Source organism: Marisediminitalea alba (genome assembly GCF_002993365.1).
Lineage (GTDB): Bacteria > Pseudomonadota > Gammaproteobacteria > Enterobacterales > Alteromonadaceae > Alteromonas > Alteromonas alba.
In genome coordinates this window covers 1-57,671 of sequence record NZ_PVNP01000152.1, presented here as the reverse complement: position 1 = coordinate 57,671, position 57,671 = coordinate 1, and the positions used below count along the sequence as shown (strand labels likewise).

The 57,671-nt window shown below is 49.8% G+C and carries 59 protein-coding genes and 1 pseudogene (1 of these 60 running past the window's edge); 23 read left to right on the top strand and 37 right to left on the bottom strand.

All coding sequences use genetic code 11. The features are described 5' to 3' along the window. The 4 genes from C6Y40_RS14230 to C6Y40_RS25005 form a co-directional block, all read right to left on the bottom strand. On the bottom strand, positions 1 to 178 hold the 5' end (the start) of the coding sequence (locus tag C6Y40_RS14230) for a mercuric transporter MerT family protein (protein ID WP_015485718.1). 182 nt of this gene lie to the left of the window's left edge; only the first 178 of its 360 coding nucleotides appear in the window; the start codon lies at positions 176 to 178; the stop codon falls past the left edge of the window. 76 nt (positions 179 to 254) lie between these two features. Next, on the bottom strand, positions 255 to 659 hold the full coding sequence (merR, locus tag C6Y40_RS14225) for an Hg(II)-responsive transcriptional regulator (RefSeq protein ID WP_015485717.1): 405 nt from the start codon (positions 657 to 659) through the stop codon (positions 255 to 257). Then, entirely contained in the window at positions 656 to 1,408 is a 753-nt protein-coding gene (locus C6Y40_RS25010; RefSeq protein WP_205664777.1) for an ATP-binding protein, read from the bottom strand. The genes merR and C6Y40_RS25010 overlap by 4 nt, the downstream gene beginning before the upstream one ends. A gap of 44 nt (positions 1,409 to 1,452) precedes the next feature. Then, complete coding sequence (locus C6Y40_RS25005; RefSeq protein WP_205664776.1) at positions 1,453 to 1,893, bottom strand: ATP-binding protein; 441 nt, start codon at positions 1,891 to 1,893, stop codon at positions 1,453 to 1,455. Between the two features lie 180 nt (positions 1,894 to 2,073). Between C6Y40_RS25005 and C6Y40_RS25000 the strand changes: the two genes are divergently transcribed. Beyond that, the gene (locus C6Y40_RS25000; RefSeq protein WP_205664775.1) at positions 2,074 to 3,324 is read left to right on the top strand and encodes a DUF4158 domain-containing protein; all 1,251 of its coding nucleotides are present in this window, start codon (positions 2,074 to 2,076) and stop codon (positions 3,322 to 3,324) included. Between the two features lie 12 nt (positions 3,325 to 3,336). Beyond that, entirely contained in the window at positions 3,337 to 5,007 is a 1,671-nt protein-coding gene (locus C6Y40_RS24995; RefSeq protein WP_205664774.1) for a Tn3 family transposase, read from the top strand. 18 nt (positions 5,008 to 5,025) lie between these two features. On the opposite strand, the gene C6Y40_RS14210 is transcribed toward C6Y40_RS24995, so the two are convergent. Further along, positions 5,026 to 7,524, bottom strand: a complete 2,499-nt coding sequence (locus C6Y40_RS14210; RefSeq protein ID WP_240621964.1) for a ligase-associated DNA damage response DEXH box helicase — start codon at positions 7,522 to 7,524, stop codon at positions 5,026 to 5,028. A gap of 121 nt (positions 7,525 to 7,645) precedes the next feature. On the opposite strand from C6Y40_RS14210, the gene C6Y40_RS14205 reads away from it, so the two are divergent. Genes C6Y40_RS14205 through C6Y40_RS14195 form a run of 3 tightly spaced genes read left to right on the top strand, consistent with a single transcriptional unit; the run spans position 7,646 to position 10,626 of the window. Next, positions 7,646 to 7,975 carry a hypothetical protein gene (locus C6Y40_RS14205; RefSeq protein WP_105935171.1) on the top strand — a complete coding sequence of 110 codons (330 nt, stop codon included), beginning with the start codon at positions 7,646 to 7,648 and terminating at the stop codon, positions 7,973 to 7,975. 57 nt (positions 7,976 to 8,032) lie between these two features. After that, complete coding sequence (locus C6Y40_RS14200) at positions 8,033 to 9,055, top strand: ligase-associated DNA damage response exonuclease (protein ID WP_105935170.1); 1,023 nt, start codon at positions 8,033 to 8,035, stop codon at positions 9,053 to 9,055. Further along, positions 9,055 to 10,626: a cisplatin damage response ATP-dependent DNA ligase gene (locus C6Y40_RS14195; protein WP_105935169.1), complete on the top strand. Its 1,572-nt coding sequence runs from the start codon at positions 9,055 to 9,057 to the stop codon at positions 10,624 to 10,626. The genes C6Y40_RS14200 and C6Y40_RS14195 overlap by 1 nt, the downstream gene beginning before the upstream one ends. Positions 10,627 to 10,669: 43 nt before the next feature. Here the strand turns inward: C6Y40_RS14195 and C6Y40_RS14190 are convergent, their stop codons facing one another. The 18 genes from C6Y40_RS14190 to C6Y40_RS14105 form a co-directional block, all read right to left on the bottom strand. Next, on the bottom strand, positions 10,670 to 11,278 hold the full coding sequence (locus C6Y40_RS14190) for a glutathione S-transferase family protein (RefSeq protein WP_105935168.1): 609 nt from the start codon (positions 11,276 to 11,278) through the stop codon (positions 10,670 to 10,672). A 145-nt stretch (positions 11,279 to 11,423) separates the two neighbouring features. Continuing rightward, positions 11,424 to 11,876, bottom strand: a complete 453-nt coding sequence (locus C6Y40_RS14185) for a response regulator (protein WP_105935167.1) — start codon at positions 11,874 to 11,876, stop codon at positions 11,424 to 11,426. A 45-nt stretch (positions 11,877 to 11,921) separates the two neighbouring features. Next, positions 11,922 to 14,246 (bottom strand): ATP-binding protein, encoded by a 2,325-nt coding sequence (locus tag C6Y40_RS14180; protein ID WP_105935166.1) that lies wholly within the window; start codon positions 14,244 to 14,246, stop codon positions 11,922 to 11,924. After that, positions 14,239 to 14,868: a biliverdin-producing heme oxygenase gene (locus C6Y40_RS14175; RefSeq protein WP_105935165.1), complete on the bottom strand. Its 630-nt coding sequence runs from the start codon at positions 14,866 to 14,868 to the stop codon at positions 14,239 to 14,241. Before C6Y40_RS14175 ends, C6Y40_RS14180 begins: the two co-directional genes overlap by 8 nt. Before the next feature lie 178 nt (positions 14,869 to 15,046). Beyond that, the gene (gene ubiG / locus C6Y40_RS14170; protein WP_105935164.1) at positions 15,047 to 15,808 is read right to left on the bottom strand and encodes a bifunctional 2-polyprenyl-6-hydroxyphenol methylase/3-demethylubiquinol 3-O-methyltransferase UbiG; all 762 of its coding nucleotides are present in this window, start codon (positions 15,806 to 15,808) and stop codon (positions 15,047 to 15,049) included. A 13-nt stretch (positions 15,809 to 15,821) separates the two neighbouring features. Continuing rightward, a complete protein-coding gene (locus tag C6Y40_RS14165) occupies positions 15,822 to 17,462 on the bottom strand; it encodes an acetolactate synthase large subunit (protein ID WP_105935163.1) in 1,641 nt (546 codons plus the stop codon). 83 nt (positions 17,463 to 17,545) lie between these two features. Further along, positions 17,546 to 17,959: a DUF4112 domain-containing protein gene (locus C6Y40_RS14160; protein WP_105935162.1), complete on the bottom strand. Its 414-nt coding sequence runs from the start codon at positions 17,957 to 17,959 to the stop codon at positions 17,546 to 17,548. Continuing rightward, positions 17,956 to 19,035 (bottom strand): ferrochelatase, encoded by a 1,080-nt coding sequence (gene hemH, locus C6Y40_RS14155; protein ID WP_105935161.1) that lies wholly within the window; start codon positions 19,033 to 19,035, stop codon positions 17,956 to 17,958. Before hemH ends, C6Y40_RS14160 begins: the two co-directional genes overlap by 4 nt. Before the next feature lie 67 nt (positions 19,036 to 19,102). Further along, positions 19,103 to 20,683, bottom strand: coding sequence for an AbgT family transporter (locus tag C6Y40_RS14150; protein WP_105935160.1), 1,581 nt, complete (start codon positions 20,681 to 20,683; stop codon positions 19,103 to 19,105). A 234-nt stretch (positions 20,684 to 20,917) separates the two neighbouring features. Next, a complete protein-coding gene (hflC, locus tag C6Y40_RS14145) occupies positions 20,918 to 21,802 on the bottom strand; it encodes a protease modulator HflC (RefSeq protein ID WP_105935159.1) in 885 nt (294 codons plus the stop codon). 6 nt (positions 21,803 to 21,808) lie between these two features. Further along, entirely contained in the window at positions 21,809 to 22,978 is a 1,170-nt protein-coding gene (hflK, locus tag C6Y40_RS14140) for an FtsH protease activity modulator HflK (protein WP_105935158.1), read from the bottom strand. 77 nt (positions 22,979 to 23,055) lie between these two features. Then, positions 23,056 to 24,345 carry a ribosome rescue GTPase HflX gene (gene hflX / locus C6Y40_RS14135; RefSeq protein ID WP_105935157.1) on the bottom strand — a complete coding sequence of 430 codons (1,290 nt, stop codon included), beginning with the start codon at positions 24,343 to 24,345 and terminating at the stop codon, positions 23,056 to 23,058. A gap of 17 nt (positions 24,346 to 24,362) precedes the next feature. Then, positions 24,363 to 24,611, bottom strand: coding sequence for an RNA chaperone Hfq (hfq, locus tag C6Y40_RS14130; RefSeq protein ID WP_105935156.1), 249 nt, complete (start codon positions 24,609 to 24,611; stop codon positions 24,363 to 24,365). An 84-nt stretch (positions 24,612 to 24,695) separates the two neighbouring features. After that, positions 24,696 to 25,622: a tRNA (adenosine(37)-N6)-dimethylallyltransferase MiaA gene (gene miaA, locus C6Y40_RS14125; RefSeq protein WP_105935155.1), complete on the bottom strand. Its 927-nt coding sequence runs from the start codon at positions 25,620 to 25,622 to the stop codon at positions 24,696 to 24,698. Then, complete coding sequence (gene mutL, locus C6Y40_RS14120; RefSeq protein ID WP_105935154.1) at positions 25,615 to 27,363, bottom strand: DNA mismatch repair endonuclease MutL; 1,749 nt, start codon at positions 27,361 to 27,363, stop codon at positions 25,615 to 25,617. The genes miaA and mutL overlap by 8 nt, the downstream gene beginning before the upstream one ends. A gap of 23 nt (positions 27,364 to 27,386) precedes the next feature. Then, the gene (locus tag C6Y40_RS14115) at positions 27,387 to 28,706 is read right to left on the bottom strand and encodes an N-acetylmuramoyl-L-alanine amidase (protein WP_105935153.1); all 1,320 of its coding nucleotides are present in this window, start codon (positions 28,704 to 28,706) and stop codon (positions 27,387 to 27,389) included. 73 nt (positions 28,707 to 28,779) lie between these two features. Then, entirely contained in the window at positions 28,780 to 29,262 is a 483-nt protein-coding gene (gene tsaE, locus C6Y40_RS14110) for a tRNA (adenosine(37)-N6)-threonylcarbamoyltransferase complex ATPase subunit type 1 TsaE (protein ID WP_105935152.1), read from the bottom strand. Between the two features lie 22 nt (positions 29,263 to 29,284). After that, the gene (locus C6Y40_RS14105) at positions 29,285 to 30,784 is read right to left on the bottom strand and encodes an NAD(P)H-hydrate dehydratase (RefSeq protein WP_105935151.1); all 1,500 of its coding nucleotides are present in this window, start codon (positions 30,782 to 30,784) and stop codon (positions 29,285 to 29,287) included. A 6-nt stretch (positions 30,785 to 30,790) separates the two neighbouring features. Here C6Y40_RS14105 and queG point away from each other — a divergent pair, with 6 nt between their 5' ends. Continuing rightward, entirely contained in the window at positions 30,791 to 31,933 is a 1,143-nt protein-coding gene (gene queG / locus C6Y40_RS14100; RefSeq protein WP_105935150.1) for a tRNA epoxyqueuosine(34) reductase QueG, read from the top strand. A gap of 24 nt (positions 31,934 to 31,957) precedes the next feature. Here queG and hemE read toward each other — a convergent pair whose 3' ends face one another. Together hemE and nudC are read right to left on the bottom strand one after the other, a co-directional pair. Then, complete coding sequence (gene hemE / locus C6Y40_RS14095) at positions 31,958 to 33,049, bottom strand: uroporphyrinogen decarboxylase (protein ID WP_105935149.1); 1,092 nt, start codon at positions 33,047 to 33,049, stop codon at positions 31,958 to 31,960. Between the two features lie 244 nt (positions 33,050 to 33,293). Continuing rightward, positions 33,294 to 34,118 carry an NAD(+) diphosphatase gene (gene nudC, locus C6Y40_RS14090; RefSeq protein ID WP_105935179.1) on the bottom strand — a complete coding sequence of 275 codons (825 nt, stop codon included), beginning with the start codon at positions 34,116 to 34,118 and terminating at the stop codon, positions 33,294 to 33,296. A 205-nt stretch (positions 34,119 to 34,323) separates the two neighbouring features. Between nudC and rsd the strand changes: the two genes are divergently transcribed. From rsd to C6Y40_RS14065, 5 genes are all read left to right on the top strand, one after another. Beyond that, positions 34,324 to 34,788: a sigma D regulator gene (rsd, locus tag C6Y40_RS14085; RefSeq protein WP_105935148.1), complete on the top strand. Its 465-nt coding sequence runs from the start codon at positions 34,324 to 34,326 to the stop codon at positions 34,786 to 34,788. Positions 34,789 to 34,866: 78 nt separating this feature from the next. After that, complete coding sequence (locus C6Y40_RS14080) at positions 34,867 to 35,340, top strand: transcriptional repressor (RefSeq protein WP_105935147.1); 474 nt, start codon at positions 34,867 to 34,869, stop codon at positions 35,338 to 35,340. After that, positions 35,330 to 35,794, top strand: coding sequence for a chemotaxis protein CheX (locus C6Y40_RS14075; RefSeq protein WP_105935146.1), 465 nt, complete (start codon positions 35,330 to 35,332; stop codon positions 35,792 to 35,794). The genes C6Y40_RS14080 and C6Y40_RS14075 overlap by 11 nt, the downstream gene beginning before the upstream one ends. Then, a complete protein-coding gene (locus C6Y40_RS14070) occupies positions 35,784 to 36,224 on the top strand; it encodes a secondary thiamine-phosphate synthase enzyme YjbQ (RefSeq protein WP_105935145.1) in 441 nt (146 codons plus the stop codon). Before C6Y40_RS14075 ends, C6Y40_RS14070 begins: the two co-directional genes overlap by 11 nt. Positions 36,225 to 36,305: 81 nt before the next feature. Further along, a complete protein-coding gene (locus tag C6Y40_RS14065; RefSeq protein WP_105935144.1) occupies positions 36,306 to 37,520 on the top strand; it encodes an OmpA family protein in 1,215 nt (404 codons plus the stop codon). 77 nt (positions 37,521 to 37,597) lie between these two features. Here the strand turns inward: C6Y40_RS14065 and C6Y40_RS14060 are convergent, their stop codons facing one another. Next, complete coding sequence (locus tag C6Y40_RS14060) at positions 37,598 to 38,449, bottom strand: SDR family oxidoreductase (protein ID WP_105935143.1); 852 nt, start codon at positions 38,447 to 38,449, stop codon at positions 37,598 to 37,600. A 121-nt stretch (positions 38,450 to 38,570) separates the two neighbouring features. Here C6Y40_RS14060 and C6Y40_RS14055 point away from each other — a divergent pair, with 121 nt between their 5' ends. The 4 genes from C6Y40_RS14055 to C6Y40_RS14040 all read left to right on the top strand — a co-directional run bounded on the left by C6Y40_RS14055 (position 38,571) and on the right by C6Y40_RS14040 (position 42,044). Further along, positions 38,571 to 38,984, top strand: a complete 414-nt coding sequence (locus C6Y40_RS14055; RefSeq protein WP_105935142.1) for a winged helix-turn-helix transcriptional regulator — start codon at positions 38,571 to 38,573, stop codon at positions 38,982 to 38,984. Between the two features lie 222 nt (positions 38,985 to 39,206). Further along, positions 39,207 to 40,163 (top strand): glycosyltransferase, encoded by a 957-nt coding sequence (locus C6Y40_RS14050; protein ID WP_105935141.1) that lies wholly within the window; start codon positions 39,207 to 39,209, stop codon positions 40,161 to 40,163. An 11-nt stretch (positions 40,164 to 40,174) separates the two neighbouring features. Continuing rightward, the gene (locus C6Y40_RS14045) at positions 40,175 to 41,155 is read left to right on the top strand and encodes a glycosyltransferase (RefSeq protein WP_146129575.1); all 981 of its coding nucleotides are present in this window, start codon (positions 40,175 to 40,177) and stop codon (positions 41,153 to 41,155) included. A gap of 4 nt (positions 41,156 to 41,159) precedes the next feature. After that, entirely contained in the window at positions 41,160 to 42,044 is an 885-nt protein-coding gene (locus C6Y40_RS14040) for a hypothetical protein (protein WP_105935139.1), read from the top strand. A 25-nt stretch (positions 42,045 to 42,069) separates the two neighbouring features. On the opposite strand, the gene kynU is transcribed toward C6Y40_RS14040, so the two are convergent. Beyond that, the gene (gene kynU / locus C6Y40_RS14035) at positions 42,070 to 43,302 is read right to left on the bottom strand and encodes a kynureninase (protein ID WP_105935138.1); all 1,233 of its coding nucleotides are present in this window, start codon (positions 43,300 to 43,302) and stop codon (positions 42,070 to 42,072) included. After that, positions 43,302 to 44,051, bottom strand: a complete 750-nt coding sequence (locus C6Y40_RS14030) for an alpha/beta hydrolase family protein (protein WP_170308500.1) — start codon at positions 44,049 to 44,051, stop codon at positions 43,302 to 43,304. The genes kynU and C6Y40_RS14030 overlap by 1 nt, the downstream gene beginning before the upstream one ends. A gap of 419 nt (positions 44,052 to 44,470) precedes the next feature. Between C6Y40_RS14030 and C6Y40_RS14025 the strand changes: the two genes are divergently transcribed. Together C6Y40_RS14025 and C6Y40_RS14020 are read left to right on the top strand one after the other, a co-directional pair. After that, positions 44,471 to 44,902: a hypothetical protein gene (locus tag C6Y40_RS14025; protein ID WP_105935136.1), complete on the top strand. Its 432-nt coding sequence runs from the start codon at positions 44,471 to 44,473 to the stop codon at positions 44,900 to 44,902. Positions 44,903 to 44,913: 11 nt separating this feature from the next. Next, complete coding sequence (locus C6Y40_RS14020) at positions 44,914 to 45,231, top strand: helix-turn-helix domain-containing protein (protein WP_105935135.1); 318 nt, start codon at positions 44,914 to 44,916, stop codon at positions 45,229 to 45,231. 8 nt (positions 45,232 to 45,239) lie between these two features. On the opposite strand, the gene dnaB is transcribed toward C6Y40_RS14020, so the two are convergent. Then, positions 45,240 to 46,628, bottom strand: a complete 1,389-nt coding sequence (gene dnaB, locus C6Y40_RS14015) for a replicative DNA helicase (RefSeq protein WP_105935178.1) — start codon at positions 46,626 to 46,628, stop codon at positions 45,240 to 45,242. A 150-nt stretch (positions 46,629 to 46,778) separates the two neighbouring features. On the opposite strand from dnaB, the gene C6Y40_RS14010 reads away from it, so the two are divergent. After that, complete coding sequence (locus C6Y40_RS14010; RefSeq protein WP_105935134.1) at positions 46,779 to 47,966, top strand: NHL repeat-containing protein; 1,188 nt, start codon at positions 46,779 to 46,781, stop codon at positions 47,964 to 47,966. A 16-nt stretch (positions 47,967 to 47,982) separates the two neighbouring features. On the opposite strand, the gene C6Y40_RS14005 is transcribed toward C6Y40_RS14010, so the two are convergent. The 4 genes and pseudogenes from C6Y40_RS14005 to C6Y40_RS24790 form a co-directional block, all read right to left on the bottom strand. After that, positions 47,983 to 49,665, bottom strand: coding sequence for a phosphoethanolamine transferase (locus C6Y40_RS14005; protein WP_105935133.1), 1,683 nt, complete (start codon positions 49,663 to 49,665; stop codon positions 47,983 to 47,985). Between the two features lie 52 nt (positions 49,666 to 49,717). Further along, positions 49,718 to 51,340, bottom strand: coding sequence for a BamA/TamA family outer membrane protein (locus C6Y40_RS14000; protein ID WP_105935132.1), 1,623 nt, complete (start codon positions 51,338 to 51,340; stop codon positions 49,718 to 49,720). A gap of 70 nt (positions 51,341 to 51,410) precedes the next feature. Continuing rightward, a pseudogene (locus C6Y40_RS13995) lies at positions 51,411 to 51,833 on the bottom strand (LysR substrate-binding domain-containing protein); the annotation flags it as partial. A gap of 15 nt (positions 51,834 to 51,848) precedes the next feature. Continuing rightward, positions 51,849 to 51,995, bottom strand: a complete 147-nt coding sequence (locus C6Y40_RS24790) for a type 2 periplasmic-binding domain-containing protein (protein WP_170308498.1) — start codon at positions 51,993 to 51,995, stop codon at positions 51,849 to 51,851. 47 nt (positions 51,996 to 52,042) lie between these two features. On the opposite strand from C6Y40_RS24790, the gene C6Y40_RS24785 reads away from it, so the two are divergent. Beyond that, on the top strand, positions 52,043 to 52,198 hold the full coding sequence (locus C6Y40_RS24785; RefSeq protein ID WP_170308497.1) for a hypothetical protein: 156 nt from the start codon (positions 52,043 to 52,045) through the stop codon (positions 52,196 to 52,198). Between the two features lie 21 nt (positions 52,199 to 52,219). On the opposite strand, the gene C6Y40_RS13985 is transcribed toward C6Y40_RS24785, so the two are convergent. The 4 genes from C6Y40_RS13985 to C6Y40_RS13970 form a co-directional block, all read right to left on the bottom strand. Beyond that, complete coding sequence (locus tag C6Y40_RS13985; RefSeq protein ID WP_105935129.1) at positions 52,220 to 52,471, bottom strand: hypothetical protein; 252 nt, start codon at positions 52,469 to 52,471, stop codon at positions 52,220 to 52,222. A 259-nt stretch (positions 52,472 to 52,730) separates the two neighbouring features. Beyond that, the gene (locus C6Y40_RS13980) at positions 52,731 to 53,711 is read right to left on the bottom strand and encodes a DUF4097 family beta strand repeat-containing protein (RefSeq protein ID WP_105935128.1); all 981 of its coding nucleotides are present in this window, start codon (positions 53,709 to 53,711) and stop codon (positions 52,731 to 52,733) included. A 10-nt stretch (positions 53,712 to 53,721) separates the two neighbouring features. Then, positions 53,722 to 54,207 (bottom strand): hypothetical protein, encoded by a 486-nt coding sequence (locus C6Y40_RS13975; protein ID WP_105935127.1) that lies wholly within the window; start codon positions 54,205 to 54,207, stop codon positions 53,722 to 53,724. After that, positions 54,200 to 54,775, bottom strand: coding sequence for an RNA polymerase sigma factor (locus C6Y40_RS13970; protein ID WP_105935126.1), 576 nt, complete (start codon positions 54,773 to 54,775; stop codon positions 54,200 to 54,202). Before C6Y40_RS13970 ends, C6Y40_RS13975 begins: the two co-directional genes overlap by 8 nt. 194 nt (positions 54,776 to 54,969) lie before the next feature. Here C6Y40_RS13970 and C6Y40_RS13965 point away from each other — a divergent pair, with 194 nt between their 5' ends. The 4 genes from C6Y40_RS13965 to C6Y40_RS13950 all read left to right on the top strand — a co-directional run bounded on the left by C6Y40_RS13965 (position 54,970) and on the right by C6Y40_RS13950 (position 57,405). Then, positions 54,970 to 55,611, top strand: a complete 642-nt coding sequence (locus C6Y40_RS13965; protein WP_105935125.1) for an MOSC domain-containing protein — start codon at positions 54,970 to 54,972, stop codon at positions 55,609 to 55,611. After that, a complete protein-coding gene (locus tag C6Y40_RS13960; RefSeq protein WP_170308496.1) occupies positions 55,580 to 56,029 on the top strand; it encodes a gamma-glutamylcyclotransferase family protein in 450 nt (149 codons plus the stop codon). The genes C6Y40_RS13965 and C6Y40_RS13960 overlap by 32 nt, the downstream gene beginning before the upstream one ends. Positions 56,030 to 56,127: 98 nt before the next feature. Then, a complete protein-coding gene (locus C6Y40_RS13955) occupies positions 56,128 to 56,667 on the top strand; it encodes a glycoside hydrolase family 108 protein (RefSeq protein WP_105935123.1) in 540 nt (179 codons plus the stop codon). Between the two features lie 12 nt (positions 56,668 to 56,679). Then, complete coding sequence (locus C6Y40_RS13950) at positions 56,680 to 57,405, top strand: 3TM-type holin (RefSeq protein WP_105935122.1); 726 nt, start codon at positions 56,680 to 56,682, stop codon at positions 57,403 to 57,405. Positions 57,406 to 57,671 lie beyond the last annotated feature (266 nt).

The window sequence follows — 57,671 nt, the reverse complement described above, 5'->3', positions numbered from 1 at the left end:
GCATGATGAATACGGGACGGTAGGGCTCCAATACAGTCAGGTTACCGATCCAGGCCCCGCTGATACCCAGTGACAGGAGCACAAAAGGCCCAACACAACACAGGCTGGCGACGGTGGCAGCGGTAATGCCACCGATGATAGGTAGCCTTGTGTTGGTGAATGACTCTTTTCCTGCCATCGCCGACTCCACTTTATTGACCTAGTGAAATCAGTGTAAGTCCCGTACCAAGGTACGGAGTCAAGTCCAATGCCTTTTATTGACGAGGAGCAGGTTGGAGGGATTCAACAATAGGACATGCCGCATTGTCAGGATTGGTCCGGCACTGTGTGACGAGCTCTTCCAACACCTGTTGCAGGCGGTGTAGATCGTTAATTTTTTCACGCACGCTGGCCAGCTTTGCTTCGGCCAGCTCCTGGACTTCCGAGCAATGCGACTCGCCCAATGACAGCAGGTTGTTGATCTCCTCCAGCGTAAAACCCAGTTCCTGGGCGCGTTTGATGAATAAAATCCGAGCCAAGGTTGCGTTTGGGTAGGTACGGTATCCCTCTGCGGGTTTGGGTGGTTGACGGATCAAACCACGGCGTTCGTAGTAGCGGATGGTTTCGACGTTGACACCTGCTGTCTTGGCCAGCTGGCCAATGGTGTGGTTTTCGTTCATGACCAGAGCGCTCCCAGCGGGACAGCAAAGAGATTGTCACCAAAAGCCGTCGTATGATCGCCATCGTAGAGCAGGACACCGATTTTAAAGCGCTTGCCGGCCACACTTTGAAAGCGTTTCAAGCCGGTAAAATCTTTCGTGCTCAAGGTTGCCGCCGCTTTGACTTCAATGGCAAAACAATCGCCCATGGCGTTTTCAATGATCACATCGACCTCCACCTTGTCCTTGTCACGGTAGTGGTAGAAGTTCAAGGGCTCCTCGATCCACACCGCCTGTTTGCGCAATTCGTTGTAGACGAAGGATTCCAGCACCAACCCAAAATCACCTGGCTGTTTCAGCAGGCCCTCCCGATTGAGGCCCCGCACGGCGCACATCATGCCGGTATCGACCGAGTGCAGTTTGGGTGTTTTCACCAGGCGCTTATATTCGTTGGAATGCCAGGCCGGCAGCTGTTCCACCAAAAACAACTGCTCCAACAACGCCATGTATTTTTTGATGGTCAGTCGATCCAGCCCAAGTTTAGCGCCCAGTTCGGTCAGGTTAACCAGTTTCCCCGCATAAAAGGAGGTGAGTTTGAGTAACTTGGCCATCAGATCGGGGTGATCGATATGGGTCAGATCGCGGATATCCCGCTGGATCAATGTACTGACGTACTGTTGATACCAAGCGGTGCTTCCCCGCTCATTGGCACGTTGCAGAGGCTCGGGGAAACACCCCGTAATCAACCGTTGCAGTAGATGATCCCGCACACGAATGTCCTGAGCCGAAGGCGCTTCCTGGTTCAGTAGTTTGCTTAAAAAGCTGAGGGTCGTCCATGGATCTCACATTCGGAAAGCGTTGTCAGGCGAACCGACTCCATCCGGCCGGCCAGGGAATCCGATAGCCGGGGCAATAACAAGGCATTGGCAGAACCCGTCAGGAGAAAGCGACCTGCCGTGCGTTGTTCATCCACAGCCTGCTTGATGGAGACGAACAGTTCAGGCAGGCGCTGAACCTCATCGAGCGCAATTCGTTTCGGTGGCAGATTACGGATGAACCCGACGGGATCAGCTTGTGCAATTTCGAATTGGGCCTGATCGTCCAGGGTAATGTATTCCCAGTTTTCAGCGCCCATCTCACCAATCAGCGCCTTCACCAGAGTGGTTTTACCGACTTGGCGCGGCCCCATCACAAAGACCACCGGGGTGTCGCTCAGCGCTTCTTTGACATTGATTTCAGAATAACGTGGGTACATAAAATAAGCGCTCGGCTAATTGATGGTTGAAATTCGTCTATTCGTTATTTTATTATCGTCTATTCGTGATTACAATGCCGTCTGATTGTTAGATACGACAATAGCGACTCACGAATGTAAAAAATCAATAAAAACAACGCTATAGGAATAGTTGGCGTGACTGAGCCCAAGTGAGAACTCATGACAGCCAAAGAGCAGTTCTTAACCAACCAGCAGCGAAACCAGCCGTTAATGCTGCCACAACGATTTTCCGACGAAGAAATGGTTCGCGATTGGACGCTGAGCCGACGCGATTGCCAGGTGGTCAACAAGTACCGTAAGCAATACCGTCTGGGATTTGCTATCCAACTGTGCGCCATGCGTCTCTATGGCCGGTTTCTTAACCAACTCCATGATCTATCCCCCCGGGTAATCAGCTACCTGAGCAGTCAACTCGACCTCCCGCCCACGCTAACCGTGGACGTGCCCGAGCGGGAAGCGACACTATTGGAGCATCGGAACAACATCCTCAAGTATCTGGGCTTTCAGCGGTTTGATGACAAAGCGGAAGCGGATCTGGACCGCTGGATTGAAGAATATGCTCGCCAGGGGCTGCTGCCGGATGAACTTTTTCACCGGGCAGAGCGCTACCTGCTGCTGAACCGTATTGTATTACCCGGGCCCTCGACCATCGAACGGCAGATCATCCGTATTTGTAACCAGGTTCACACTCAGCTTTTTGAGCAGGTGTTTGATCAGATGTCCCCTGAACTGCGCGGTGCCATCGACGTTCTGTTGCAAACCACAGACGGTAATCAGCGAACCTACTTCAACCAACTCAAAGAGTATCCACCGGCCGCCAAAATCTCATCACTGAAACGCTATTTGGAGCGCTATGACAATCTGGTGGCCACCGGCGTTAATGAATTCGAGGAAAAGGTCATTGATACCGCTTTTCTTCACTACCTGTATCGACTGACCAAGCGCTACAGCGCCAAGGACATGAAACGCTTCAAAGACCACAAGCGCTATGCCCTGATGGTGTGCTTCCTGTTAGAATCCCGCAAGATTCTGCTGGATAACCTGGTCAAAATGCACGATCAGTACATGACGGAACTGTGCCGACAAACCAGAAACAGTCACGACAAAAAGCACAAGGAATTCCGCAAACGCCAGAAGAAAGCTATCGACGCCGTGCTCGATACCACGCATGTTTTGCTGGAATGGCCGGATGAACAGCCGTTGTACAAGAATGACTTATGGCAGCGTATTGACGAGAAACACTTGCTAGCCTCCATTGACGACCTGCACATTTTTAAACGCCTGGAAGAATGCGGCTACTGCGATTTGTTGCTGACCCGTTACCCCAGTTTACGAAAGTATTTTTCCGACTTTATACGGTTACCGTTTGAAGTGGCGAAAGGTTCTGGGCCACTGATAAAAGCCATCTAGTTCGTCCGGCAGTTGGATGACGGCGATCTGAAAAAACTGCCGGAGAATACACCGACTGCGTTCATTCCCCGCGAGCTGCGTCGCAGCCTTAAAGATCAAGCCGGCAACATCAATCGCAATGTTTGGGAAATGGGCCTTGCTCTCGCGATGAAAGATGCGTTGCGTTCCGGCGATTTGTATTTACCACAGAGCAAACAGCATGTGTCGTTCTGGGATCTGACCTTGAACGAGCCCAACTGGGATGAAACCAAACACACCGTCTATACCGAGCTACAGCAGCCTTTGCAACACGAAGTGCGTTCCGCCATTTCAACCCAGTTCCACGAAGCGGTGTCAGCAGCGCAAAAGCGTTTTGGACTGGATAATTTCGCCGAGATACACAATGGCCGGCTGAAACTCAAGCGTGACGACAAGCTGGACGTACCGGATAAAGTCAACCAACTGCAAAAGGTGATCGATGCGCATATGCCCAGCATACGCATCGAGCAATTGCTGATGGAGGTGGATCAAATGACGCATTACAGTCGTCACTTTGTCCCTATCCAACATCACCAGTCACGGCCCAAAAACTTTTACAAAAGCCTGATGGCTGCCATTATTTCACAAGCCACAAACCTGGGCGTCGTGTCCATGAGTAACAGCGTCAATGGCGTTACTGTCGATATGCTAAGGCATATCCTGCAATACTATATTCGCGAAGAAACCCTGATCAACGCCAGTGCTGAAATTGTGAATCAACACCATGAGCTGCCGTTGAGTGCGGTGTATGGCTCCGGTACATTGTCCTCTTCAGATGCGCAACGCTTTAAAATCCGCGCCGACAGCCTGTTGGCTTCATACTATCCCCGCTATTACGGCTACTATGAAAAAGCCATCGGGATCTACACCCACGTATCCGATCAATATTCCGTGTTCAGCACCAAGATCATTTCCTGTAGCCCTCGTGAAGCCCTGTATGTTCTGGACGGTCTGCTGGAAAACAACACAATTCTGAAAATCCGAGAGCACACCACCGATACGCATGGGTACACTGAAATCGTCTTCGCCCTCTGTCATTTGCTCGGCTTCTACTTTATGCCACGCATTCGGGATCTGAAGGATCAGCAGCTATACCGTATCGACAAATCCGTCGATTACGGTGACCTCAACCATTTACTCACGAAAACAGCTGATTTGGCGATTATTGAGGAGCAATGGGAATACATGATGCGGGTGGTCATTTCTCTGAAACAAAAAACTGCGCCAGCACACGTCATCGTTCAACGGTTGACCAACAGTTCACCCTCCGATCGCCTCACCAAGGCCTTTACCAACCTGGGCCGGATCATCAAGACCGAATACATTCTGCGGTACCTAACTGACAAAGACCTGCGCCAAACCGTCCAGCGGCAACTGAATAAAGGGGAATACCGGCACAAACTGCCGCGCTGGATATTCTTTGCGGACCAGGGTGAATTCACCACTGGGGACTATGAGGAAATCATGAACAAGGCCAGCAGCCTCAGCTTTGTATCCAATGCCATTCTGTACTGGAACACGATCAAGATAAATGACGTGGTTGAGCAGCTCCGGCAGCAGGGGGAGGATATCGACGACAAGACCTTATCCCATATCTCGTTATTGCCCTATAAGCATGTGTTGCCCAATGGTACGTACTTTATTGAAGATGAGGGGAAGGGGTGATTATTCGGAAACCTACGGTTACGCGGAGGGCCTGGGAGTCAAAACCGTAGGTTTTCGTTCAAATGCCCCCGCTGGTCCAAGTAGTGCCCTGACCTCATCAAGCATGGATTCGGCTTCAGCATAGAGTGCCGCCTGATCAAGGAGCGCCTGCTCGCCAGCGCCTTTAACCTGTTCACTGCGTACATCCAGCACAATGGGGATCGCCATAGGTGACACCTTAGGTAAATCAATAAACTGGGTTTTCCCGACAAATCGTATCAAAGTATCTGCCAGTCGCCGGAGATCGAGCAACTCACGCTCGGCATCTTCGCGGGCGACCTTAAGCAGAATATGGTCGGGCTCGTATTCACGCAGCGTATCGTAAATTAGATCGGTGGAAAAGGTCACCTGCTTCATGGTTTTGCGTGTACTGTGATAGCGCTGTTCGGTAAGCCCGCTGACAATAGCCACCTGGCGGAATGAGCGTTTAAGCATAGGCGCGTTAAGCATCCAGTCTTCCAGTTCATCGCCAAGAATATCCGGCTGGAATAACGTAGCGATATGAGTTTCATCCAGCGGCTTGAGCGCACATACCGACAACCCGTAGTCTGTTACACTGAAACTTAGTGGCTTAAGGCCAAGCTTTTCCATCCGCCGGGTCAGCAGCATGCCCAGCGTCTGATTAGCCTTGCGGCCCTCAAAGGTGTAATACAGTGAATAAAACGCGCGGCGGTAAGGAAACTGTTCGATAAGCACCTTATCCCGGGCCGGAATTTGCGAGAAAGCCTGTTGCAGGCTAAGCCACTCACGTACCTGCCCGGGTAACGCCTGCCACTGAGCGGGCTCATTTAATAACGCCCGTACCCCATCGGCCAGATAGGTTGAAAGCGGTAACTGCCCCCCCACATAACTTGGAATTTTCGGCTCTTTGCCTTTATCTGGCCTGGCATGTAACTGCATATCCCGTATGGCCTCAAAGCGCAGCATTTCACCGGCAAACAAAAACGTATCCCCCGGCGTAAGCTGCTGCGCAAAGTACTCTTCTACCTCGCCAATAATCTTGCCCTGATTGCCGCGCCGGATCCGCTTCACTTTAAGCTTCCCGGCTTCCACAATAGTGCCGATATTTTGCCGGTGACGCTGGACCACCCGCTGACTGGTCGGTTTAAAGGTACCGTCTGGTTGCTGGGTTAACCGCTGATAGCGTTCATACCCTTGCAGTGCATAACCACCATCCACACTGAATTGCCACAATTGATTGAACTCATCGGCTGCCAGCCCCTGATAAGGTGAAGCATTGAGAATTTGTTGATACAGAGCTTCAGGCGTCACCGCACCGGAACAGGCGCAATTAATGATATACTGCGGGATAATATCCATAGCGCCGGGCTGTACCAAAGCACCGTCACGCGCGCCCTGATTAATCGCCTCAATAGCGGCCTGACACTCCAGTGCCTCAAAGCGGTTGGCCGGCACCAGCAAGGCTTCACTGGCTTCCTCAAACCGGTGGTTAGCCCGCCCGATACGTTGTAGCAGGCGACTAACCCCTTTTGGGGCGCCAACCTGAATAACCAAATCCACATCCCCCCAGTCTATGCCCAGCTCAAGGGCGGAGGTGGTTACGATAGCGCGAAGCTTTCCGGAGGCCATCATTTCTTCGGTTTTACGGCGTTGCTCTTTACTCAGTGAGCCATGATAGAGGGCGATAGGCAGTACCAGGGCGTTCTCTGACCATAACAACTGAAACAATAATTCAGCCTGTGCACGTGTGTTCACAAACACCAGGGTAGTCGCGGCCTTGGCGATAGCCTGATAAATATCCCCAATGGCGTATTTGGCCATAAAGCCGCCAAAGGGCATGCGCTGCTCTGAACGTAAAATGTTGATGGCTGGTTTGGCAGTATCTTCAACCTCAAGCAGCGCGGCAGGTTCTCCGGTAGGCCCCAACCAGTCGGCCACCAGCTTTGGTTTAGCTACCGTCGCCGACAAACCGATGCGCTTGAAACCGGGAGCCAGAGATTCTATCCGGGCCAGGGCAAGGGTAGTAAAATCGCCGCGCTTGTTGCCAATCAGGCTGTGAACTTCGTCGATAATGACGGTTTTTAGCTTGCCAAATATTTTCGGCGCATCAGTATAAGAGAGCATTAGCATTAGCGATTCAGGGGTCGTAAGCAGAATATGCGGGGGACGCTTACGCTGGCGCTGACGTTTGTGCGACGGCGTATCACCGGTGCGTGTCTCCACCGTAATTGGCAGCGCCATTTCTTCTATGGGGCGCAACAAATTACGATGAATATCCTGAGTTAGTGCTTTTAAAGGCGAAATGTACAGGGTATGCAGATATTCAGCGGTTTCATGCTGTAAGTCTACCAGCGACGGCAGAAACCCTGACAAGGTTTTACCGGCGCCGGTAGGGGCTATCAGCAGCGTCGACTGCTCCGTTTCCCCACGGTTAAGCATGTCCTGTTGATAGGCTCGCAATGACCAGCCCTGTCGGGAAAACCATGCGGTAAATTCGGCGGGTAACGGCAAACTCAAAAGCAGCAACAAATCCAATTGGTTAAGTGGTAAGAGTATACGTGCCCTGACACAAAGCGGTTTAATACCCTACGCAACATTCGCTATACTGCTGGTTCATTTTGTTAATGTGTTCATCTGAATGAATTTATTTGCCGCACGACGTTGCTTACTTATTGGCCTTGCCGGACTCATCACTGCCTGCAGTGAAGGGCCATTACCGACCATCGGCCGGACCCATGGTGATGTGCCCATGAGCCGATTGATTGCTTTTGATAGCCAGCAAAAATGCTACCGTTTTTTAGAAAATGTGGCTTTTGAAGCCCCGTTTGCCGACGGTATGGCCTATCAGCAAACCACCTGCCTGAATGCAGGGAAAAAAATCGGCCGCAAAACTATCGACGAAGTGGCTGAATTGCATGTTTCTCTTACCTCTGACGGCGAATATTACATCGTTAAAGGCGGCTATTGAGCTTTTCTGACTAACACCGCGTAAAAGATGCCAAATGGTTAATTTAACGGAGTGTTTTTGCAAGCTGATAAGTGGCTACAACCACGGGATAACGGCCTTTATTGCGTCGCCGCTGATTGTTACATCGACCCTACCGCACCGGTAAACCGCGCCCTCATCACCCATGGACACGCCGACCATGCTATTGGCGGGCATCACAGTGTGATAGCGACTGCCCCCACCATTGCCATTATGCGCACCCGTTACGGTGAGGACATGGCGGAAACCGTTGAGGCGCTCGACTATGGCCACACCATTGAGCTTGGTGACCCTGATGACCCGGTTAGTTGTACCTTTTATCCGGCGGGTCATATCCTTGGCTCCGCACAAATTCTGCTTTGCTATCGCGGCACCCGGGTGGTGATTTCCGGCGATTATAAACGTCAGCCGGATCCAACCTGTCCGCCCTTTACCGCCATTAATTGCGATGTTTTTATTACCGAGGCAACTTTTGCCCTGCCGGTATTTAAGCACCCGCCTATCGAGCAGGAGTGTGAAAAACTACTGCAATCACTTGCCCGTTTCCCTGAACGCTGCCACCTGGTAGGCGTGTACGCTCTGGGAAAATGTCAGCGCATGATCCTTGGTTTGCGGGCTCTGGGTTATCACCAGCCTATTTATCTGCACGGCGCCCAACGACGGCTTTGTGATTTGTATGAAGAACACGGCATCAACCTGGGCCAGCTAATTGATGTGACGGATGTAGCTGATAAATCGGAACTTGCCGGTGAGATAGTGCTGGCGCCGCCGTCAGCCCTCAGCGACCGCTGGTCACGCTCGTTACCCGAGGTACGCAAAGCCATGGCATCCGGCTGGATGCAAATTCGTGCCCGGGCTCACCAGCGCCAGGTGGAACTCCCACTGATAGTGTCTGATCACAGCGACTGGCAGGCCTTGCTGGATACCATCGCCGAAGTCAATCCGGGGGAAGTGTGGATCACCCATGGCCGGGAGGACGCATTGTTACACCAGCTAACCACTCAGGGCGTTAGAGCCCGGGCGTTATCGCTGATTGGCTATGACGAGGATGCCACAGACTAATGGAAACTTTTTCCCAACTCCTACAACAACTGTATTTCACCAGCAGTAACAATGAAAAGAGTCGGCTGCTGCGGCATTATCTGGCGCAGACAGCAGACCCTGACCGCGGCTGGGCAATCGCCGCCTTAGCCGGCACCCTGAAGTTCGAGTTTTTTAAACGCAATGCAGTAAAGAATCTGATGCTGGAGCGGGTAGATCCTGACCTTTTTGCCATGAGTTATGACTATGTAGGTGAAATGAGCGAAACGGTAGCTCACTTGTGGCCCGACGCTACCACCAACATCGAGCTCCCCGGTCTGGCAGAGCTTATTGACCAGTTCCGTCAGGCCAATCGCGAGCAGGTGAAAGCGCTGCTGGTACATTACTTATCCGGCATGACAGCCGAGCAGCGCTGGTCATTACTTAAGCTCGGTACCCGAGGCCTCAGGGTGGGTCTGTCGGCTCGCAGTGTGAAACGTATTCTCGCTGAATACGGCGATGTACCGATCAGCGAAATTGAAACCCTGTGGCACGCACTCAGGCCCCCTTATCGCGAGTTATTTGACTGGCTGGAAGGGCGTGCAGAGAAACCCGATATTGCCGGCGCAGTCACCTACCATCCGGTGATGTTGTCGCACCCGCTGCCTGAAGATAAAGCCCGGCAATTATCCGTTGAAGACTGGCAGGTTGAGTACAAGTACGATGGTATCCGTGTCCAACTGGTGATGACTGAGCAAGGCAAAGCGCTTTTCAGTCGCACAGGAGACGACATCAGTGAGTCCTTTCCCGATGTACTGGCAGGTATAGACGAGCACGGCGTTATTGATGGTGAACTGCTGGTGATAAACAACGGTAAAATTGAATCCTTTAACGCTTTACAACAACGGCTTAATCGCAAGAAACCGTCAAAGAAGCTCATTGCCGAGCGTCCCGCCGGCATTGTGGTTTACGATCTGTTGACCGACAACCACGAAAACATCACGCCGCTGCCGCTAACGCTGCGGCGTCAGCGACTGATCAACTGGCTCTCCCGGGCTGCTTCCAACCATCTGCTTATCTCGCCTTTATTGTCTGTAGCTAGCAGTGAACAACTACAGCAGACCTATGCCAAAGCAGCAGAAGATCCAGGTGTTGAAGGCCTGATGCTCAAACGCAAAGAGAGTCCTTATCAACCCGGCCGCCCGAGCGGCCAATGGTATAAGTGGAAACGTGAGGCACTGCATCTTGATGCCGTTATCATGTACGCCCAGCGAGGGCATGGTAAACGCTCGAGTTTTTATTCGGATTTCACCTTTGGCGTATGGCAGGACGACACGCTTCTCCCCATCGGCAAAGCCTACTCAGGCTTTACCGACGAGGAATTAAAAAAGCTCGATAACTGGGTGCGACGCAATGCCGTGGGTCGCTTTGGTCCGGTCCGGGAAGTAAAAAAGGAACTGGTAGTGGAAGTCGCATTTGATGCTATTCATCCTTCCTCCCGGCATAAATCCGGTGTCGCTCTGCGCTTCCCCCGCTTTCATCGCATCCGCTGGGATAAGCCTGCCAGCGAAGCCGATACCCTGGCCAATGCCCGGGCGCTTATCATCGAATAACTTGATGCCAGTTGAAGGTTAGCGCCCTATCTGTGCAGTCCAATTAAGCATTAGCGCTCTGGCGGCCACTCACCAGCTTATACCAGCGTTGCAAGTGCGTTTGTTCCTCACCAATTCGAATCTTCACCACCCGGGCAAAGTCGATGGCACATAGAGCGACAATATCAGCGATGGAGAAGTTATCTCCGGCAATATAGGTGGAATCTGCCAGCTGTTTATCCAGCACATCGAGAAACTTTACTGCGTCTTTGCCAGCTACCACGCCGTAATCGCCAACCGGTGTCATCCGATCGCTGAAGTATCCGGTGGTATGCTGAAAGCAATGCACCACAGGTAACATCAGGCATAAATCCACCCGCCGCTGCCACATGGCAACAACGCCTTTCTCAATGGCACTTTCGCCACACAAAGGAGGATTAGGAAAAGCTGCTTCAATGTAGGCGCAGATGGCGTCACTCTCGCTGATACAGGTACCATCGTCGAGCTCGAGAATAGGCAACTTACCCATAGGATTTTTGCTTAGCATTTGTGGGGAGAGGTTTTCGCCGCCCTTCAGGTCTACTTGTATGTATTCGGCACTAACCCCCTTTTCGGCCAGAAACATTCTCACCCGGCGCGGGTTCGGTGCTGTTTGCGTATCGTAGATTTTCATCGCGAGCTCCTGTTCAGTGAAGAACAATCAGACTAATGGATTTGACGACCAAATCAACTGACAATTGTGTAGGTTAAGATGAATGATGGGAAAGTAAACCGTGCTTCACGGGCAAGCCATGCCCGTAAAACCGGTGAAGAGTGGATTACTGAACGGTTAATAACGTTGAATTGCCGGTCCAGTAAAGGAGGATTACCTGCATCGCGTCGGTCAGACTCAGATAGTCACAGGGTTTGGTCATATAAGTGTTACAGCCTAGATCGTAACAGTCTTTAACATCCACATCGGTATCAGATGTGGAGAACATAATCACCGGAATGTGTTTCAAATCAGTGTTTTCACGGATAGCGCTTAATACTTCGCGCCCGCCCATTCTTGGCATGTTCAGGTCAAGAATAATGAATGACGGCAGAGAACCACCATTGGTTAGCTGCTCCATCAAATCCGCGCCATCTACGGCGGTCTTGATCTGGGTTTGCATTAAGTTGCTGTCGATTAAGGCATCGGTAATCAGCTCGCGATCATCTTCATCGTCATCGACAATGTAGATGAAATTTAACTCACTGATCTTCTTTTGATTAATTTCTAAACTGTTCATAGCTCGTACATTATAACATTTTATCTCAACAACCTCACTGACGGCTTACTTCACCGGTAGTTGCATGTAAAAAACGCTACCTTCGTTCTCACGGCCTTCGGCCCAGATACTTCCATTGTGTTTTTCTACAATTTTTCTACAAATTGCGAGGCCCATTCCGGTTCCTTCAAACTCACTTTTGCCATGCAGGCGTTCAAATAAGTTAAAAATTCTTGTGGCATACTGATTGTCAAAGCCAATACCATTGTCTTTAAATGCCAGGGTAATATGTTCCTCCGTTCGGTCCACCACCGTAATTTCGATGACAGGGTGTCGCTCTGGAGCAACAAATTTAAGGGAATTCTGCAGTAAATTCTGGAAAACCCGCATTATATGCCCTTTGTCAGCAAGAATGACACCAATTTTATCTACCCTGATATCCGCCTGCTTCTCGTTCACCAGTAACGATATATCGTCGAGCACCGTTTGAATGGCACTGTTAGCGTTAATGGAACGGAATTTCATGGCGTCACTGCTCAGCCGTGAAAAGCTCAGGGTGTTCTTAATCAACGTTTGCATCCGCTCGGCAGACGCCCGCATTCTTTCTAAATAAGATTGGTTCTTCTCTGAGAAAGTGTCGCCGGAGCGTTGGATCCGGTCACCAAAAGTTTGAATCTTTCGCAGCGGTTCCTGTAAGTCATGGGAGGCAATAAAGGCAAAGCGTTCTAATTCACGGTTGGACGTTTCCGCAGTCTCCAGCGCCTCCAGCAGATGTAACTCGGCGGCTTTGCGCTGCTTGATTTCCAGATTTAACTCGGCAGTACGATGGGTTACCAACTCTTCGAGCTTATTGTTCATCTGCAATACTTTCTCAGATTCGATAATCATTTTACTCTGGATCATACTGCGCAGCTTTAACGCACCTTCCCGCTCGGCTTCCTGCCAGGGTGCGGATTTTTTATAAACATTTTGTTTCCAGAGTTCAAATGAACTTCTCGGCATTAACCGATGACTGCCATCATCAGTAAACTCAATCACTTTTTCTGGTTTGCCGCCCCAGTTTTTCGCCTGAATAATTTCTTTGCGAAACCACAGAATATACGAACTGTTATCCGCCGAAAGCGACACCATCATCACCCCACTGGCTATGTCGGCAAGTTCAGCAAATTGTGGGTTATCGATGCCAAGCTGGTGCGTAAAATAGGCTTCTTCCTGCTCAGTTACCTGCTCAGCCAGCCACTGATGTAATGGATTTATGACATTCTGTTCAGGCACATCCCCCGCAGTTTGTAGCGAGCCGTCAAGGCACCATACTGCGCCGCTGGCGTCCACCAACGCGAGCAGTTGATCAGCTTTTATCCTCAGCGCATTCTGATATTCCTGCTCCTCAGCCATGGCCGCTGAGATCTGGCCAAGCATAGCCAGTTGGCGGGCATTACGTTGGGTATCTTCTTCCTGAATTTTGACTGATATCAGCTGTGACAGCATAACAGAGATGTACTGGGCAATTTCACGCACCTCAAAAGGCACGAAGTTACGTGAATAATGATGGCAAGCGATAAGCCCCCATAATTTACCATTAATAATGATACTGATGGACATGGAGGCTTTGACGCCCATATTACGCAAATACTGTATATGAATCGGTGAGACGCTGCGCAGCGAGCAATAACTTAAATCAACGTGAGGTTGAACAGGGTACAAGCGGGACACCTCTGCCTCTACATCACACAACAGCCTGATAGGATTTTTGACGTACAGCTCGCGGGCTTGTTTGGGAATATCCGACTCAGGAAAATGCTGCTTTAAAAACGCATTAAGGTGGGTCTCTTTGGCCTCGGCAATCACCTCTCCATTATATTCATGGTCAAACTGATACAGCATCACCCGGTCAAAACCAGAGAACCGTTTAACCTCTTCCACTACGGTCTGGTAAATCAGGTCGAGTTTGTGCACGCCCATCAGTGACTGAACGGAGTTCTTGAGCATTTTAAGCACCGACTCATAGGCTTTATCACTAACCTTACTGTCCGGCTCCAGCGCAATCAGAATCACCGAACCGTTATAGGTGGCAATAGCGGTCATCTTGCGCAGTGTGGAGTCAACGTGCTTAATTTGCACCGATGTAGGATTAAACAGCTGTAACTTCTCGCTTTGCCATTGTTTACTAATGATAGCGCAGTAGTCTGCATCAACGACTTCGGCCAGGCTTTTGCCAATGCATTCTGACAGATCTGCACCGCACAACTCGGTGACATTCTCACTAACACAACTCAGCGTCATAGTTGCCGGCTCAACCACCAGCAAATAACCATGGGGCTGTATCGAACCGGGGATATGAATTGGCTCCTTGTGGCAGTTATCCAGCGTTACTTCAAAGTTATCAGTCAACCCGAACTCCTTTCATCAGCGCATACATATTTGAAAATGACAGGTTGGCGCCGTTAATGATCTGCTTTTCACTGCCTGGATTGGCGGCCACAAACTGCTGCAGGGATAATTGAAATTCCCGCCACATGGCTGGTGTTTTCGGCCCGTAACTGTGGAAAAAACGTAACCCTGAACGCCCCTTAAAATGCGGCTGGTGACGTAACCTGTCGAGGATATGTCCGCCGCCGAGGGTAGCGCCCTCAAACACGTACAAAAACCCCCATGCCTGGGCCTCGTTTTCTGGCAACTCAAGTGCTTCACTTGCATAAGATCCGTGGTCAGAAACACTCTGTCCGCAGTCTTTTTTCAGGTACCTGATATCGCTATCGAGCCAGCTAAGTTTGCAGCGCTCTCTCATCATGGCTGCGGTAGTGTGGAATTGTCCGAGCTTTGCCTCAACCAACTCATAATAAGAGCGATGCAGTTTGAGCATGTGTTGATAGGCCTGCAGATCCAGCGGTGTTGCAAACAGCAGGTCGCTCATCACTGCTTCGATCTGGCAATGTGCGTCGCGGGTTTCCCGCCGCAACCGTGTCGCGATGTCGGGTTTTGCTACCTTGCAAGCTGTTACATTATCCGTCATGGTTTACCCTGGTTGGAAAAGCTGTTATCGAAACAGTCCGGTCACCTCAATCAATATACTCGCCCCCTGTCTTTGTCAACAGAATCCTTGAATTACTATTAAGAATCAATAAGATTAGCATCACAGGTCACTACAAAATGGTATGCGGGCCTGATTGTCCGGCGGCCGGCCGAAAGGCCTAACGCCGGTAAATCTGAATGTAATTGACAGCCAGCGAGTATGATAACCGCCAGACACCGGTAATAGGGTTCAGCTTCATGCCGGTTTCGTTAACCAGTTTAAAGTGTTCGGGGGCTACCCAGCCAGCCAGTTCTTCGGGTTTCACAAACATTTTCCAGTCGTGTGTGCCTATCGGCAGATAGCGCATAACGTACTCTGCACCCAGGATAGCAATGATCCACGACTTTACGGTGCGGTTTAAAGTAGCAAGTACCAGACTGCCCGACGGTTTTACCAGCCTGGCACAGTCGTTTATCAGCGCAGCCTGATCCGGTACATGCTCTACCACCTCAGCATTAATGACCACATCGAATCGTTCATCCTCGGCCAGAAGCTGGCCCGCCAGACAATGCCGGTAGTCCACTAAAAGTCCGGATTGCTGTGCATGGCGGCGGGCCACTTCGATACTCATGGCACTGGCATCCACACCCGTCACTATTGCGCCCCGTTTGGCCAGCGCCTCACTGATAAGACCGCCACCGCAACCAACGTCGAGAATGCGCAGCCCTTCCAGACAATCTGGTGATGATGGATCGCGCCCGTGACAGCTCGCAAGTTGGGCAATCATATATTCGGTCCGCGCCGCGTTAAATGCCAGGGCGGTTTTGTATTTCCCGTTGGGATCCCACCATTCCTGGGCCAACGCATTAAAGCGGGCGATTTCTTGTTCCGAAACGTTATCATTGCTAACGCTACCTGTGACTTTGCTTTTATCCAGCATGGCGATACTTCACTTACAACTGCTCACTCAAACGGCGGATATCCAGATTTAATTTACGGTCATTCTCGCTATAATCTACCGGACAATCGATAATGTGCACACCAGGCTCGGCGATACACTGGCGCATCAGTGGCCCTAATTCCTCAGTAGCGGTTACCCGGTGACCTTTAGCACCATAGCTTTGGGCATACGTTACAAAGTCAGGGTTGCCGTAATCCAAGCCGAAGTCATCAAACTCCATGTGTGCCTGCTTCCATTTGATCATACCATAGGCATCGTCACGCAGGATCAGCACCACCAAATCCAGCTTGAGCCTTACTGCGGTCTCAATTTCCTGACTGTTCATCATAAAGCCGCCGTCTCCACAAACCGCCATTACCGGCTCATCAGGATTGACCAGTTTTGCCGCCATTGCCGATGGCAGGCCAGCGCCCATAGACGCGAGTGCGTTGTCGAGTAACAGGGTGTTGGGCGCGTAGGCGGGATAATTGCGGGCAAACCAGATTTTATAGATGCCATTATCAAGCGCTACCACACCATGTTCGGGCATAACGGCGCGAACTTCACTAACCAGTCTTTCCGGTAGCACAGGAAATCTGTCGTCACTGTCTGACTCCTGACGATGATCCACATACGCATCATGCACATCCTGATAAAGGTCCCGTTTCCAGTGTTTCTGCGGTGTTATACGCTCATTAATCTGCCAGACGCTGTTAGCGATATCGCCAACCACTTCAAGTTGTGGAAAATACACCGGATCCACGGCCGCAGGCTCAAAGTTAATATGGATAACCTGCTTACCGTTTTGATGCATAAAGAAAGGCGGTTTCTCTACGACATCATGACCCACATTGATAATCAGGTCGGCCCGCTCAATTGCCTTGTGTACAAAATCACCGTCAGATAACGCCGTATTACCAACGAACAAGGGGTCAGACTCATTTAATACGCCCTTACCCATTTGCGTAGTCACGAACGGGATCCCGGTATGATCCACAAAGCGGCGCAACATTTTAGCCGTGAGTTTGCGGTTAGCGCCTGCACCAATCAGCAATAACGGCGCCGAGGCCTGCTCAATCATGGTTTTGGCTCGTTCTACTGCCTTCTCCTCGGCAACCGGGCGACGCGACTGGCTTTGCTTAAGCAGGGGGGCAGTAGTCGACTCCCGGGCAATATCTTCGGGAATTTCGATATGTGCTGCGCCGGGGCGTTCTTCAGCCGCGAGTCTGAAGGCTTCTCGAATCACCGAAGGAATGCGCTCACCACTGACAATTTGTGTGGTGTACTTGGTAATGGGCCGCATCATATCGACTACGTCAACGACCTGAAAACGCCCTTGTTTACTGGTTTTGATTGGCTTCTGGCCGGTAATCATCAGCATGGGCATAGCGCCAAGCTGTGCATAGGCAGCCGGCGTTACCAGGTTGGTAGCGCCGGGACCGAGCGTGGACAGGCAGACGCCCACCTTACCGGTGAGTCGACCGTAGGTTGCAGCCATAAACCCCGCGCCCTGCTCGTGTCGGGTAAGTACCAGCTTAATGGATGAATGGCGAAGTGACTCAAGTAAATCCAGGTTTTCTTCACCAGGTATGCCGAAGATATACTCGACGCCCTCGGCTTCCAGGGCTTGAACAAACAAATCTGCTGCTTTCATATTCCTTCTGCTTATTGGCTTAGAATACTAGTTGCTACGCAGACCACGAAAAATAGTTTAGTTCGACAATGAATCAGGGCGATTTACTGAGCGGCTTTCCAATTTTCCAACATGTCCTGGGTATGCTTATCGATGGCATCCTTGTTATTGCTGACCCAGTATTTTTCCATAACCCGCACATTGGCCTGGTTGGCTTTATAAAAGAAGTCCGCAATATCCCCGACCACCGGGATAAACCCCAAACCAAAGTCGAGCAGACAATTACGGATCATCACTTTAATCAGTCCCCTGGGGAGCCCCATCTGCTTACCAAGCTGCACGATCCGAAACGACACCACTAACATCAACACATCGCCCACACCGGGAATTAACCCTACGAGAGCGTCTAACCCGATGCGGAAATTAATCAGTGGAATTTTCACCGACGTATCCAGCAGGTTCGCCAGCTTTTGTGCTTTCAGTAACGGTTTTGGTGCCGTACCGGAGTAATCTTTCATCTTGGACATCCGTGCTTTTTGGCCAGTTGTGCACGCAGTTCAACGTCAGAGTCTGCCTGCCAGCCGTGCAGGTTTTCCTTTACGAGGTCGAACAGCATTGAGATATGCGCCGGTTCACTGTTGAGGGCCGGGATGTATTCATAGCGCTCGCCACCGGCATCCATAAAGTATTCGCGGTTCTCTTCGCCAATCTCTTCGATGGTTTCCAGACAGTCCGCGGAAAAGCCCGGACAAACCACCTGCACCGACTTTACGCCCTCTGCAGGCAGAGCCTTAAGCGTTTCATCAGTGTAGGGTTTTAACCATTCTTCGCGGCCAAACCGCGACTGAAAGGTCGTCATGTACTGGCTATTTTCAAGCCCTAGTTCCTCAGCTATCAGACGGGAGGTTTTAAGACACTCACAGTGATAAGGATCGCCGTTATCCAGATAACGGCGCGGCACACCATGATAGGACAATATCAGCTTCTCAGCCTGGCCGTTTATTTCCCAATGCTGACGTATCGTTTCGGCAACTGCCTTTATATAACCCGGGCGGTCATGATAATGGCTGACAAACCGGAAGTCCGGCAACCACCGGCGCTGTTGAAAATCGGCGGCGATAGCATCAAAGGTAGAGCCGACGGTTGAGGCGCTATATTGCGGGTAAAGCGGGACCACCAACAGTTTTCGCACCCCGGTACTGAGCATACGCTCAATCACTTTGCTAACCGCGGGTTCACCATAACGCATGGCAAAATCCACTATCACATCGTCACCAAACTCCCGCTCGCAGCGTTTAGCCAATGCTTCGGCCTGTGCTTTGGTATGCACCATCAATGGAGAACCCTGCTCAGACCATACCGAGGCGTAGGCCTCGGCTGACCGTTTTGGACGTATATTTAAAATAATGCCATTGAGAATAAACCACCAGATAAGACGTGGTACCTCTACCACCCGGGGATCAGATAAAAACTCTTTGAGGTACGGTTTCAGTGCACCTTTCGTCGGCGCCTGAGGGGTACCCAGGTTGGTAATTAAAACACCAATTTTATCTGCCTGATGATGGCTGAATCCCGCGTTACCGGTGTACTTCATAAATATTTAATCTCAATAGTAAAATAGTTAACTGCTAATAATACGGCGCAACGACTAAATTGGACTGCTATGGCTGATAATAGGTGGGGGTTTCCCAGCCTACTGGCAGACCCAATACGAACACCCACAGATAAAACAGCAGTGTCCAGCCGACAATAAACACCATCGAATAAGGCAGCATCATGGCAATGAGTGTTCCCATACCGACATCTTTCTTGTACTTGGCCGCCATCGCCATGATCAATCCGAAGTAGCTCATCATCGGTGAAATCACATTAGTTACCGAGTCACCGATACGGTAAGCGGCCTGAATCACCTCCGGCGCATAGCCAAGCAGCATTAGCATTGGCACAAACACTGGTGCTGTGACGGCCCATTGCGCTGAGGCGCTACCCAGCGAAAGGTTTACCAGTCCACACATCAGAATAAATAACAGGAAGACTTCCGGGCCTTTCAAATCCAGCTGGATAAGCAGTGCAGCACCTTCAACAGCTAACACTGTGCCTAAATTGGTGTACTTGAAAAAGGCCACAAACTGGGCAGCAAAGAAAACCAGTGCAATATAAAGACCCATACTACTCATGCTGCGCGCCATGCCTTCGATGACATCGCGGTCATTCTTCATCGTGCCGGCAACCTTGCCGTAAACAAACCCCGGGATAGCAAACATGACGAAAATTAATACCACAATCCCTTTCAGAAAGGGTGAGCCTTTTAATCCGCCGGTTTCTGGGTTACGCAGTACACCATCTTCAGGTACCACGGCCAGTGCGACTACTATGCACAGCCCCAGAAATGCCAGACCGGCCATTTTCATGGCTTTCATTTCCTGTGCGCTAGGCGATGCCATGGCTTTTTCGTCGAGCACCATGGTTGACTTCGACTCATCAAAATGGCCCAGTCGCGGCTCAACAATCCGGTCGGTGACAAAGAAACCCAGCGCCGCAATAACAAAAGTACTGGCAATCATAAAGAAGTGATTGGACTCAGCGCCAACGACATAGTTTGGATCAATCATCTGCGCTGCAGGCGTTGTTATCCCGGCCAGTAACGGGTCGATGGTGCCTAAAAACAGGTTGGCACTGTAACCGGCAGACACGCCCGCAAAGGCAGCGGCAAGTCCCGCCAGAGGATGGCGCCCAAGAGAGTGGAATATCATCGCAGCCAGCGGAATAAGTACGACGTAGCCCAACTCTGAAGCCGTATTGGAGAGAATACCGCTCAACACCACAATAAAAGTAACCAACCGGCGTGGCGCATTCAGCACCAGGGCGCGCATGGCAGTAGATAACAGCCCGGAATGTTCCGCTACAGAAACGCCCAACAACGCCACCAGTACCGTCCCTAGCGGAGCAAAGCCGGTAAAGTTGGTCACTATGTGTGTCATGATCCAGTGCAGACCTTCCACGCTCATTAACGAAACCACTTCGATAGTGCCGGAGGCGGTTTGCGCGTCTTCTGGTCTTGGGTCGGCAACGGATACACCGAGCCAGCTTAAGAAGCCGCTCAGCAACACAATGAACACGGTTAAGATGGCAAACAACGTAACGGGATGAGGTAACAGGTTACCTAACCATTCAACCGTTGCTAAAAATCGGGAAAACCAGCCCTTATTATTGTCTGTCGTGGTAATACTTTTTTCTGTCAAAACGTTTCCTCAGTCTTTCTTATTATTGCTGTAATCGTTGCCCACCTTGCATTGGACGACGACTACAGTCCGGCAGTCCGTGACCGGAAGTTATTGGCTCTGGAGGCCATTATTTTTATAGCGGCAGTTTACCTTAAATCGATTCCCTTTGGCAGAGTTGGCGACCTTTAGCAGCAAAATTCACCCATAAAAAAACCGGCTGTAAAAGCCGGTTTTTAACTTTAGTCGATTTATTTACTGACCTGAGCGCTTATTCATATAACGGAAGAAGTCACTGTCCGGCTCAACCACCAGAATGTCATTCTTGCTATTGAAGCTGGCACGGTAGGCATCCATACTGCGCAGGAAACCATAAAACTCTGGGTTTTTAGAGTATGTTTCAGCATATATTTGCGCCGCGGTCGCATCACCTTCACCGCGAAGCTGTCGGGCATTACGTTCAGCATCTGCCAGCATAACTGTCACCTTGGCTTCGATATTAGCTTTAATAACTTCAGCTTGTTCCTGACCTTGTGAGCGATGTTCTCGAGCTACTGCAGCACGTTCGGCGCGCATTCGCTGGAAGATTGAGTTGCTCACTTCGGTGGGCAGGTTGATTTGCTTTACGCGAACATCAACAATCTCAATACCCAGTTCGTCAGAAGAACTGGACGCCTGGATCATAGCTTGCTCCATCAATTCGGTACGCTCACCCGAAACAATTTGGGCAATCGTACGACTACCAAATTCGGTACGCAAACCGTTGTTTACTTTCTGCTTCAACAGCGCTTCAGCTTGCAGTTTATTACCGCCGTTAGTCGACAGATAATAGCGGGCGAAGTCTTCGATGCGCCACTTAACGTAAGAATCAACAATTAAGTCTTTCTTCTCAGAGGTTACAAAGCGATCAGGCGAATCGTCCAACGTTTGAATACGCGCATCAAGCTGACGAACTGTATCGATAAACGGCAGTTTAAAATGCAGACCCGGTTCGAATACCTTGGTATCGCCGGTTTCGGCATCACGCTGTACCTTTCCAAACTGAATGACGATGGCCCGCTGTCCTTCACGTACTACAAACAATGAACCAGAAGCCAGTACCACCAGGGTAATAAGAATTGCGATAATAAAGTTTTTCATTTTGTCTTATCTCCCACCACGATTGCTGTCGCCACGCAAGCCCGACCCGGATACTGTTGAGTTACGCGAGGTATTCGTCGAGTTGGTTACGTTATTCTGCAAACCTTCGAGGGTATTGCGCATACGTTCCAGGGAGGATTTTGTTTCCGCGCCTTTATTTTCTAAAATCTTGTCCAACGGCAAATACATTATATTGTTGCCGCCGTCACCACTGTCGACCATGATCTTACTGGTGTTCGAGAACACCTGTTCCATAGTTTCCAGGTAGATACGCTGGCGAGTAACTTCCGGCGCTTTTTCATATTGCGGCAATAACTCTTCGAAGCGTGCCACTTCACCCTGTGCTTCCAGCGTTACACGCTCTTTGTAAGCCTGGGCTTCCTCGTTCATACGATTGACCTGACCTCGGGCACGCGGTTCTATCTCACGGGCATACGCCTCGGCTTCACGGATAAAGCGCTGCTCGTCTTCCTGGGCGGCAATGGCGTCATCAAACGCATCTTTCACCTGCTCTGGCGGTCGGGCATCCTTGAAGTTCATATCAACAATGGCTACGCCGATGTTGTAGGGTTCAAGTATACCTTCCAATTCTTCCCAGACACGCTGACGGGTCATTTCACGTCCATCGGTCAGCACATCATCCATGGTGGAATGACCCACTACGTAACGTATCGCACTATCCAAGGCCTGACTCAGACTCATTTCCGGACTGGTTACCGCAAACGTCCAGCGGTACGGGTCGACAACCCGGTACTGCACTTCCATTTGTACACTTACCACGTTTTCGTCTTCGGTCAGCATTGAACCTGAAGATGATTGATAGCGAATGGATTGCACATCGACCGGAATAACCGAGTCAACAAAGGTTGGTTTCCAACGCAAACCCGGCTCTACCAGTGAGTTATATTCACCAAATCGCAGCACAACACCAGATTCTGCTTCACGGATGGTGTAGAAACCACTGACAAAGTAAATAATTGCCAGCAGGCCAATCAGGAATGCCGCGCCGATGCCGCCCAGCTTTTTGCCTGAGCCGCCATCACCGCCGCCGCCCATTTTACCGAGCTTACCGAACAGGTTCTTAAACACATCATCCAAATCCGGGGGACCTTGATCTCGTCCTCCGCGATTTTTCCACGGGTCATTATTTTTATCACCCGGCTCATTCCAAGCCATGCTAGTACTCCGAAAATTTAATTATTTAATACTGAATTCTATTGTTTTTAGATTTCAAACTATATGAAACTGTCAAATCAGTGTTTCACTACAAACTCTGATAAACCATGATCCAAACGCTTTTCTAACCGGTTCCAATCGGCTGCCGGCATTCGCACATCAACCACCCAGTCCCCCTGCGCATCGTAGGATTGTTCGGATATACAATCCAATTCATACAGAACACCGCGCAAACGGCTCTGTGCCGGTGGGATTTTCAGGGTATAACTTACCATGCTCTGCGCCAGGCAATCATTAATTGCCTCGAACAACAGCTCAGTGCCCTGACCGGTTTTGGCAGACAACCATACACGTATTGGCATGCCTTCCTCATCCCGATCAATTTTTGGTTCAACTTCTTCCAACTGATCAATTTTATTGCAAATAATCAGCTGCTGAATTTCACCGGCGTCGATTTCATCGAGCACGGTATTCACCTCACCCATGGTTTCCAGATAATTGTTGGCAGAATAATCCACTACATGCAGCAACAGGTCCGCTTCCTGGGTTTCCTGCAGGGTGGCTTTAAAGGCCGCTACCAGATCATGGGGGAGATGACGAATAAAACCAACCGTATCCGCCAGAATTACCGGGCCAACTTCTTTAAGATCGAGTTTACGCAGGGTCGGATCCAGTGTGGCAAACAGCTGGTCGGCCGCGTACACATCGGCATCTGTAATATGATTGAACAGAGTGGATTTACCGGCGTTGGTATACCCAACCAGGGACATGGTGGGAATTTCTGCCCGCTTGCGCGAACGTCGCCCTTGTTCCCGTTGCTTGGCTACCTTTTCGAGGCGGCGCAGAATTGTCTTGATTCTGCCACGCAATAAACGGCGGTCAGTTTCGAGCTGGGTTTCACCCGGCCCGCGCAAGCCAATCCCGCCTTTTTGACGCTCAAGGTGTGTCCAGCCTCGAATCAGACGGGTGGAAATATGGCGCAGTTGAGCTAGTTCAACCTGAAGCTTACCCTCGTGAGTTCGGGCACGCTGCGCAAAAATATCAAGAATCAAACCGGTTCGATCGATCACCCGGCACTTGCTGATTGCTTCGAGGTTGCGTTCCTGTGAAGGAGACAGGGCATGATTGAAGATCACCACATTGGCCTCATGGGCTTTGACAGCAGCAGCGATTTCTTCGGCTTTCCCCGATCCAACAAAGTATTTTGGATGAGGGGCGCCCCGGGACGTGGTTAGTACATCAACAGCACTAACGCCCGCCGATGAAACCAGTAATTCCAGCTCAGCCAAGTCTTCACGACTGTCCTCATCGGCAAAATTTACATGAACAAGTATAGCCTGTTCACCGGCTTCATAACGGTCAAACAAGCAGGTTACCTTTGTAATTACTCACTTTTGTTCTCAGAATCCCCTTGCGCGCTTGGCATCGTAATAGCTCGTGAAGGCACGACCGTTGAGATAGCATGCTTATAAACCATCTGACTCACTGTGTTCTTTAGCAGGATAACAAACTGGTCGAATGACTCTACCTGCCCCTGGAGTTTAATACCGTTAACTAAATAAATAGAAACCGGAATCCGCTCCTTCCGTAATGCGTTTAAAAACGGGTCTTGTAATGATTGCCCTTTAGCCATCTCAGATCCTTAATTTTTATTATTAAACCGACAACTCTAAAAATTGTCCCAGCGCTAATTAGATTTATATCACACTTGTTAAACCTAAAGTGTGACTTTTGCAGTAATTTTAGTCAAATTATCTTTAGCAAATGTGTCAAGCCACGTTAAGTCAGGCCACCCTCGTAACCAGGTTAATTGTCTTTTCGCTAACTGCCTGGTTGCAATGATACCTTTATCACGCATATCTGCATAGCTTAACTCGCCTTTAAGATACTGCCATACCTGACGATATCCTACAGCCCGGATTGCAGGCATGTCCTCGTGAAGGTCACCGCGTTCGTACAGCGCTTTCACTTCCTCTACCAATCCTTGGGCTAACATCAAATCAAATCTTTCTGCAATTCGACTATGTAACACGGCTCGCTCATGCGGCGCAATCGCAAACTGGTCAATCTTGTACGGACAACGGTAAATTGCTTTTTCCTGCCAGTGAGTTAGAGACTTCCCCGAACTGCGATACACTTCCAGCGCCCTGGTCAGTCGTTGCGGATCATTCGGATGAATGCGCCCTGCGCTGACCGGATCGACCCTTTCAAGGTCAGCATGCATTGCTTGCCAGCCCCGCTCATTCGCTTCTCTGAGAATCGCTTCACGAATCTCTGAGTCAGACTTAGGTAGGGGCGAAATACCATTTATCAAGGCATTAAAATACATAATTGTGCCGCCCACCAGAATGGGCAGCTTTCCTCTGCCGTGAATTTCACCGATCAGACGTGTGGTATCAGCCACAAAGTCCGCCACAGAGTAGGCCTCAGTGGGCTCAATAATATCGACCAGCCAGTGCGGCGCAACCGCCATTTCCTCGGCGGTCGGCTTGGCCGTACCAATATTCATGTGTTTATACACCAGTGCCGAGTCGACACTGATTATCTCAGCGGGTACCTGACTGGCTAATTCCAGCGCCAATCCGGTCTTGCCGGATGCGGTCGGGCCCATTATTGATACCACCGGGCCGGTTTGATTACTCATTGCGTGTTGTTATCCAGTGAATAAGCTTTTGCTGCGCCACACCAAGGCCGTATTGTTCAAGTATGTCAGCTTGCGCCGAAACCGCCAGCTGATCAAACCACAGCCACAATGGCAACTGTTTAGTCTCCTGATATTGCAGCGTCCGGGCTAGCGCTGAGTGGAGCGCATCTTCCTGTTGAGGAGATGCTTCTACCAGCGCCGGAAATAAGCCTGCCCAAGGGAGTTGGCGCAGCCCGCCTGGTACTTTAAGCAGACGCGATTTACCGCCCGCAGTGCTAATGTCAAAGCCCTGCTCAGTTAAAAATGCCGAACTTTCTGCAGTCAGACTCTGACTTACGGCCACCGGCATTAACAACGGTTGAGCGACACTCGCCTGGTTGAATTTATCAACCAACCACGGTTTAACTAACTGTTGTGACTCCAACAACACACAGTGACCGGTTTGCACATATAGCCTTGCTCCTGCTAACTCTACAAAGCGTAATGCGCTCCCCGCGTCATCTGCCTGCTCGGGAGTTGGCGTCATCAGTTGCTGGTAATGCTGCTGATACTGACCACTTACCCCGCTGCCTGCGGGTGTATAAGGTGCACCGTGCCCTGCTGAATTAGCCGCCCCTCCCGAACGCACCTGATGGGGCGCTCCGGCGGGTGTGTTGTATTCGTTGTCGCTGCGCTGCACGAGAGGGCGAATATAGTCATGGCTGGGCTGCGGTGAAGACTCTGGTATCATGGCGTCCTGCGCTCCCGCACTGCTGCTTAAGGCGTCGCAGATTGCCTTACAGATAAAATCATGTACCAGCCGGCTTTGTTGAAACCTTACTTCGTGCTTTGCCGGATGCACATTGACGTCCACTTCTTTCGGGTCGATGGTTAAATACACCACGAACGCCGGTTGCTCAGGCAGTGCCAGTACTGACTCGTAGGCCTGCCGTAAAGCATGCAGAATAAGCTTATCGCGCATACCGCGCCCATTAACAAAGCTATACTGGCAGTCGTTACTGCTGCGCATCTGACTGGCATCACCCAACCAGGCCTCAAGCGTGATGGAATCGTACTCACAGCGGGTGTGGATAGCATGTTGTAAAAACGCCTGACCACAAACCTGCCCTACTCGTGAGGCGAGCTGATCCTCCCCCACGGCGGTGAACCGCTTGGTTACCTTACCATTGTGACGCAGTATAAAAGCCACATCCGGGCGACTCAACGCAATGCGCTTGATGACGTCTTCAATATGCTGGTATTCGGTTTTTTCGGTGCGCAAGAACTTGCGCCGTGCCGGGGTGTTGTAAAAAATATCCGCCACATCAATGGTGGTGCCGTCGGGATGGGCCGCGGGTTGTAGGCTTACCGCCATATCACGGCCTTCACAGTTTGCCTGCCAGGCCTGCTCCTGCCCAGCCGGCTTCGAGGTTAGCGACAGGCGGCTGACAGACGAAATACTGGCCAGCGCCTCACCCCGAAATCCCAGAGACAAAATCTTCTCCAGATCATCAAGTGTCGCTATCTTACTGGTAGCGTGGCGCGACAAAGCCAGCTCCAGCTCGTCTTTAGCGATACCTATGCCGTTATCCCGCAATTTAATGCGCTTATGACCGCCTTTTTCGATATCGAGTTCGATACGCGTAGCAGCGGCATCCAGGCTGTTTTCCACCAGTTCCTTAACGACTGAGGCAGGGCGTTCAACCACTTCACCGGCGGCAATCTGGTTTGCCAGTCTGGGCGGCAATAATTTAATGGGCAAAGAAAATCCTGTTAACGTTTTGCTTAGGTGCTCGGAATCGTGAGCACCTGACCGATGCGGACCATGTCACCATTGAGATTGTTGGCGGCTTTTATACTGCTGACTTTTACATTATAGCGCTGTGCCAGCAAGGATAAAGACTCACCGCTGCGAACCTTGTGTGTGCGGCTTTCTGACTTAATCGAGGCCCAGAGCGTACCATCCGGCGGCGTTTGCTGAAAATAGCGCTTGGTGGCCGACAACAGCGCATCAGCCAGTTGCTGGCGGTATTTTGACCAATTCAGGTTTTTCTCTTCCTGAGGATTCGAAATAAACCCGACCTCGACCAGAATGGAAGGAATATCCGGGGCGGTAAGTACCGCGAAACTCGCGGCCTGCGGCGCTCGTTTATGTAACCGGGTAATCCCTTTTAATTCACTGATGACTTTTTTACTCAGGTCGTAGCTGGTCGACATGGAGTGGTCCATGGACAAACCCAGTATCGTTTCAGCCAGATAACGTTCTGAGGCATTATCGGTAATCACTTCTGCCGCGCCGCCGAGCAATTCTGAGTGCCGTTCGCTTTTTTCCAGCCAACGACCCAATTCAGTGTCGGCACGACGCATAGACAACACCCATACTGATGCCCCGCGGGGCTGAGGCTGACTAAACGCATCGGCGTGAATAGAAATAAGTAAATCAGCTTTATGCTTACGGGCAACTTCCGGACGACCATTAGGCGAGATGTAATAATCACCGCTTCGTGTCATCACAGCACGCATGCCGGTTTCGGCATTAATCCGGCTTTCGAGCATTTTGGCGATGCTCAGGGTAATATTTTTTTCAAAGCTGCCAGCCGGGCCGATTGAGCCGGGGTCCTTACCGCCGTGACCGGCGTCAATAGCCACAATGATATCACGGTCGCGGCTGGACTGGTTCATATCCAACACAACTCCTGGCTCACCAGCAGGCGCGGTATCCACCAGGTCGACCACCAGCCGGTGGCCTTTATCTTCGGCCGGCGGAATAGCAAACAACGCGGTTTCAGCCTTGCGGTTTAATTCCAGCACGATACGGGTAGATGAATTGTCTTTAGGTGTGGAGTATCTGACCCGTTTAAGCAGCGGACCCTGCTTATCGATATCCAGCGACGTATCGCTTTTGGTTGCGGCCAGATCGATCACCAGCCGCTCCGGGTTGCGAAGGGTAAAATAAGTAAACTCAGGGGAACTTTTGAGATCAAAAACCACCCGCGTACTGCCCTCTGAAGGCCATACACGCATATTGTTTATGTCGTTTGCAGCTCTCACACTAAAGGTAAGCAAGCACAAACTTATTAATAGTAGTAATTTGTCGCGCAACATACTTAGCCCTGGTGTTGAATTATATTTATCAGGCCGTAAATTCTCACGAAGAACGATCGGAACCAGCGCCAGGCTATATCCTTTTACACAGCTGCAAGGCAGCTCGCCCTGTTAGCGAGATCGCAGCAATGCTGAATCGTCTTCCAGACTTATCTGGTTCTATACTAATCACTAAATCCGCTGGTGCCAAGTTTTGACCTCCATTTTGCGGCCACTCAATAAGGCAAACGCGATTATCGCCAAAATAATCGCGAATGCCCATAAATTCGAGTTCTTCAGGATCTGCCAGTCGATACAGGTCGAAATGGAAGATTTCAAGGCCCGCCAGCGAATACGGTTCCACCAGCGTATAGGTAGGACTCTTAACATTACCTGAATGACCCAGAGCCTGAATAAAATGGCGGCTGAACGTAGTTTTACCGGCTCCCAGATCGCCTTGCAGATAGACAACTATTCCTTGTGGTAACTGCTGCTTGACCGCCTGAGCCAGATCAGTGGCCAGTTTCGCCGTATCTTGTTCAGTTGCCGCGTAAAACGCCCCTCGCGCTAATGCCATACCAATTACTACTATTCAATGATTACTGATTAACTAACGCTCGCAGTGACTCGAACAAATCACTGGCAAGCATCCCACGTTGACCATACAGGCGTGCTACCTCATCGCCGGCTTTGGCATGGATGGAAACACCGTACTTGGTTGCAATATCCTTGCTGAGCCCCTGAGCCAGCAATGACCCAAGAATACCACTTAACACGTCGCCCATACCAGCTGTGGCCATCCCCGGATTGCCGTGCTGACACACCCAGGTCTGGGTTTCGTTATCGATAATCGAACCGGCCCCTTTCAGCACACAGGTAGCATGAAATTTCTGCGCACATTGTTTAGTACTGTTGAAGCGGTCGGCTTCCACCTCATCTACGCTGGTATTCAGTAATCGCGCCGCTTCACCAGCATGGGGCGTGATAATGCAATCGGTTATGGTGTACGACAGCGCATGTTTACTTAACAAATTCAATGCATCAGCATCAATCACCATGGGTTTAGGGTGGGTCTGGCAATGCTTCATGGCTTGTTCAAATGCCGCCAGCGCCCAGTCATCCTGGCCAAGCCCCGGGCCAATTACCACGCAGGATGCCCAGTTAAGCGCATCCTGCAGGTTCTCATGAGACACCATCAGCTCTGGTCGGCCGGCGCTCACCTGAATCGTTGAGGCCTCATGGCAGAATACTTTCACCAGCCCGGTGCCGCAGCGCAAAGCTGCCTCACTCGCCAGACGAATAGCGCCTGCAGTGCCGCGATTACCGCCGATACACAGCAGCCGGCCATAGGTGCCTTTATGGCTGTGGATTTCACGAGGGGCCATGCCCTGGAACTGTTCTATAGTAAGCAGTGTGGCAGAGGAGCGGGCCAGTTCAACAAAAGCTTTACCAATACCAAGGTCATCAAACACCAAGCGGCCACAGGATTGTTTACCGGCACCGGTGGTTAAACCGGGTTTAATGCCAACAAAGGTGACGGTAACGTCGGCCTCAATGCAGCGCCCCAACGACTGACCGGTATTGGAATCAAGGCCGGAAGGCACATCGATACTCACTACCGGCTTATCGGCCTGATTGACCGCATCGATAATGTCGGCAAACTCATTGCGGATGTAACTATTAATGCCAGTGCCTAACAGCGCATCCACTATCAGCTCACATTTGTCCAGGTGGGCAGCGGTAAAAGGCTCAATTTTGCCGCCGGCGTCGAGCCATTTTTGCTGCGCCGTGCCAGCATCGCCCTCGAGGATGCGATGCGGTTCAACAGCACACAGCAAGACCTGTTTACCGGCTTCTTTAGCATGTAATGCGGCAATGTAACCGTCACCGGCATTATTGCCCTGGCCTACCAGCACTAAAAACACATCGGTGTTGGGCAGTAACAGCTGACACTGCTTAAATACGGCCTTACCGGCGCGCTGCATCAGCTCAAACATTTCCACACCGGACTGTTCAGCCGCACTGCGTTCATTTTCCCGAACCTGGTCGGCGCGATAGAGTTTATATGGTAAGCTGTCGAGCAGTTGAGTATCTAGCATGTGTACATGTCCACTTTACAATCGATAGATCTGGTCAATTTGGTAGACGATATCAAGGCTTGGGCCGTTGCGCTAGGCTTTCAGCAGGTTGGTATCAGTGATATTGATCTTAGTCAGCATGAATATGCCCTGCAACAATGGCTGGATAACCAGTATCACGGCGAAATGGATTACATGGCCAGCCACGGCATGAAGCGGGCCCGGCCGGCAGAATTGGTGCCGGGCACTGTTCGGGTAATATCAGTAAGAATGGATTACCTCCCTCCGGATGCGTCATTTGCCCGCCATCTTAAAGACGGCGACATGGCCTATATTTCCCGCTATGCCCTGGGCCGCGATTATCACAAGGTGTTGCGTAAAAAGCTTAAACAGCTTGGCGAGCAGATCAGTGAGCGGCTGGCAGGTACCCAGTACCGCCCGTTTGTGGATTCTGCACCGGTACTGGAACATGCCATCGCCGAAAAAGCCGGACTGGGCTGGACCGGCAAGCACTCTCTTACCCTGAATAAACAAGCCGGTTCGTGGTTTTTCCTTGGTGAGTTATTTATTAACCTGCCGCTGCCGGTCGATGAGCCGGTAGAAGAAAACTGTGGTACCTGCACCGCTTGTATGACCATGTGCCCCACTCAGGCCATCGTCGCCCCCTACCAGGTCGACGCCAGACGCTGCATTTCCTATCTGACCATTGAATATAACGGCGTTATCCCGGAGGATTTACGCCCTGCCATGGGGAATCGTATTTACGGTTGCGATGATTGTCAGTTGGTATGCCCGTGGAATCGTTTTGCCCCGGTAACAGCAGAAAGTGACTTTCACCCACGCCAGGTGCTTCACGGGCAGTCGTTACTGACCTTATTTGGCTGGGACGAAAAGACATTTTTGCACAACACCGAAGGCTCGCCGATTCGCCGCATCGGTTATGCAAAATGGCAGCGCAATCTTTGTGTTGCTATCGGCAATGCACCGTATTCAGAAGAGTATATTACCGCGCTCAATGCAGCAAAAGATGAAGCCTGTGAACTGGTTTTGCCCCACTTAGAATGGGCGTTGGCGCAACAGCACCGTAAACACCAGGCCAACAGTGACGAGAACCGCCAGTTAGCCAGGCTAACCCGGACTATTGAGAAAGGATTGCCGCGCGACGCTTAAGGTCACGCGGCTAAGTATCGCTTTTTATTTGTGATACTGGGCACTTAAGCGGTGTACCGCCTCCACAAACACGCCGGCGTGCTCAGGCGGCACATCCAGGTGGATACCGTGACCAAGGTTGAATACGTGGCCGGTGCCTTCACCAAAGCCCGCCAGAATATCGCCAACTTCCTGTTCGATTCGCGCCGGTGGTGCATATAACATAGACGGGTCCATATTGCCTTGCAGAGCAACTTTGTCGCCGACCCGGGCTTTTGCCTCGGCAATATCGATGGTCCAGTCGAGACCTACCGCATCACAGCCGGTTGCAGCAATCGCTTCCAGCCACATACCGCCGTTTTTAGTAAACAGCGTAACCGGAACGCGGCGTCCTTCGCTCTCGCGGGTTAAGCCTTCTACAATACGCTGCATATACTGCAACGAGAATTCTTTGTAATCCCGTGGTGACAACACGCCGCCCCAGGTATCAAACACCATTACTGATTGTGCACCGGCGGCAATTTGTGCATTTAAGTAACTGGTCACAGAGTCTGCCAGTTTACCCAGCAGTGCGTGCAATACCTGCGGCTCAGCAAACGCCATTTTCTTAATCTTAGTAAAGGCTTTGCTCGAACCACCTTCAACCATATAGGTGGCCAGTGTCCACGGACTGCCGGAAAAACCGATCAGTGGCACATCGCCTTTAAGTTCACGGCGAATGGTACGCACGGCGTTCATCACATACTGGAGCTCGCCTTCAGGATCAGGTACACCAATACGGTCGACATCGGCCTTACAGGTAATCGGGCGTTCAAAACGCGGACCTTCACCGGTTTCAAAATATAAGCCCAGCCCCATTGCATCAGGAATGGTTAGAATATCCGAAAACAGGATGGCAGCGTCCAACGGGAAACGGCGCAGTGGTTGCAAAGTGACTTCGCAAGCCAGCTCGGCGTTTTTACACAACGACATAAAGTCGCCAGCAACGGCGCGGGTGGCTTTATATTCTGGTAAATAACGACCAGCCTGACGCATCATCCATACCGGCGTTACGTCTACAGGTTGCTTGAGCAACGCACGTAGATAGCGGTCATTTTTTAAAGCTGGGCGCTCAAGGCTGCCATTGGTTTGTGCCATGGGGATCCCCGGAATCAATTACACTACAAAAAATTGGCGGCGAGTATAGCAAGATTTGGCGAATGATGCGTATAAATGAACTGCCTGATGAAAATTGCAGCGATTTACTTGATTTATCGCAAATGCTCTGCTACTACTAATAAGCATAAATACAGAAGCTCGCCAACGGGCCCTCAGCTAAACATACTCAAACCCCGCACTTTGCGGGGTTTTTTATTGCGTTTTTACCGATAAAAAGGCCGACTTAAGGCGCCTGACGAAGACGCTCGATTAGCGCTTCGAGTATCTTACCGGCAATCGACAATTTAGGTGGCAACATTGGCAGGTTATCAATGTGATACCAGTCTGCATCTACGATTTCTTTCTCATCGATAACGATATCGCCGCTGTCATATTCGGCCAGGTAGCCCATCATCAGTGAATGCGGGAAAGGCCAGGCCTGACTGCCAAAGTATTCCAGGTTTTTTATTTTGACCCCCACCTCTTCACCGACTTCCCGGTGCGTAGCCTGTTCGACGCTTTCGCCGCTTTCAACAAAGCCGGCAATAATCGAATACATTTTGGGATTACTGTGCCGCACACCTCTGGCTAACAGGATTTCCATACCGCGATAAACCGCCACAATCGTGCATGGCGACACCCTTGGATAACAGCGATGTCCACACTGGTGACACTGTACCGCCATTTCCCAGTCCACAGGTTGGGTAGGTGAACCACAGCGACCACAGAATCGATGAGTGCGCTGAAAATGCACATATTGCCAGGCGCGGGAGAGGGTTTCATAGGTTACCGGCGGCTCACTGGTCATCAATTCGCGTAAACCAGCATTGCGCCAGCCCGCAGCACTGATATTCTCGGCACCGAGATCGATAATATATAACGGATGAGAGAGCGGTAAGTCAGCGGCATGCAGGTGGTGAACCTGATCCTGATAATGATGTAAAAAAGGCAAATCTGACCAACTCATTAATGGCAGCAGATCACCTTCTTCAGGCACCAGTAACTGATCGCGATTGAAGATAAGCCAGTGACCCGGCTGCACTAAGGAGTTTCCTGTAAACTTTAACATATCAGCTACCATTACGACGTTAGGTATATCCTAACACAGTGGCATTTGATTGAGCCAAGAAGCGCTGCCTTTTTCCTTGCTGCACGGTTAATTCCTATTATCCTTTAGGTGGTTAAGGTGAATTATTTCCGACTGTCATTTGTGAGACTCTGAGGCAGTGTTATACTCAAATTAGATTGATGACAACCTCATGAGGAAGTTCAGAGTGTTAAATCAGGTAGAAATAGCCCGGCAACGCTGGGGCGGAGCGAGTAAAACCATTGATAACTGGCTGGATGAACGTCGACAGTTGCTGATCCAGTATTGTCATTTAGCCGGGGTCAATTACCAATCAGCGAATACTCTGCCTGATGAAGCCGAGGTAAACGAATTTTGTGCACTACTTATGGACTACCTGTCGGTAGGCCATTTTGAAGTATATGAAATGCTGGTCAGCGACGATAACGATGGACAAGCCCTGAAACAGGAGTTATTTCCAAAAATCAGCGCGACTACCGATCAGGCCCTGGACTTTAACGATCAATTTGCCGAAGGCTTTAACGCACAGAATACCCGGGAGTTTGAAGTGGCTATTACTCAGTTAGGAGAAGCTCTGGATGACCGCTTTGAATTGGAAGACAGGTTAATTCAAAGGATGCATGGCCTGGTCAATGACTCTGTCACCGGGTAGCAGTTAGCGTCCTGGCCCTTAAACAGTTATCATAATTTCTTATGCCACTAATTCGTATCAAAATTATTAAAATTCAGCATGAAAAATAGCACTATAATAAGTAAAGCAAGAGCCTACTGTGAGCAACGGGGAGCACGATTTACCCCACTTAGGGAAAAGGTGTATGAACTCATGCTGGAAAAGCACGGCCCCATGGGAGCCTATGAGCTGCTCGACGGTCTCAAAGAAACCGAGTCCAGCGCCAAACCGGCAACCGTATACCGGGCACTGGATTTTTTGCTCGACTTTGGTCTTATCCATCGTCTTGAATCCACTAATGCGTTTGTGGCCTGCTATCATTTTGGTTGCCACCACCCGGTACAGTTTCTAATTTGCGACAGTTGTGGTGACGTCTCAGAGATACAGTCGGAAGGATTGAAAGAAACCCTGGATAACCAGGCAAAACAACACGGCTTCAAAATTTCCAAGCAAACCATTGAAGCCCACGGCCTTTGTGCAGACTGTCAGGAGAGTGAGTCAACGACACTGGGAGAAGAACAACATGAATGCTGAGTTCGTAAACCCTTTTATTGGCGGTCTGTTAAACGTGTTGGAAACCATGGCGCAGACCACGCTAACCCCTGGTAAACCCAAGAAAAAAAGTGATGACGTGGCCCATGGCGACGTATCAGGATTAATTGGCATGGTGGGCCCCAATGTAAAAGGCTCGATGTCCATCACGTTCGATGAAGGATTAATTCTGAGCATTATGCAAAATATGCTGGGCGAAGCGTCCAGTGAAATTGATGCAGAAGTTGCCGACATGGTAGGTGAAATTACCAACATGATTTGTGGTAACGCCAAGCGCGATCTGGCCGAGAAAGGTTATGAGTTTGGCATGGCTACGCCAGTTGTTGTCTCCGGAAAGCAACACAGTATAAGCCATCAGGTAGACGGGCCGAAGATTATTTTGCCGTTTAACCACGAACTCGGAAAGGCATATCTGGAAATCTGCTTTGATAAATAATTACTGGCACTCTGAAAAAATTACTCTACCACCTCATCCCCGAGGGTTTCATTTAGTTACTGATTCAATCACCGGCGCATTACCGCAGATTCGTGATGTTGAGGTGGGTTTACTGCACCTTATGCTGCAACATACCAGCGCCAGTTTAACCATCAATGAGAATGCCGATCCTTCAGTAAGAAAGGATTTAGAATCCTTTTTTAATCATACAGTTAAAGAAAACACACCGTATTTCATCCATACCTACGAAGGGCCTGATGATATGCCCGCTCATATCAAAAGCAGCCTGATGGGATGTCAGTTAACTATCCCGGTACAACAAGGGCGGCTTGCCCTCGGTACCTGGCAGGGCATCATTCTCGGCGAACACCGTGACAGCGGCGGCTCGCGCTCAATTATTGCTACTCTCCAGGGTAAGTCAGGCGTATAATTGTTAAACTATAGTTTAATGCTGGCACAGATTTAGCATAGAGCTACAGGACACACTTATTGCCAACACAGGAAGTCAATAATGAAAAAATCAACTATTACTCTCGCACTCATTGCCGCAGGCTTAGTTTCTGCTCCGTCATTCGCTCAGGAATCAGAAGCGCAAGACTGGGCTGGTATCTATGGGCTCTATTACAGCACGGACGAAGGCAAACCAGAGCCGACCGGACAGCTCGATGATGGTTTTGGTCTGGGTGCTGAATACGGTTTCCGTTTCGATGAGAGCTGGGCAGCAAGAATTTCAGCTTCGTATCTTGATTTAGATGGTACCAACGGCGGCAGCGATGAAAGCGGCCCGATGTTGGGTGTTGATGCCATGTACTTCTTCCAGGACGACCTTTTCTATGTTTTCGGTGGTTTATACCATCAGGACGTCGGCGATGATTACCAAATGATGGGTTACGGTATGGGTAAACACTGGGCCGTTAACGACGATGTTGCCGTTATCAGTGAAATTGCGGCTTACCGCGATCTGAGCGACAATTTATACGACTACAGCGTGAAGCTGGGTGTCTCTTACACTTTCGGCAGCACTTCAAGCTACTCAGAGCCAACCCCTGCGCCTATGACCACAGCCGCACCGGCTGACTCCGACTACGATGGCGTGGTGGATTCTCTGGACAAGTGCCCGGGTACGCCTTCAGGCACAGTAGTAGACAGCATGGGCTGTAACGCTGATAAAGATGGCGACGGCGTCATTAACAGCCAGGACCAGTGCCCGAACACCCGTGCCGGTGTAGCTGTTGACGGCGTAGGCTGTGCAATCGAGCCAGACTCAGATAACGACGGTGTTATCGACAGTCAGGACGCCTGCCCTGACACACCAAAGGGCGATAAAGTGCACCCCAACGGTTGTACCATATTCACCGCGGAAGAAGTATCGATTGAAGTTCGCATCCTGTTCGCTAACAACAGCGCTTCAATCGAAGATACCAGTGATCCGCAAATTGAAGATCTTGCTGCGTTCCTGAACCGTTACGGCAGTACTTCTGCGACAATCGAAGGTCACTCTTCAGCGCCCGGTGCAGCGGCTTACAACAAAGATTTGTCACAACGTCGTGCTAATGCATTAAAATCTGTTCTGGTTAATCAGTATGGTATTGATGCAAGCCGTTTAGACACTATCGGTTACGGTGAAGAGCGTTTGTTAGATACCGCTAACACCAAGGAAGCACACCACTTAAACCGTCGTATTGAAGTTAAAGTGAGTGAAACTATCGAAGTACCAGCGCAGTAATGAAAAGCTGAACTAACTACGATAAAAAACGCCTGCATCTGCAGGCGTTTTTTTTGGGTATAGCGACTAAGCAAAGATTACAGACTGGCCCTAACCTGATCTCGTAAAGACCGGGTAGGATGGCCCAGAACCTGGCTCAAAGTTTTACTATCATCGAACAACGCGCCCTGTGCCGCACCGGCATCAGAATCTGCCAGCATGTCTGCCAAAGGAGAAGGTAAACCAGCCTGTTTCAGGGCCGCGCTAAATTCATCCTGAGGTAAGTCGATATACGGGATATTTTTGCCAGACTCGGTACTAACCAATGCGCACAGTTCGGCAAGGGTATAACTTTCATCGCCCGCCAGGTCATAGACTCTGCCGGTTTGAGGGACATCGCTTAACAGTATCCTCGCCGCCGCTTCGGCATAATCCTCACGGGCAGCAGAGCTGATTCGCCCTGTCTGGGCGCTACCGATAAAACCGTCATTTTCCAGCGCTGGCCCAATGCTTGCCAGATAATTTTCGGTATACCAGCCATTTCGCAGCAGCACAAAACCTACACCACTTTGCAGCAGGTAGGACTCTGTTTCTTTGTGCTCGGTTGCCAGCATCAGAGGCGAATCATCCACTTTCAATAAGCTGGTATAGGCGAGCAGATTCACACCTGCGTGTTGCGCCGCGTCAATGACATTTTGATGTTGAACCACTCGCTGCCCCACTTCACTGGAGGAAATTAACAGCAATTTTTCTACGCCGGTAAGGGCTGCCTTTAAAGCTTCCGGTGCAGAGTAATCAGCAGTGCGCACCTGTATACCGAGTGTTTTCAGATCAGATGCTTTCTCCGGGTTACGCACAATAGCAACGATCTGACTGGCATCCAGCCCTTTAAGTAAATGTTCAATAACAAGCCGGCCCAATTGGCCGGTAGCACCAGTTACAGCAATCATAAATAACTCCTTGGTTCGGTGTTGTTGTGGATTGATACTCAGTTTGCGCTTATACTTACCAAAAGAAAGTACATACTTTTTAGTAAGTATTTATTTCACTATCAATAACGGGAATTCAACGATGAATAACAGTATGACAGAAGGTTCAGAACCCACCCTGACTGACAAATTCCAGCGGGGAAATGTATTAGCTAGCAGCTGCCCTTCCCGCAGTATTTTGCAAGACGTTACCAGTCGTTGGGGCGTACTGGTACTGTTTGCGCTGTTACAGGGAACGCACCGCTTCAGCGAACTACGAAAAGCCATCGCTGGAGTGAGTGAGAAAATGCTGTCTCAAACGCTTCATGCGCTGGAAGCAGATGGCTTCGTACTTAGAACTGCACACCCGGTTATTCCCCCTCATGTAGAATACAGTCTGACTGATTCTGGCCACGAAGTTGCAAACCGGGTTGAAGAACTGGTGAACTGGATTGAAGTTAATATAAACCCGATTTTAAGTGCGCGGGATAAGTACTCGTCACTCAAATCCGACTAAGTCAACCGGACAGTATAAAGAACATCCTCTAGCCTGTGGCTGGTGCTTGCATAATAGGCAGTTAGTTATTATTCTCGTTTAGAGCTGACAGCTTGCAGTAAACATTTCTATTGCATCCCAGCAGCGCTCACTCCAAAAAACTGGCAGGGATTGCCAAAAGCCCTTATCAGTTTTGTTTCAAACTGCACTTTGGCAATACGCAATATTTGATGAGAAGTTAATATGTCCTGTGCCATATCTGTTTTAATGCCAGTATTGAATGGTGACTTTACCCACCTTTCTGAAGCGATTGACAGCATTCTCGGACAATCATTCACAGACTACGAGTTCTTAATTGTGGATGACGGTAGTAATCAGGAAACTAAGGACTTTCTGGCTGACTACGCAGCAAAAGACAAACGAATCATCATAATTACCAATCCTGCCAATATCGGTGTGGGTAATTCACTAAACAAAGGGCTTAGTTGCGCCACTGGACGCTACATCGCCCGGCATGATGCCGACGACGTGGCACATCCGGAACGTTTGGCGAAGCAATTTGCTTACATGGAAGCCCACCCCGACATCGTGTTGAGTTGTACAACGGTAAACCATATTGATATGCAGGGTAACCCTATTGGTGGTTATCCGGTTAGTACCGACAGCGAATTATTGGAAGCCGAGTTACTACTAAATAGTAGGCTGTGTCATCCGAGCCTAATGTTCAGAACCGAAGCAATCCGGGAGAATGGCGGTTACCCGGTGACTAAAAGTGCTCAGGATTATTTGCTGTACCTGAAGTCATTAAAAGCGGGGTTTAGGTTTGGTGGGATTGATGAGCCTTTGGTTAATTACCGGATAAATACGGAAAGTATCACGCGCAAAAATAGGGCCAAGCAGTTATCGACTGCCCAGGCAGGATCTTATGACCATGTTACACGACTGGTAGGTGAAATTGACCCTCATGCGTTTGAGCGTTTTTGGTTTTTTGTGGCAACTCAGGGCCAGAGTGAGCTACGGATCAGCGATATAAAAAAGTTACGTCCGTTACTTACCTTCATTCGACAGACCCCCCCGTACTACCAGGCATGGAAGGGTTCGTTTCGCTATGTTTCCCGTAATGCGTTAGAGCTAGGATTTTCATTGCGAAAACTTATTATTGCTGTTTATTTTCGCTATTTCTTTAACGCAGATTATTAATGGAGTACTGTGTGGAGGTTTACTTTTATCATCCCGACTTTGCCAATTATACCGCAGCAGAAATATTGGAATTGGAAGAAGATTGGCGTTATTTCGCCACAGGACCTAAAGTCTGGATTGTCCAAACTTACATTAGGCTAAAAAAAGCAGGTTATCCGGTAATCGCCACATCAAAACCACCAAAGTCCGGAATAGTTGTACTGCACTATGAGCAATTCACCACCTTCTGGAACGAAGCTCCCTCAACAAGAGGCATCGTCACAGTGATGGTTAGAGCGGACCGGGTAGAGAGCAAATTCTCTGATTTTGAGATCCTCCAAAATCAACACTTTTCTGATGCGAAGAAATTCTTTTTCATACCACACTGGCCTCAGCCAAATATCATTCAGAGGAACAGCGACCGAGGCACTACGATTAAGAACATTGCATTTAAAGGCTTTCTTAGCAATTTAAACCCGATACTTGAGTCTGATGCATGGGAGACTTTTTTAGCCCAGCGAAATATTCAATGGGTAGCTGACGGTCAGCAATGGGATAGTCTGGATGCCAGATACGATTTGATTAACTGGAATGATTACAGTGAAACCGATCTTGTTGTGGCCTTAAGGCAGGATTTAGCCCTTAATTATCCGGATAAACCTGCCTCGAAACTAATAAATGGCTGGACTGCTCAGGTTCCTTGCATACTTGGTCCGGAAATAGCGTATCAGGAACTGAGAAAAAGTGAGCTCGATTATATAGAAGTGAGCAATTTACGAGGACTAATGGATGCTGTTGATCATTTGATTAATAACCCCGATATGTATAGGAAAATGATTAGTAATGGTGCTGTGCGGGCTAACGATTTTTCTGTCGATAGTATTATTGAGCGTTGGGGGAAACTCTTGTTCGATACAATCATTCCCCAGGTTAGCCGGCCTCTATCTAAAATATACTACTCTTTATCTATTGGTGAGCGCAGAAAACTCAAGCAATTGACAGGAAATAGCTAAACTAATGATAAGAAAGAGCACGGTAACACTGGAAAACTACTGGGTAATATTTGTTGTTTACTCATCTGCCCGGATAGCCGAGAAACATAAACGTTTTAGAGCTTTATTTAAGCTATTCAAAACATTTGGCGCAGAAGGAGTTGTGATTGTAAACAACGCCGCAGATGACGACGCCGTCAAAATTGAAGAATTCTTTGCGGATTATCCTGCAGATAGGGTTACAGGAACCAATCAAAATGCTGAGTTTTCTGGATGGGTAGAAGGACTCACTTATCTAAGAGAAAACAGAAAAATTGATGAGTCAACATCTTTCATTTTATTAAATGATACTGTATTTAGTCATTATCCGTTGTACCTGTCGTCGGTAGTGAAGTACCTTCAGGCAGCGGCTCAGCTCCGTCAGCTACCGGTCCCCGTAATAGGTGGCAGTCTTCATAAAATGGCTCAACGTGAATGCACGATACTGGGCATGAACCTTCCTTCGTTTGTTGCAACAGCAATATTCATGGTAAACGCCAGCGCGGCAAATTTACTTGTTGATCAATGTCAAAAAGTCTTTGGCGAATGCAAAAATGTCTCTACATGGCAAGCTGATTCGTATTCATTATTGAAACAGTTTTATAATGAATCAGGAGCCTATTATGTGGGCAGCTGGTTGTTTTCAGGTGGATGGTACAACAGCAGCAGCTTTGAAGCTTTTAACAAAGATTTATTGAGATTAAAGCTGACAGCGATAATGTGTGAGCACAGTATTTCAGCCAGAATTTTAGCCTCGCAGGGTGAGTTGCTCGACTATGAAGAAGCTGCGCCGTCAAAAGGTTTACTCAGCACACTGCGCCAGTTTACCCTGAGCCAAGTGCGCGCTATTCACAAGTATCGTAATCAATAGACAATCTAATTCAGAAATTTTAGGGTTAAGTAACCGTTTGAATTGATTGATATGCGTCGCGTAAATATTCTTTGTTTTCCATAATCAGTTTTAATTTATTCACAGCCTGCCAGAGTTCTTCAAAGCTGATATACAGTGGTGTAAAGCCAACCCTGAGTAAATCTGGCGCCCTGAAATCCGCGATCACACCCGCGTCAATCCACGCCTGGCAAATCGCATAGGCATGCTGATGCTGAAACGCCAGTTGACTGCCCCTTTCCAGCGCAGAATCAGGCGAAACACAGACAAACTCGTCATCCAGGCCGCAGGCTTTCAGGCATTCCAGAAAAAATTCGCCCATTGCCATGGATTTCTGCCGTACCCGCAACATGTCTACGTCTGACCACACATTCAGCGCTGCTTCTAATACACTCATTGCAATCACTGCCGGAGTACCTGAAAGATTTTGCTTAACACCTGGCACAGGCGCGTAAGCGGAATTAAAGCTAAAGGGCGCAGCATGTCCCATCCAGCCGCTTATGGGTTGTTGAAATTCGCCCTGATGGCGCTGAGCCACATAAATAAATGCAGGCGCACCAGGACCGCCGTTCAGATATTTGTAAGTACAACCAACAGCGAAGTCGGCATTACAGCCATCCAGTTTTACCGGCAGTGCGCCAGCAGAGTGAGCCAGATCCCAAACCACCAGAATTCCTTTTTCATGGGCCAGTTCAGTTATGCGTCGCATATCCAGTAAACGTCCGCTTCGAAAGTTCACCTGAGTCAGCAACAGGATGGCGATACGTTCATCCAGTTGCGTCTCAATCTCACTTTCCTCACTCAATACCAGCTCACAGGAAACCTCGCCCAGTTGTTGCCTGAGCCCCTCAATGACATAAATATCGGTAGGAAAGTTATCAACGGTGGTAATCACTTTGCTTCGGCCTTTCTGCATTTGCAGGGCAGCACTTAATACTTTAAACAAGTTAACCGATATGGAATCACAACAAATTACCTGGCCGGGCGCCGCACCAATCAACGGCGCAATCAGTTCACCACAGTGCAGGGGCAAATCGATCCAGGCGTGTTTATTCCAACTGGTAATGAGGTCCTGCCCCCACTGCTGATTCACAACTTCAACAGCCCGTTCTTTGGCCGCCACAGGTAGTGCCCCCAACGAATTGCCATCCAGATAAATAGTGCCTTGAGGCAGATAAAACTGCTGCCGTAGTGCGGCAAGGGCATCCTGCCTGTCCAGGTTCTGCGCTATGCTCAACATTATCTGCCCTCTTTAAGTAATTGATTGAGAAACAGCTGATAAGCAGGCGTGGCGCTGTGCAACCAGTCGAAATGACCTGCTCCCTCACTGATTATCGCTTCGCTGCCTGCCAGCTCGCTTTGCGTTAAAGGGACGATAGTATCAGCATCGCCCTGGAGCAAAATAATCGGAGCAGATATCTTAGCAGTAACCGGCGTTGCCGCCGCGTACGCTTCTGGTAACTCATCTGGCATGCCGTTAAAGAAACGCGGCGTAGCATTTTGACAACTGTTGGTTCCCGTGGCGTAGGAAGCCGGGTCAGTGATGGCGGCCAGGCCAATAACTTTCTCAACCGGGAACGTTAAGGACTGCGCAGCCAGCAAAGCCAGGTGTCCACCTGCCGAGTGACCAGCCAGGTAAACGGGTACGTCACCCAAAGCTTTTTCATCCAGCCATTGTTTAACTGCCGGCAAGGCCTGTTGAATATCGGTTAACGTGCCCGGCCAACCGCCACCCGCATCGCCTGTTCGGCGATACTCAATGGCAAAGGTAGCCACGCCCTGTTTTGCCAGCGCCGTAAAAAGTCCGCGCGCATGGGTGAAATCATAAGCATTCAGCCAGCAACCACCGTGGATAAAAATGAGTGCACTTTGGGTTTTTACCTGAGCTGGCCAGTAGTAAATGCGCTGCAATGAACTGTGTGCATAAGCGATATTCGACGCTGCAATCTGATAACGCTGACTAGCCACTTCACTATAGGGCAAATTCATTACCTCGTTCTTCGAAGTGTCCGGTAAAGTCTGACATGCCTGCAAAGCGACCAATACGGTCAGGAGGCTGATTATTCTTATCATAGGGGCTTCTCTTCTGCTCCGTTACATACTCGCACTGTAACTCCCGGATACCGGAGTTAAGCGGCCATCAGAGTAACGGCTATTAAAAACCGGTGCAATAAGCAAGGTCAATTGCCTCCGGACAGAAAAAAGTTAGCAAGCACTCACAACCAATTAGACAATTGAAATACATGAGTGTCATAACCGCTGTCATATGCCAGTCGGTATGTAGTCGCCCCGTTGTCGTCACGTTTCGCCGGATAATCATGCTGCAATAGTGGCGTCAATTAAGCACAGCCTTTGTACTTACGACACACGAAAATTACAGCTTATTATATAGGTATGGAGTCCCGAATATGGCACACTTAAGTTCTTCTAAACACAACCAAAGTGCAGCAATGGCATCACCCAATTTCATCGATGGATACTGGTTTTATTTTAATGATGGCGATACCGATATTGCCGTGAACGGCTCTGCCTGGTCAGGAAAAGAAACGGTCTATGTAAACGATAACCCGGTATCGAGCAAACGCGAACTATTGAAAACTGTCAGTGAACACCATTTTGTACACAACGGCCATAAGTACCTTGTGCGGTACCATATTACCAGTTTAATGCGCGGTAATCTGGAGTGCGAAGTGTTTAAAAACGGCGAATTACTCGCGTCTCAGTCAAAAGCATTTGTCTCATCATCCAAACGCAGCTGGCTTAATATTTTGAAAATGTTTGCGTTTGGGTTCTTATTTGGTTTGTCAGCGGTTGCGCTAGTCAAGTACCTGGTTGCATAAGGAGCAGCGCTGTGGAAATCGATGCGCTGCAGATAAAAGCGCTACGACAACAACACCAATGGACCCAGCAACAACTTGCCGAACTATGCGGAGTTAGTCTGAGGACCATTCAGCGGGTAGAAAAAGAAGGTAACGCAGCCACAGAAACGGTGATGAGCCTGAGCGCAGTGTTTGAAGTACCACAGCGTTCCTTACTGGTAGTTCCCAAAGCTGACTCGTCGAGCTGGCAATCGATAAACATTGGCAAACAAACACTCAGTGTTCTGCTTGCTCTGTTGATAGGGATCCTTACCGGTGGTGCGTTAATGTACTGGTTGTTAAGCGCTTAACCGTACTTTTAATATTCATCCGGTACTGCGGGACCCGCGTAATTATCAAAGCGTGAAAACTGCCCCTGGAAGGTGAGCCTACAGGTACCGATGGGGCCGTTACGCTGCTTACCAATAATAATTTCAGCCACGCCTTTGTCTTCACTGTTTTCGTGATACACCTCATCACGATAAATAAACATGATTAAGTCGGCATCCTGCTCGATTGAGCCGGATTCCCGCAGGTCCGAGTTAACCGGACGTTTATCGGCCCGTTGTTCCAGGCTCCGGTTAAGCTGTGAAAGGGCGATAACAGGGATGTTCAGCTCTTTGGCCAGCGCTTTGAGTGAGCGTGAAATCTCCGCAATCTCCAGCGTACGGTTGTCGCTTAATGATGGTACCCGCATAAGCTGCAGGTAATCCACCATGATCATGCTTAGTCCGCCGCGCTCCCGGGCCAGCTTTCTGGCGCGGCTACGCACGTCCATGGGCGTCAGGCCGGAGGAGTCATCCACATAGATATTGTCTTTTTCTTTGAGCATCGCCATGGTGTTTGAAATACGCGCCCAGTCTTCATCGTCGAGCTGTGCGGTACGGATTTTAGTTTGATCCACCCGGCTGAGTGATGCCAGCATACGCATCATGATCTGTTCCGACGGCATCTCAAGGCTGAATACCAGTACCGGTTTGTCTTCCGCCAGCATGGCATTTTCCGCCAGGTTCATCGCGAAGGTGGTTTTACCCATTGAGGGACGGGCGGCAACAATAATCAGATCGGAAGGTTGCATACCACTGGTTTTTTTATCCAGATCGGAAAAACCGGTGGTTACCCCGGTGACTTCCCGGTTGTCTTTAATCAGCGCTTCAAGACGGTCGATGGTTTTACCCAGCACCGACTCAATACTCTGTGGCCCTTCTGAGGCACCAGTGCGCCGTTCCGCAATCTCAAACACCTTGCTCTCGGCCATATCCAGGATATCGGCGCTGTCGCGACCTTCCGGATTATAGCCCACTTCGGCGATTTCGTTGGCTACGCCAATCAGCTCCCGGGTGATAGCCCGTTCACGGATAATCTTTGCATAGGCGGTAACGTTGGCAGAACTTGGCGTATTGCGGGCCAGTTCACCTAAATAGGCAAAGCCACCTGCGTCTTCGAGCTGATCGTTGTTTTCGAGTAATTCTGACACGGTAATCAGGTCGACCGGCTGACTTTGCGCCAGCAAATCAAGGATCGCCTTAAATACTATTTGATGCGAGCGGTTATAAAACTCGGCATCTGTTACCAGCTCAGACACCTTATCCCAGGATTCCGGATCGATTAGCATACTACCCAGCACGGCCTGCTCAGCTTCTATGCTGTGCGGCGGCACCTTGAGTTTTTCTACGCTTTTATCGGAACTGGCCGGAACAACTTTCACCTGACGATATACCTGAATAATTTGCAAGGAGGTTATTATGCGATATTTAGCGCTAGCTTGCATCGTTTGTTAGGGGAAAATGATCCTTTATCATGGCGAAGCCTATATACTAAAGTTCAAAACCAAGGCCGTTCGCCAAACAGGAATGTCATGAAGATAACGTCATTGTTACTGCTAATTTCCGGGCTTATTTCAATCAGTGCGACTGCCAGTGAGACACTGGTAGCGCTGGAGAGTTACCCCGAGCCAGGCGCGTCGCGCCCGATGCCAGTGTTTAAAGTGGATGCCAGTTGGCCTGATTTGCCCGATACCTGGATTATTGGTCAGGTGCCGGGGCTGGCGGTGGATAAGGCCGACAACCTGTGGTTGTTGCACCGCCCCAACTCGCTGAGCCCACTTGATTTGGCACTCGAACAAACGCCGCCTACCGGCGTTTGCTGTGAAGCCGCTCCCCATGTGGTACAAATCTCTCCAACCGGACAAGTGAAAAACAGCTGGGGTGGCGAGTCCATCGCGCCGGAGATTGACGGGGTTAACCAGTGGCCTCAAACCGTACACGGCTTATTTGTAGACGATAACAATACGGTTTGGCTGGGCGGCAACGGCAAAGGCGATCACGTGGTACTGAATTTTACGGCGGAGGGTAAATTCATTCGCCAGTTTGGTACGCGTAACAGCACAGAAGGTAACCAGAGCAAACAATCGCTGGGCAACCCGGCGGATATTTATCACGATACCTTCACCAATGAAGTGGTTATCGCCGACGGCTATATCAATAAACGTATTATCGGTTTCAACACCATCGACAATGCGTTTTCACAATACTGGGGCGCTTATGCATCCATCCCTGGGGGTGGAACCCGCGCAGGCGATTTTGATGTATCCCAGGCCACCGCAGGGGCTGATAAAATCAACACCGATGCGCGCAACTTTGGCGATATCGTGCACTGCGTGACAAAGTCTGATAACGGCCTGATTTATGTGTGCGATCGGCGCAACAATCGCCTGCAGGTGTTTAGAAACGATGCCAACGGCAAGGCTGTTTTTGTGCGGGACTTAGTGATTGCTGGCGAAACCATGGGCCTTGGCACTGCCACCGATGTAGCCTTCTCACCGGACAACCAATACATGTATGTAGCCGATATGATGAACGGCCGTATCTGGGTACTCTGGCACGAGACCTATGAAGTGCTTGGCAGCTTTGGCCGCCCCGGCCGTTACCCCGGCCAGTTTACCTGGTTACACAGCGTGGTGGCCGACAGCCAGGGCAATCTCTACACCTCTGAAGTCTCGACCGGCCGACGGGTACAAAAACTGGTGCTGGTCACTCAGCAATAGTCGAAGCGGCGCCTGGTTACGGTGCCGCAGCAACCGGATAGTCACTTAATATACCGGCCAGTGACTTGTCACAATGGCTAAACGCATTATTCTCCGGCCGATAGGCAATCGACTCCACTCCGGTCATGCCCAGCAGCATATCGAAAACATTGTCATGGGAGATGGTTTGTGAGGCGAATTTTCCCTCACAATCCCGATTAACCCCGGCATAATCAGACTGCAGATTTTGCCAGAACAGCATCGGCACATGAGTTTGTGATTCAGGCGCCAGAGCGTAGGGAAAACCATGTAGATATAACCCTGACTCGCCCAGAGATTCGCCGTGATCAGAAACATATAAAAGCTGGGTGTTATCGATGCCACTGTGCTTCAATACCTCAATAATTTCACCTAAAACGTAATCGGTATAGGCAATCGTGTTATCGTAAGTATTAATCAGCGCCTCATTGCTGCAATTCTGAATATCACTTTGCTGGCAATCCGGTGTGAAACGCCTAAAGGTTGCAGGGTAGCGTTGATAGTATGTCGGGCCGTGCGAACCAATCATATGCAGTACCAGCAACTTGTTAGGGCGGTTTGAATGGGTGATATATTGTTTTACCGCAGTCACCAGTACGCTGTCGTAACAGGTGTCTTTATTGCACTCACCAGAGTCCTCATTCGGCTCTACAGTAAAGCTGGGTACGCGCTTACAAACCCCTTTACAACTGGAGTTATTATCAACCCAGGCAACCTCCACACCGGCTCGCTGAATAATATCCAGCGCGTTATCCTGATGCTCTGCGGTAAAGTGATCGTACTCATCACGGTTTAAGCGCGAAAACATACAGGGCACAGAAACTGCCGTAGCCGTGCCACATGAGGAGACCGAGCTAAAGTAATGCACCTTTTCACGATCCAGGTTAGGCGTAGTCTCCCGTGGATAGCCTTGTAACTGAAAATGATCTGCCCTGGCGGTTTCCCCCACCACCATTACTGTGAGCGTAGTTGAGTTGGCGACATAGGGGTTAAGCTGTGGAGCCGGATCGAGCATTTTAAACGGCGTAGGCTCAGTAAAGTAAGTATCACGCACATATTTATAGGTAGAGTCGTAAGCCGCTACCGGCGTAATGTATTTGGTCAGTTCCTTATGATTACGAAAAAACGCCGCATAGTCTTTATAAAACAGCGCAGCAATAGCAATAACGCCCAGCACCCCCAGTACATTCACGGCAAACACCGACACTACGCGCTGCTTAAACGTATCGCGAAACCGAATCCTCATCATTATTACCACAGGCACTAGCACGGCCAGTAACCCATAACCGATTACCGATAAGTTTACATAACTGAACGCCTCCTGCGAATTGGTTTCAAAAATATTGCGCAGCATTTCCTTATCAAACACAATGCCAAATGAAGACGTGGCATAACTCACCAGCGCAGCAAACGCAAAGTTAATCATTATGGCAAGTCGCAAGCCCACGACCAGTGACAACAAAGACGTTAGCAAGGTCATTACTATGACCATAAAAAGCGGAACACTCAGAGCAAACAGCACGTCATGTGCCGAGCTGATATTCACTCCGGACCAGAACATGGCCAGAAACGTTCGATTAAACAAAAAGATAGTCACCACACTAACCAGTAGTAACAAATGCACCGCTTTGCATTGGAACTTTGGAATAGCTGGCAATCGGAATACAGGTTGAGTTGTCATTATCATTCGCTTAATAGGGTTAAAAAGATTGTTTTACTTGCAGTCGCCACTGTCAGCTATCGACGTTTTCGCCATTACTGAGCGGGAAAGCCATATCCACATGGATAACATTGCGGTGACTGGAACGATTGGAATAAAACCTTGCCCCAAGCCCGGTACTGGCCAGCACACCGCCATCTTCGTTATCGCGGCTGCTCTCACCGGACCAGGCTTTCCCGGCATCAAAAAACGCCACCATGCCCATATCCAGCACGCGGTAAATATTAATTTTGGGGTAATAACGAAGTTCTACCGATGCCTTAGCCCGGTCATCTCCATGCTGATATTGCAGCGGATAACCCCGTACGCCACTCTCACCACCAAGGGTAACCGGCAGGTCATAAAACGGATGCTGGCTTATCGACAACAAGCCAGAAGTGTAAAACGCGAACTTGCTGCTCAAGCGGTCAAAGTATTCGCCATGGAGACTGGCACTAAAATAATCGTCTTCCAGCACGCCAAGCGTGGCTGACAAATCAGCGCCCAACAGTAACAAACTGCTATCCCACAGGTATCCCCGCGATACGGAGCTATTAAGGTGCATCCCCATTGAACTGTCCGGGGAATGAGTCTCGTAGCCGAGCTTTACCTTTGCCGACCATCCCAAATTGATATCTTCGTTCTGGTTAGTCAGGTAAATATCCTGCAGAACCTTAAAATCATTTTGCAGATATTCGTACTCCACCCAGGGATACACAAAACGGCGTTCCATCGGAATGACCTGACGGAACCCGGTCTCAATACCGTCCTCTGGTTGTGCAAATTTATCCAATTGGTCGGTGACGCCGAAGGTCAGCCGATGCAAATCGTCACCTTCACGCTCTAACAGAAATCCGTAAGCCAGATCGTACTGATGACCTTCATGTTCAAACACATTACGGGTGCCGCCATTCTGGAAAATTTCATCCACGCGTTTGAACGACAAATAGTTAGCCAGGAAGCGATTTTCGGTTGAGAGCTGATAAAAAGGCTTATCAAACTGAAATTGCACAATGCTGCCATCGTCGTTGTCTTCAACATCCAGCAAGACGTTGCTATGCGGGATAAATGAGATGGGTGCACGAGTAACAAAACGAAAGCCCGAGCGCTGCTCATCACTTTTGTATTCAACACTGGCGTGTATGCCGCGACCAAAGAGATTATCGTCCTTAAATCCCACTTCGAAGCGGTTTTTACCGCCTTTACGGCCAAAACTCAACGACGGCAACAACGACCAATTATCCCAGGTTTCCACCTGAATTCTGGCCATATCGTCAATGTTGCAGGTATCAATATAGGTGACTCTCGCATCACGAATATACATCTCACGACGAATGATCCGCTCAGCTTCGGCGAGCTGTTCAGGGGTTACTTGCTGGCCTTTTTTAAAGGGCAGGCGTTCAGCGATGACATCAGCATTGGTAGTAATATGGAAACGATTAGCCAGACGATGAAGAAACCCGGTACCTGCTTTAGACTCGTCAAAAATATCCTGGCTGTTAATAACAATTTCAGCCACCTTTTGCGGTTGTTCGTGAGGAGCATCCGCGCCGCAGCCTTCATCAGAGAATAACTCGTCACCAACAGCGTTGTGACTGAACAGGCCACAAACAACGAAGGCAGTACAAAGCCGATAATTATGTATAGAACGTTGCATAAACCTTACCGCGCAATGGGCAACAAATTTTAGTTGCTCTGAGGATAAGATGATTTATGCCATAGGATTATTAAGTCAGACTTAACACAGTTACCGGGTCAGCACTGGCTCGGGGTGAGTACAACTCCGCCTGTTGCAGCATACTGTCGATCAATACGCGGACCTTACGCGGAATATACTGACGGTCTGAATACAGCATCTGCACAGGTTTCTCCGGTGCTTGCCATGTAGGTAACAGGCGGGTTAGTCCGGCATCTGCCAGATTTTTTGGCAGCATGTAATCAGGCATCAGGCGCACTCCCATGCCTCGCTTTATGGCTTTTAATAAGGTGCTCATTTCATCAACCACCAGGCGGCAGCTAATATCAATAACAAACAGCTCGCCATTTTGATGGGTCAGTTGCCATGCAGAAAGGCTTCGGGCTGCGAGTAAGGGGAGTTGATGCAATTCATCAGGATGCGATATTTCAGGTAACCTGGTCAGCAGTTCTGTCGCCGCAACTAATGACTAGGTCGACGAAAATAAAGTTCGTACCACCCAGTCCTGGACGCCCTGATTGCCTATCCGAAAAGCCACATCAATGCCTTCCTGCTTCAGGTCTATTTGCTTATTAACCAAATTCAGTTTGAGGGCGATATTTGGATAAGCATCCATAAAGCAGAAAAACCAGTTATCCAGCACCGGCGCCAGCCTGACCAACGGTGCCGGCGATTACTTCATTGCTTTCAGTACCGCTGAAGCCCTGCGCCGAAGAAGCTATTTATAACAGTTTACTGATGGCCGAAGAGGTAGACGGCCATCGAGGCAAAGCCCATGCTTTGCCCATCGATAAAGTTAAAGCGCTGCTTAGCCAGTAACCCGCTAAAACTTTAACCGCTTCACTTCATGTGCACTTTACCGCCTATCATCTTGAAGGCGGGCACGCCACGAATAAGGGTTTCCCGGGCAAATTCCTGACCACATCCCGGGCACCGGCAAGGTGTTGCGGTGTGATCTTCAACAATTCGCTCTTTAAAGCATTTCACCAGCGTACCTTTACCGCCCTTGCGGTACTTAAAAAGCGGAGTTTTACACTGTAAACAGCCTATCTGGACGGTTTTTACCGGCCCTTTTTTATTCGGTTTTGCCATGAAATTACGCAGTGGTTAACAGGCCGGTCAGGGTAACAAATATTTCCATTGAGGTCCCGGGGCACATTTCTTTCCGTAGTACCCGCCCCTAGCCGGTATCTCCTTAACAGCCTGACTACCTTTAAATGTTCTTTTGGATGAGTAAGACTATTAGGGAGATACCGGATAGATACTGCGTATCTTTCGGTATGACGGCAAAAGAGAGCCCGGATGATTTCTTACGAAATCTCCGGGGTGAATGAGCGACAGCGTCGCTCATTCATTTAGCTACCGTTACGCGACCGTTTACTGTGGAGACTCTTACCCGGCTATTGCCGTTGCCCTCGGTGAAATCTATCCACTGGCCCGGGCCGTATTTGGCCTTGCTGACTTTACTATCGTTGATGTGATTACGAATGCTACCGCCTGCATGCGCTTCCAGTTCAAAACGGGCCGACACATCGCCACTGAAGCTCAACGTAATGCTCCCCCCCACGGTATCAACTTCCACATCGGCATTATCCGCCAGGCTCATCGATACCCGCGCATCGCCGTTCACTGAGGTCATCTCCAGATCGTCTACCTCAACCAGCTCCAGGGATGAATCACCGTTCACCGTTTCTACGCTCACTTCGCGGCTATTGCTGCGCACATCAATTTTACCGTTAACACTCACTACCTCGAGCGGTTCTGTGCTGTCGTGATCCACTTCAATGTCGCCGTTAACCGCTTCAACAGTCAGCATGCTGGTAATTCCTTTAAGTTCGATATCACCGTTTACTGATTCAACGTTAACCTTGCCACCCAGATTACGGCCCTCAATATCACCGTTGACCACTTCAATGGATGTTCCGCCCTGCGGCCCTTCTATTTTTACATTCGCATTAACCGTTTCATAGGCAAAGCGGCTGCCTACTGGCACATAAACGGTTAGATTGTCCTTCGCTTCGTCTTTATCTTCCCAGCGATAGTGATTTTTTTTAACCTCTACATCAATTACCACGGAATTACCGCGTTTTTCGAAGGTAAACTCCTCAGTCAGCTCACCCAAAGTACCGGTGATTCTGACCTGATTTTTATCCCAGGTTTTAATGTCGGCCTTGCCATATACGTGTTCCATTTCCACAAAGGGCTTGCTGTCGGTATCCAGCACCCGATCGATTTTTTCCTGCGCAAAAGCATTTGCAGATAGCAGTGCGCCAGCTATTGCTGCGCCCCAGCAAAGTTTCTTCAAACATTGTGTAGTCGTTAAAGATTGCATAATTCACCTATTAAATTTGTTGCCATTTGGGCGCGTGCACTCGCTCAATAAGGTCAATCTGTTGTTGATACACGCTTTGCAGCATTCGCAAGAGCGCCATGTTATTCGGATCGTTTTTTAAAGCGGCCTTTATTGCATCAGCTGCCGACTCAAGTTCAGCCAGTTGCCCCTGCCAGTTATCAGCCACGGCGTTTTGGTCGCGGTAAGCCACCAGTAATGAAGCCTTCTGCGATTCAAATTGTTTACTCATCTGGGCAACCACGGTTGGATTGGTAGAGCCAACCGGTTGATGACCACCGTTCATAAACAGCCACACCAGTACTGCCGGTAAAACCAAGCCAGCTGCAGCCGCCAGCGGCCATCTGGAACGCGCCGGTTTTGCGGGCGTATCGTGGGTAATGGCCAGTTCGATGCCCTGCCATAAATCCCGTGATGGCTTAATATCCTCGGGCAGCTTGTCGAGTTGTTGCTTTAAATTGTCCGGATGATTATTCACTGCCTTCTCCCAACCATTCCTCTAATAATGTTCTGGCCCGGTGATACTGGGCCTTACTGGTACCGGTGGCCATGTTGAGCATGCGGCCAATTTCCTCATGCCGATACCCTTCCACCGCGTGCAGCACAAACACCAGCCGCGCCCGCTCCGGTAATCTCACAATACATTTGTCCAGTTGCGTAAGGTCGGTTGCCGGTTCAGCCAGTAATTGCTGCTCCGTTTCCGGCTCCATAGAAAACACCCGTTTTAACCACCCTCTTTGCTTGCGCAGATAGCTAATGGTGATGTTGGCAGTTACGCTATGGAGCCAGGTGGCAAACTGGCTCTTGCCTGAAAAATTGCCTAACTTCTGCCATACCTGCACAAACACTTCCTGGGTAGCATCTTCTGCCATCGCAGCATCGCCGGTTAACCGATAGCTCAACGCATACACCTTGCCTACAAACCGGTCGTACAATTGCCTGTAGGCAACCATATCACCCTGCTGTGCCGCTTCAATTTGCTGCTGCAGTTGATGTTGGGTAAATGCCGCCTCGGCATTTACTACATTTCCCTGTTCTATCGTCATACTGAGTGTGTCTGCTTACTTATCATTAGTGTTGTCAAAAGCTTTGTCGCCCGGTTGAACCGAAAGGTTTAAATGCCGAATATAAATGACTGTATTTTTTTCACTAAGCCGTTCTGCCGGCTGAAGTATTGCCACCAATTTCGCTATACTGGTTTACGTCTGGATACTGCCACAGCCATTTATAAGGAACCATTATGCAAGTAGCCGCGTTATATGCCGGGAAACCCGCGCCGCTCGGGCCAAGAAAAGCGCTTTCAGCCATCTGTAAACAGCCGGCTTATTTTCTTACCGTTCATCACGACAGAACCGACGAAGACACCCAGGCCAATAAGCGCTTACATGGCGGCCCGGAAAAAGTGCTTCATCAGTACAGTCTGGCAGGTTACGAGTTAATAAAGCAACACTATCCGGCCCTGGCTGGGCAGACCATAGCCGGCAGCATTGGTGAAAACCTTACGGTTGAGGGCATGACCGATGAAACTGTAATGATTGGTGATATCTACGCCTTTGGTGAAGTCGTTGTACAAGTAGGAGCCCCGCGCGCGCCCTGTAATAAAATTAACCACCGTTTTAACACACCTAATCTCGATCGCTTTACTGGCAACCACGGCATTACCGGCTGGTATTACCGGGTTTTGCGAACCGGCATTATTCATACCGGCGATAGCGTTGCTCTTGAAAGCAGGCAAGCGAAAACGGTTAGCGTCGGCGAGCTGATGCGCAGCGTTTACAACCCTGACTATTTTGCCAGAGCCAGCGATTATGTTGGCCTTGAGGTGCTGGATGCTGAGTGGCGCGACAAGTGTGAAAAAGCCATGGCTAAAGCCGGGCGCTGATCCCCTGGCACTGCCAAGCAAACTGGCAGCAGTATTTTGTTACGGCACATTGCTGCTGCCGCGCTACCAACGCCACTTATTTGGCCGCAAGTTCACCGCCTCACCCGCAGTTTTGCACGGTTGGCGCTTGCGCATGGGCTACGATGGCTATCGGCTTATTCAGCCTTCGCCGCACCAAAGCGTACGCGGCTCACTCCTCTGGCTCACCCCTGAACAACTCAAAGCGGCAGACAACTGGGAGGACATCCCCTACTACCGGCGGGAAAGGGTTTGTCTGCGCTCACGCAACAAAGCCATCCAGACCTGGGTTTACACCCGCCGGCAAGGTAAAGGCCGCTCCTGTCCGGAGTTACTCTATACTACCCACACCAGTGCCCCTCTGGTGCTTCGCCGTTATCGTCATCTCTTTCAGGCTTAACCGCCTCACGCACTGTACATTAATTCATCACAAAGGTGGCAAATACCCCGGTTTGTGTGTTTAATTATTAACCACAACACAGAAAAGTCGGAGGCAACATGGATGTAGAAACGATGATAGACGAGATACTGGTTAAAGAAGGCGGCTATGTGAACCATCCGGCAGATCGCGGCGGCCCCACTAATTTCGGCATTACCCAAAAAACCCTCTCCCGCTACCTGGAAGTGGCCGTTACAGCTGATATGGTAAAAGCACTGGATGTGGAAACCGCCAGAGACATCTACGAGCTCAATTATTACCGCGTGCCACGCATCGATAAACTTCCGCCGCCTATCCAGCCTTTCCTGTTCGACAGTGCAGTAAATCACGGGCCGCGGCGAGCCATCAAATTTTTACAGGAAGTCTGTAATGACGCAGGTTATGGCCCGTTAGTGGTAGATGGCCTTATGGGACCTAAAAGTAAAGCCCAGGCCTATGCGTGTTTACAGGAACTGGGCGACTGGATGATCGTCGCACTGGTTGAAGAGCGCCAGATGTTTTACGCCGATATTGTCACCAATGACGCCAGTCAGAATGGTTTTCTTAAAGGCTGGCTGGCCAGAGCCAGAAGTTTCTTACCTGATTACCGCGTGGCATAAGGCAGAACCATTATGAGCAAACTATTCGAAAACCCCATCTCGGCAATCACCGACTCCGTATCCAAAGGTGTGGAGACCGTCGCCGGCGTATTTACGTCTAACAAGGAAAAAGACGCACAACGTTCCGCCGACGAACAAATGGCGCTGTTAAAAACTTATCAGGCCGAGTTTAATGCCCGCCAAAACCGCACCTGGGCAGATTCACTGGCCGATGCATTTAACCGCCTTATCCGGCCCATGATAGTGTCACTGATCCTGTTCATTTTTGTGATCGCTTATTTTTCGCCTACCCACCTTGCCGAGATAACCCTGGCCTTAAGTTCAATACCCGACGGCTACTGGACCTTACTAAGCGTGATTATTGCCTTTTATTTCGGTGGCAGAATGCAGCTTAAAAGCCAGCAGTTTAAGTTTAGTGAGACCCAGGCCCAGGCAGTTAAAGCACTGATAGAAACCAAAGCAGAATTCAGAAAGCTGGAAATGAATAATGATGAGCCCGACAAAGTGTTTGGCGATACGTTGGCGAAAGAGTCCGATTTTGATACCTCCCGGGCTAATCAGGTTAACCCTGTGGTGGAGGCAGCGCTGATCCACGTTAAGGAAGACGGCGCACCCAACGCAGAAGATAGCCAGAGCAGAAAGGCCTTGCAGGCGAAGATCGCCGAGATGCAACAGGAAGATGAACAGCAGGTGATATCGCGGCGCCGATTTGGCCCGCGAAAACTGGGCCGTCGCTAGAAAGTATTATTACAATCGAGTAGGAGGGAGTTTTACAACTCCCGTCCTCTCACACCACCGGGCATACGGTTCCGTACCACGGCGGTTCATATTAACACTGGAACTGTCGGTGACACTCCAGCAGTGATACCAGCCCCATTTTATCGAACCACCCTTTTCTGAAGGCCTGATTCATATGGCTAGCCCCCGCATTCCACCATGCACCTCGTTGGTTTGTCGCTGACCACCATGCCCGACTCTCGCTAAGGCCTGCTTTCATCAGATTA

Bases quoted from the DNA above. Each gene is read 5' to 3' on its own strand.
- C6Y40_RS14075 (WP_105935146.1), top strand. From the start codon at position 35,330: ATGAATGCTGAGTTCGTAAACCCTTTTATTGGCGGTCTGTTAAACGTG.
- queG (WP_105935150.1), top strand. From the start codon at position 30,791: ATGTCCACTTTACAATCGATAGATCTGGTCAATTTGGTAGACGATATC.
- C6Y40_RS14160 (WP_105935162.1), bottom strand. From the start codon at position 17,959: ATGAAAGATTACTCCGGTACGGCACCAAAACCGTTACTGAAAGCACAA.
- miaA (WP_105935155.1), bottom strand. From the start codon at position 25,622: ATGAGTAATCAAACCGGCCCGGTGGTATCAATAATGGGCCCGACCGCA.
- C6Y40_RS14060 (WP_105935143.1), bottom strand. From the start codon at position 38,449: ATGATTGCTGTAACTGGTGCTACCGGCCAATTGGGCCGGCTTGTTATT.
- C6Y40_RS13955 (WP_105935123.1), top strand. From the start codon at position 56,128: ATGGATGTAGAAACGATGATAGACGAGATACTGGTTAAAGAAGGCGGC.
- C6Y40_RS14005 (WP_105935133.1), bottom strand. From the start codon at position 49,665: ATGACAACTCAACCTGTATTCCGATTGCCAGCTATTCCAAAGTTCCAA.
- C6Y40_RS14025 (WP_105935136.1), top strand. From the start codon at position 44,471: ATGGCACACTTAAGTTCTTCTAAACACAACCAAAGTGCAGCAATGGCA.
- C6Y40_RS14195 (WP_105935169.1), top strand. From the start codon at position 9,055: ATGGAAACTTTTTCCCAACTCCTACAACAACTGTATTTCACCAGCAGT.
- merR (WP_015485717.1), bottom strand. From the start codon at position 659: ATGAACGAAAACCACACCATTGGCCAGCTGGCCAAGACAGCAGGTGTC.
- C6Y40_RS14185 (WP_105935167.1), bottom strand. From the start codon at position 11,876: ATGAACAGTTTAGAAATTAATCAAAAGAAGATCAGTGAGTTAAATTTC.
- C6Y40_RS14065 (WP_105935144.1), top strand. From the start codon at position 36,306: ATGAAAAAATCAACTATTACTCTCGCACTCATTGCCGCAGGCTTAGTT.
- kynU (WP_105935138.1), bottom strand. From the start codon at position 43,302: ATGTTGAGCATAGCGCAGAACCTGGACAGGCAGGATGCCCTTGCCGCA.
- C6Y40_RS14165 (WP_105935163.1), bottom strand. From the start codon at position 17,462: ATGAAAGCAGCAGATTTGTTTGTTCAAGCCCTGGAAGCCGAGGGCGTC.
- C6Y40_RS13985 (WP_105935129.1), bottom strand. From the start codon at position 52,471: ATGGCAAAACCGAATAAAAAAGGGCCGGTAAAAACCGTCCAGATAGGC.
- hflC (WP_105935159.1), bottom strand. From the start codon at position 21,802: ATGAAAAACTTTATTATCGCAATTCTTATTACCCTGGTGGTACTGGCT.
- C6Y40_RS25000 (WP_205664775.1), top strand. From the start codon at position 2,074: ATGACAGCCAAAGAGCAGTTCTTAACCAACCAGCAGCGAAACCAGCCG.
- C6Y40_RS13970 (WP_105935126.1), bottom strand. From the start codon at position 54,775: ATGACGATAGAACAGGGAAATGTAGTAAATGCCGAGGCGGCATTTACC.
- C6Y40_RS14050 (WP_105935141.1), top strand. From the start codon at position 39,207: ATGTCCTGTGCCATATCTGTTTTAATGCCAGTATTGAATGGTGACTTT.
- ubiG (WP_105935164.1), bottom strand. From the start codon at position 15,808: ATGCTGGATAAAAGCAAAGTCACAGGTAGCGTTAGCAATGATAACGTT.
- hfq (WP_105935156.1), bottom strand. From the start codon at position 24,611: ATGGCTAAAGGGCAATCATTACAAGACCCGTTTTTAAACGCATTACGG.
- C6Y40_RS14080 (WP_105935147.1), top strand. From the start codon at position 34,867: ATGAAAAATAGCACTATAATAAGTAAAGCAAGAGCCTACTGTGAGCAA.
- hflK (WP_105935158.1), bottom strand. From the start codon at position 22,978: ATGGCTTGGAATGAGCCGGGTGATAAAAATAATGACCCGTGGAAAAAT.
- tsaE (WP_105935152.1), bottom strand. From the start codon at position 29,262: ATGGCATTAGCGCGAGGGGCGTTTTACGCGGCAACTGAACAAGATACG.
- C6Y40_RS14175 (WP_105935165.1), bottom strand. From the start codon at position 14,868: ATGACGGATAATGTAACAGCTTGCAAGGTAGCAAAACCCGACATCGCG.
- C6Y40_RS14030 (WP_170308500.1), bottom strand. From the start codon at position 44,051: ATGAATTTGCCCTATAGTGAAGTGGCTAGTCAGCGTTATCAGATTGCA.
- C6Y40_RS13980 (WP_105935128.1), bottom strand. From the start codon at position 53,711: ATGCAATCTTTAACGACTACACAATGTTTGAAGAAACTTTGCTGGGGC.
- C6Y40_RS14115 (WP_105935153.1), bottom strand. From the start codon at position 28,706: ATGTTGCGCGACAAATTACTACTATTAATAAGTTTGTGCTTGCTTACC.
- C6Y40_RS24790 (WP_170308498.1), bottom strand. From the start codon at position 51,995: ATGGATGCTTATCCAAATATCGCCCTCAAACTGAATTTGGTTAATAAG.
- hemH (WP_105935161.1), bottom strand. From the start codon at position 19,035: ATGAAGTACACCGGTAACGCGGGATTCAGCCATCATCAGGCAGATAAA.
- C6Y40_RS14040 (WP_105935139.1), top strand. From the start codon at position 41,160: ATGATAAGAAAGAGCACGGTAACACTGGAAAACTACTGGGTAATATTT.
- C6Y40_RS14205 (WP_105935171.1), top strand. From the start codon at position 7,646: ATGAATTTATTTGCCGCACGACGTTGCTTACTTATTGGCCTTGCCGGA.
- C6Y40_RS14010 (WP_105935134.1), top strand. From the start codon at position 46,779: ATGAAGATAACGTCATTGTTACTGCTAATTTCCGGGCTTATTTCAATC.
- C6Y40_RS13965 (WP_105935125.1), top strand. From the start codon at position 54,970: ATGCAAGTAGCCGCGTTATATGCCGGGAAACCCGCGCCGCTCGGGCCA.
- C6Y40_RS25005 (WP_205664776.1), bottom strand. From the start codon at position 1,893: ATGTACCCACGTTATTCTGAAATCAATGTCAAAGAAGCGCTGAGCGAC.
- C6Y40_RS13950 (WP_105935122.1), top strand. From the start codon at position 56,680: ATGAGCAAACTATTCGAAAACCCCATCTCGGCAATCACCGACTCCGTA.
- C6Y40_RS14055 (WP_105935142.1), top strand. From the start codon at position 38,571: ATGAATAACAGTATGACAGAAGGTTCAGAACCCACCCTGACTGACAAA.
- hemE (WP_105935149.1), bottom strand. From the start codon at position 33,049: ATGGCACAAACCAATGGCAGCCTTGAGCGCCCAGCTTTAAAAAATGAC.
- nudC (WP_105935179.1), bottom strand. From the start codon at position 34,118: ATGTTAAAGTTTACAGGAAACTCCTTAGTGCAGCCGGGTCACTGGCTT.
- C6Y40_RS14105 (WP_105935151.1), bottom strand. From the start codon at position 30,784: ATGCTAGATACTCAACTGCTCGACAGCTTACCATATAAACTCTATCGC.
- C6Y40_RS14190 (WP_105935168.1), bottom strand. From the start codon at position 11,278: ATGAAAATCTACGATACGCAAACAGCACCGAACCCGCGCCGGGTGAGA.
- C6Y40_RS14000 (WP_105935132.1), bottom strand. From the start codon at position 51,340: ATGCAACGTTCTATACATAATTATCGGCTTTGTACTGCCTTCGTTGTT.